The sequence below is a fragment of the Microcoleus sp. PH2017_24_DOB_U_A genome, assembly GCF_020738205.1.
Lineage (GTDB): Bacteria > Cyanobacteriota > Cyanobacteriia > Cyanobacteriales > Microcoleaceae > Microcoleus.
Genome location: NZ_JAEQCT010000054.1, coordinates 1 through 57,671 on the forward strand (window position 1 = coordinate 1; position 57,671 = coordinate 57,671).

The following is a 57,671-nucleotide window of genomic DNA, read 5'->3' on the forward strand; positions in this document are numbered from 1 at the left end:
AGATTTGTGAAATGGTTGAACCAAAATTGGGACGTATTCTCGGCTTATAAAGCCAGTTTAGGCCTTGTTTGGGCTTAAAATTTGTTTAAGTCCCGTTAAGGCGATCGTCTCCTGGTGTCCCTGTTAGTCCATCTGTCCCATTACTGCCGTCGAGGTCAACGCCGACTTCAACAAAAACTGAAGCCGTAGCTGTACCAGTTCCATCGCTAATCGTATAAGTGAAACTGTCACTACCGCTAAAGGTCGTTAAAGGAGTGTAAACTAATCGATCGTCAGTAAAGTTACCAGGCGTACCGCGATTATCAAGAGCAATGCTACCTCCTTTCGTAGAAACGCTGTCAAATGCCTTTATGGTTATGACATTTTTATTGGGGTCGCTGTCGTTAGCTAAAACATTTATGCTAACAGGGATGTTTTGGTTCGTTGTGACCTTATCATTTACCGCTGTGGGAGGAGTATTCACAGACCCAGGCGGTAAATTGATGATGTTGAGCAAGATGTTCACCAAGTCCTCATTTGTCGAGGCCTTAAGGAAGTCGCCTCCGGTGGTGTTTGCTATGCCCTCAAGGGCAGACGTATCAGCACCATTAGGGCCAGTAAATATTGTAAATATTTGAACTTGTGCAGTCGTCGGGTCAGGAGTGATGGGGTCGTTGGATGGCACAAATGGGAAATCGGGATTAGCGTCGGAGTCACTTGAATAACGTCGTTGTTGTGTACTGCTCGAACCGTTATCTCCCAACGCAAGGGTAAAGGTATCGACTGAGCCGCCCGATCCCGCCACAGAGGAACGCGCGGCGACCGTGGCTCCGATACTGCTAGCAAGGGCGTTCACTTGGCCAGCTAGGGCGCCGTCTTTCGCTGCTGCGTCTGTAAATAGAGCGATCCGAAGCACGCCTGCGCCAAACCTCCATTGCCCCATAGACCCGTCTAGCGCAACACGAAGCCCATCAAAGGCTGTCTCCGGCAGGTCGCCGCCACCGCTTACAGTGATGCTATTTATTGCTGCAATTGCGGCGGATTTTCTAGCTGCAAAGTCGTCTTGATCTGTAAACGGGAGAATAACCGATGACGGTTCCCCATTCGTAGTGTCCTTATACCCCACTATCCCAATACGACCATCGTTCTTGCCGCCAGCGAATACTGCATCAATAAGTGAGGATGCCTGCGCTTTCACTGTTCCTATCGACGAGCCCATGCTGCCTGTAGTGTCGATCGCAAGAGCGAAATCGGTTTGGAAGGTAAGACCACCCTTTGCAAGTTTGTATGTCTTGCCGCCGTCAAACTGTAGGAATTCGACGTTTCTCAGCGTATCTGAACCAGCGTCCTTTGCACCACGTGCATGGCTAACTGACCAAGAACCATCTGAATTTTTCTGGATGTCGTAGTCAGTTTCCTTCCCAAAATAAACTCCAGTGTCTGTACCAGCGCCTCCGCTCAACGTATCATTGCCGCCAGCGCCAAACAAAAAGTCATTGCCGTCACCAGACAGAAGAGTGTTAGGAGATGGCCCTCCGATTAGCAGGTCCCTCGACGTACCGAGTGAGATCGTACTTAGGAAGGGCTCATCCTCAGTTTTGGCGGCATCGATCGCTGCGCCATTCGTATACTCATAATTAAGTTTATGGAGTCCCTTATCGTCTAATGCACGGTAAGAAACCTGTTCGGGGAGACCAAGTTCCTTGTAAATCTGATTTGCAAACCTAACAGTATCTCCTTTGTAATCTAAAGATGTGAAATAATCTTCTTTTCCAGTCAGCGCATGAACAAGCTCATGTAATAAAGCCGTGGTTAACGTATCTGGTACGGCTTTGCCAGTCGTATTGATGTAAGTTGAATTGTTCAACCTTGCAAAATCAATTTCCACTTGGCCAGTACCAACATTACCACTAGGAGTAATTATAACAGTACCCTGAAGCTGTCCCGGCACGAATTTTATGTCTATTGTATTCCCCGGAGCAGCATTAATCCAGGTATCGAACATAGCCTTAGCTGTGGACGAATTGTTGTATGCTGTCTCCAAAACTGCGAGAATCTGTGCCTCTTGGGGGGCAGTAAAACCTGTGATCGTCGTCTTTTGAGAATAAAGCCAAGCCATTTTTTTTCTCCTTAGTAAAGGTTTTTAACCCGGTATTGATCGAGGGTGAATATGTCTTTGAGATCCAGAACGCTTTCGTAGCGGATCTCTGTTTGTGCTGATGTAAAAAATTGGTCAACCAGAGCCTTGGTAAGCTCGGTATATCCGCTTGCTCCCCGCTCAAGGACGGATACAAGAGCGGATTTCACCTGCCTAGAGAAAGGACCGCGCGTGCTTTGAAACGCATGGCGAAACAGCCAAAGGATTTCTGGTGGCAAGCGCTTTGAAATACTGGCTAGGGCGGCAGGCCGGGCTTGAGACGGTGCAAACAGCACAGAGTCCGTGTAATCTTTTACAAATTGCTCGAACATGGGCTCATCAATCGGAAGCAGAGAATTGGTGGGCGAGGCACGTATGCCCGACATCAGTGCTTGATCGAACATAAACTGTCGTTCGCTCCAGGGGAACACGGCACGCACAACGAGCCTGGGCGAACGGCTGAACGTGAGTTTTACCCAAGGACTATCCAAATACCTGGTACCATTAGATTGTGTACGCTCTAAGTTGAACGGCCCTTCGATTGGCGGACTCACGGATGTGACCAGCCGACGGTAAACGAAAAAAAGCTTGACTTCTGGAGAACTTTTCAAATCCCCGTGGCACTGAGCCATTCCGTCAACTGTCAACGGACGTGCCAGAAAACTGCCTCCCGCCCGTTTCGTCGATACTCTGAATTGAAGTTTGCACATTTTGGCAGTTCTGCTGAGAGTACGTGCTTTTGATAGCAAGTACGTTGATTAGTAAGGAGGCCATAAGTATTATGGCGATCTTGTGAGATCGAATTCTTAAATTGAGTGGCATCATGAAACTCTTCCCTCAACTTTCTTGTCCAAATCAACGTCTAACACGTCTTAACTTAGCTATTTGAGAAAAAGAAGTGTTGCAATGAACTAATTTAAGGATCGCTGCTTCTTCGGCAGGAATAAAACCAGTTAACGTCGTCTTTTGAGAAAAAGTCCAAACCATGATTTTTTTCCTTAGTGAAGTCGGTTAACCCGGTATCGATCGAGGGTGAATATGTCTTTGAGATCGAGAACGCTTTCGTAGCGGATCTCTGTTTGTGCTGATGTAAAAAATTGGTCAACGAGAGCCTTGGTAAGATCGGTATATCCGATCGCTGCCTGCGTAAGGATGGAGTTAAGAGCGGAGGTTACTTCCACCTGGAACGCAGACAAGCTGCTTTGCCGTGCATTACGAAACAGCCAAAATATTTCTGGTGGCAAGCGCTTTGAAATACTGGCTTGGCCGGCAGATTTGGCTTCTGGAGACCGTACAGCCAGCACAGAGTCCGTGTAATTTTCTACAAATTGCTCGAAGATCGCCTGATCGATCGGAACCAGAGGATTGGTGGGCGAGGCACGTATGCCCGACATCAGTGATTGGTCGAGCAGAAACTGTTGTTCGTTCCAGAGGAACACGGCACGCACAACGAGCCTGGGCGATCGGCTGAATGTGAGTTTTACCCAAGGACTATCCAAATACCTGGTATCGTTAGATTGTGTACGCTCTAAGTTGAACGGCCCTTCAATTGGCGGACTCACGGATGTGACCAGCCGACGGTAAACGAAAAAAAGCTTGACTTCTGGAGAACTTTTCAAATCCCCGTGGCACTGAGCCATTCCGTCACCGCCCGTTTCGTCGATAATCTGAATTGAAGTTTGCACATTTTGGCAGTTCTGCTGAGAGTACGTGCTTTTGATAGCAAGTACGTTGATTAGTAAGGAGGCCATAATTACTATGGCGATCTTGTGAGATCGAATTCTTAAATTGAGTGGCATAATGAAACTGCCTTTTCTGCGGTACTAAAACCCGTGAACGTCGTCTTTTGAGAAAAAGTCCAAGCCATAATTTTTTTCCTTAATCAAGAAGGTCGTTAATCCGGTATCGATCGGGGGTGAATATGTCTTTGAGATCGAGAAGGCTTTCGTAGCGGATCTCAGTCGCTTCTGACGCGAAAAATTGGTCAACCAGAGCCTTGGTAAGATCGGTATATCCGATCGCTGCCTTCCCAACAGCTAATTCAAAAGCACGGGCTACTGACATGTAAAACGGAATCAAGGTGGTTTGCCACGTATTGCGAAACAGCCAAAAGATTTCCGGGGGCAAGCGCTTTGAAATACTGGCTAGGGCGGCAGGCTGGGCTTCTGGAGACGGTGCAAGCAGCACAGAGTCCGTGTAATCTTGTGCAAATTGCTTGAAGATTGGCTCATCAATCGGAAGCAGAGGATTGGTGGGCGAGGCACGTATGCCCGACATCAGTGCTTGATCGAACAGAAACTGTCGTTCGCTCCATAGGAACACCGCACGCACAACGAGCCTGGGCGATCGGCTGAACGTGAGTTTTACCCAAGGACTATCCAAATACCTGGTACCATTAGATTCTGTACGCTCTAAATTGAACGGTGCTAAGGGCGCAGTCTTGACGAGCCGACGGTAAACGAAAAAAAGCTTGACTTCTGGAGAACTTTTCAAATCTCCGTGGCACTGCGATATTTCGTCAATCTTGGCAGAGATATGTTTGGAAATGGTCGTTACATAGTTCTTGAAATGTGACTCCTGCAAAGTGTCAACGGAGGAGGTGCCAGAAATCTGCCTGCCGCCCGTTTCGTCGATAATCTGAATTGAAGTTTGCACTTTTGGGCAGCTTTGCTGAGAGTACGTGCTTTCGATCGCGAACACGTTGATCAGTAAGGAGGCAATGAATATTAGGGCGATCGTCTTGTGCGATTGAATTCTTAAATTGAGTGGCATAATGAAACCCTTCCCTCAACTTTCTTGTCCAAATCAACGTCTGATACAAATTAACGTCGTCTTTTGAAGAAATGTCCAAGCCATAATTTTTTTCCTTAATGAAGAAGGTCGTTAATCCGGTATCGATCGAGGGTAAATAGGTCTTTCAGATCGAGAACGCTTTCGTAGCGGATCTCAGTCGTTTCTGACGCGAAAAATTGGTCGATGAGAGCCTTGGTAAGATCGGTATATCCGATCGCTGCCTTCCCAACGGCGGATCTAAGAGCACCGGCCACGATCGCGGAGAAAGGACCGCGCGTAGTTTGCCACGAATTGCGAAACAGCCAAAGGATTTCTGGTGGCAAGCGTTTTGAAATACTGGCTAAGCCAACAGACTCGGCTTCTGGAGACGGTACAAGCAGCACAGAGTCGATGTAATCTTGTACAAATTGCTCGAAGATGGGCTGATCAATCGGAAGCAGAGGATTGGTGGGTGGGGCGCGTATGCCCGACATCAGTGCCTGATCGAACAGAAACTGTCGTTCGTTCCACAGGAACACCGCACGCACAACGATCGTGGGCGAACGGCCCAACGTGAGTTTTACCCAAGGACTATCCAAATACCTGGTACCATTAGATTGCGTGCCCTCTAAGTTGAACGGTACTACGATTGGCACAGTCGTGGATTTGATCCGCCGAGGGTATTTGACCAGCGGACGGTTAACGAAAAAAAGCTCGACTTCTGGAGAACTTTTCAAATCCCCGTGGCACTGCGCCCAATCGTCAATCTTGGCAGAGATATGTTTGGAAAGGATAGTTACATAGTTCTTGAAATGTGACTCCTGCAAAGTGTCAAGGGACGTGCCAAAAATCTTCCTCCCCGTTTTGTTGATAATCTGAGTTTCGTCGATAATCTGAATTGAAGTTTGCACTTTTGGGCAGCTCTGCTGAGAGTACGTGCTTTCGATCGCGAGCACGTTGATTAGTAACGAGGCAATACATATTAGGGCGATCGTTTTGTACGATCGAATTCTTAAATTGAGTGGCATAATGAAACCCTTCCCTCAACTGTCTTGTCCAAATCAACGTCTGATACAAATTAATTTTGATGTTTGCCAAACCAACTCCTTTTAGCTCTTTGGAAAAAAAGTGTTGCAATGAAATGAATTGATTGATTTTTATTGCCTAATATTTAGCAGCTACTATTTATTGCCATCCTGAGCAACTCGATATAAAGAACAACATACCTCTTAATTAAACGATGTATGGCCGTTACAATAAAAGTTAACACACTGCCTTTTTGAGGACAGACTCTATTAACTCAGATCTCGCACCGCAGAGATTTGAAGGATTCTGGGAAAATTAATATCGTTTACGAATACAAGTTTCCGACACTCGTAGTGGAGAGATCAAAATTTTAGACTCTGGTTCAAGCTCCCAGATTCATCTGTGGAGTCAATCGAACATCGAAAATCGACTGACCGTATTTTACAGCGGTATACGCAAAGTGGGAGCGGTGCATAATTTTATACATTACAGTTAAGTAAATATAATTTGTGGTAATAGACCTGATATGCTAAATTTGTCTCAAAATAGCAGCGAGTTAAGAAAAGCATAAGTTAATATATAAGACCGCAATCTTGTCAACCCACTAAATTTTATATGTAAGGCGTATGCCAGATATCTCGACTTCTACCACAGAAAACTCCTCAAATCCCGAGTCCGGCCTCCTGCCCCCGATTTTAAGAATTTTTGCAGCATTTCCAGATTACGATCGGGGCAACAGACACTACGCATCGGGAAGGTACGAAGCGGCAATCATTTGCTACGGAAAAGCGGTGCAAATTAAGCCGGATTGGGCCCGCGCGTGGCTGAATCTGGGCAAAGCTTACAAGCAACTGCACTCCTGGGCTGAAACGGTGGCCTGTTGCGATCGAGCGATCGCCATTAATCCCGAAGAATATTGGGCCTGGATGCTGCGCGGGACAGCACTGTTAAGTTTGCAAAATCACCCCGAGGCGATCGCGACTTTTGACAAAGCAATTGAAATCAATCCCGAAAAGCACGAAGCTTGGTATCAGCAGGGCAGAGTTTTAGAAGAATTGCAGGAGTGGGACAAAGCAGCAACCTGTTACAAAAAAGCAACCCAACTTCATCCAAATTTGCCCGCGATGTGGTGCAGGCAAGGCAGCGTGTTGCTGCAAGCCTCGCGCTACGCTGAGGCTGTGGCGGCCTACGAGCGCGCTCTCAAACTCGTCCCGACTAATTGGGAAGCTTGGCTGAACCGAGGTTTGGCTCTGATGAAGGCGGAACGCTACGCTGAAGCTGTAACTTCTTACGATCGCGCCATTCAACTGCAACCACAAAACACTTTGGCTTGGTTCAATCGGGGCATTGCTTCGGCAAAATTGCACAAATACGGAGAAGCAGTCACAGCTTACGATCGCGTCTTGCTACTCCAACCCAATGACTCCGAAGCTTGGCTGTACAAAGGAATGGCCCTGAAACACCAGTGGCGCGATGGGGCAATAGCTTGTTTCGATCGGGCTATTCAAATGAATCCCGCTTATCCCGAAGCATGGATCGGGCGCGGTCAAACACTGTCAGAATCAAGAGATTATGAAGGTGCGATCGATGCTTTCGATCGAGCGATTCAAATTAATCCGAATTTCCCCGAAGCTTGGCTGGGCAGAGGTATGGCCCTAGCAGAATTGGAACGCTACAAAGATGCGATTATCGCTTACAGCAATGCCCTCCAAATTGAAGGAAATTTTCTAGAAGCTTGGAATTTGCGAGGCGAAGCCCTAGAAAAATTGGAGCAATACGAAGAAGCGATCGCCTGTTTTGACAAAGTAATCTCTCTGAGTTCAGAAACAGACATTACATCAAAAGTAGGATTGCAGCAAGGCGCAGCGCTAGAAAAATTGCAGCGTTACGAAGAAGCCGTCGCAGCTTACAACCGCGTTATTCAAAACGTGCCAGACAATTTTGAAGCTTGGTTGAAACGTGGCAACGCCCTGTCAAATTTGGAACAGTACGAACAAAGTCTAGCATCATACGATCGAGCAATTACTATCTGGCCCGACAGCTATCAAGGCTGGGTGCAGCGAGGCCTGGTGCTGGGGAAAATGCAGCGCTATTCCGAATCACTTGTCGCTTTCGATCGAGTGATTCAACTCAAGCCCCACAACTGGGAAGCTTGGGCGCAGCGCGGCGATGTTTTGCAAAAATTGCAGCGGACTCAAGATGCAATTAGTTCTTACGGAGTCGCCCTAGAAATCAAACCAGATTACTACGAAGCTCTAGTCAGCCGAGAAGAATTGAGACTCAAAGATGCAATGTCAGGAAAATGGTAAGACAGTTGACAGTTGACAGTTGACTGTTGACTGTTGACAGTTCACCGAAAGACGAGCGAGAAGCCCCTGGCTGTCTTACATGGTCCGGAACGCGACTGCGACTTTAGTCGCCTACATTTTCCTCTTTAATTAATATCCTTTGATAGCAGGTGAGAAGGTATAATATAAAAAGGAGGTAACAAAAATGTTTGGATGCCAACAAAATTTAATTAGCCCGGATAAAAACCTAAAAGCAATTCTCGAATTCCTGTGCAGTGAGTCATCAAAACTGACTAATTGCGGTATTTATTATGCTCGTCAAATGTATTTTAAAACAGGTAAAATACCGGGGAGAGCAGATTTGCATAAAGTGCTAGGTACGGAGAACCGAAATTTGCACTATAAAGCATTCTATTCGGATACCGCACAGCAGATTTTAACTACTGTTGCCGAATCTTTCAAATCCTATATTGGACTATTAAAAGGCATAAAAGAAGGGACAGTAACTCAAAGACCGAGACTACCTAATTACCGACAGGGTGGTCTAGCTTTAGTAACGTATACAGCTCGCTCTGTGAAGCTTAAAGACGGGTTATTAAGATTTCCACTCGGCACCAAAGTTAAAGCTTGGTTCGGACTGGATGCTTTCTATCTACCTAGGCCCACAAACTTAGACCACAAAGCAATCAGAGAATATCGAATCCTGCCTAGAAACGGCTGCTTTTACTTGGAATTAATCTACAAGACTGAGCAGGTTCAAGCAGATGTAGATCCATCTAAAGCTTTGATGATCGACCACGGAATGAACAATTGGCTAACCTGTGTAAGCAATACTGGGACTAGCTTTATCGTTGATGGGTTGCACCTAAAGTCGCTCAATCAAGGATATAATAAGCGCGTTGCGTTTTTGATGTCCGGGAAAGCGAATGGTTATTGGTCAAAACGACTGGAGAGATTGACAGAAAATCGCAATCGCACAATGCGAGATGCTGTTAACAAAGCTGCTCGGAAGGTGATTGCTCATTGTTTAGCTAACAATCTAGGTACTGTGATATTCGGTTGGAATGTGGGGATGAAAAATGGTCTCAATCTGGGTTCTCAAACTAACCAAAAGTTTGTTCAAATTCCAACTTGTAGACTCAAGGATAGAATCGCTCAATTGTGCGAAAAATACGGGATTCGGTTTGTCGTGACCGAAGAATCATATACTTCTAAAGCTTCATTTGTCGATCGGGACGTGCTACCTAAATTCTGCGAAAAACCAGAAGGGTGGCAGTCAAGCGGTAAACGAGTTAAGCGCGGATTGTATCGCACCCTTGAAGGTTTGTTAATCAATGCCGACTGCAACGGTGCAGCTAATATCGGTAGAAAAGTAGCGGCAACTTTGGGGCTTTGTCTCAAAGAAGTCAGTAGAGGTGCTTTGTTAACGCCTTTGAAAGTCCCTTTGTGGTCTTAATCAAGAATCCCCCCGATTCATCGGTGGGGAGTATCAATACGCTTATTTCAGTGGCGATATTCCAGCGCTGCGGGCCGCCGATGAGGCGCTCAAAGCTGGGGGATTTGCTTTTGCTTTGATTACCGCTGAGGGAATGCTGCAAAACAAACCGCCGCTGATCCCTTATCCGAGTCACTGGGTGGCGCTGTTGGGAAATGTCGCAATTGATGAGGGAAGCGATCGAAAGGGCGATCGATCTCGCGTTAGTTTTGATGTTTATACTTGGGGTAGAAAAATGCGTGTAGATATTCCTAAGAACTCTTTTGAGAATTATTTTTGGGTCGCCATTACAGGGCGCTAAATTTAATGCGATCGGAGACGGGATATCAGAGATTAGAAATTCAGTCAACACATGAATCCGAGGCTAAAAAGATTGATCTCTGGTGTTACAGGCAGGATATCTATGCAACCCGAAAAGTGCCCGATCTCAATATAACGATCGAGAGCAATATTTTCAATAAAACCCCATCCACCTGCTAACAGGAACGAAAAAAATTAGCCCTCAGCTCGATCGCACAGCAAAAAACCAAGGTGATGAGGCTAACAGTGCAATATGTCAGTTATCAAGAATACTTTCCGCGGGAGATTGCCCGACGGCACCCTAATTTGAAAATTAGGACAGGCAATTGCTGATTCTGCTGGCTTCATGTTATAGTAGTTTTTCAAGAATTAAATTCGGTTGCGTAGTTTGTTGGTGTTTATTTACAAGCCTCTCTCCGAATCTAAGTCTCTGCACCCTAATAGATTCTGGAGATTTTATGTCGATTTACGTGGGTAATCTTTCTTATGAGGTCACATCAGACGACCTCAACGAAGTATTTGCCGAGTACGGAACTGTAAGCCGCGTCCAAGTGCCAGTGGACCGGGAAACAGGCAGAATGCGGGGTTTTGCTTTTGTCGAAATGGCCAGCGAAGCAGAAGAAGCAGCAGCCATTGCAGCCCTCGACGGTGCTGAGTGGATGGGCCGTGACTTGAAAGTCAACAAAGCCAAACCTCGCGAAAACAACAACAAACGCTCCTCGGGTGGCGGTGGCTGGGGCGACAACAATCGCTCTTCACGACGATACTAAGCTTTGAGACTGAAAATTTGAATTTTGGTAGTTGACAGCAAGTGCGAATGCTGCTTTTTTTTCGGGCTGTTGGACTCGCTAAATACAACTGCCAAACCTTTAACTCAGTTTAGCCCCCTCCTTCGAGTGAGGGGGCTTTGTTGTTGGCGAAAAATTCCACGAGGTACGCCCGCCGCGCAGCGGACAGCCTAACTCGCAATTCTGTATCGCGATCAACTGCTTTTTTCAAGAAGCTTTCGGGATTTATGGGCGCAACTCCTGTAAACTATCAAAACTAGAATTAACTCCAAAGAAAAGTTACAATAACGCAAAAGTGATATTGCTCAAAAAAACAAATAATCTTTACTGAAAATTAGCAGATCAAACCAGCCAGACCCGCAAATCAATAGATTTTGCCTGAATAAAGATGCCCAAGATCTACAGCACGGCGGAACTCATTAACATCCTCGCAGAAGAGCGCCAAGCCTGCTTGCACGGGCGACGCCTCAATTTGACTGAAACTCCTGCTACAGGAAACCCCGTGATCGATCGCTTTCTCAAATCTGAGGGCGTTCAAAAGTTCACTGCTTATCAAAATTTTAAGGCAGCCGTGCATGAATACCAGCGGGAACATCAAGTTTCTGGGATTGTCTGGCGGGAAATGACGGTTAAAGGCAATAGTCTGCGCTACCCGGCAGTGGATGACGAATTAATCGCTCTACCGATCGATTTGATGACGCTGAAGGCTGCTAAGACTGCGATGTTGGAATTCTGGGAGCGGGTAACTGCGGGGATGGATTTGTATTTGAGTATTAATAGTGGGAAGGATTTTCGAGCGATCGAGCCGATCGACGTAGAAGCTCTAGCCCAGCGTACAGAATGGGCGAGTCTCTCGAAGTGGGAAAAGTTGGATTTTCTCGAAATTTTGTTGCAGTTGGGCTGGGGGAAGCCCGAGGAAGCCTATTACAAGCGGGGATGGCCGACATCCGGCAGCGAGTACATTCACGCCGTAAAACCCGGACAGCGGCCGATTTGTTAATTAGTCAGTAGTCATTAGTCAGTAGTCAGCAGTCAGTAGTCAGCAGTCATTATATCAAATCCGGCAGCATCGTAATTATAAGAGTGCGAGCGTCTCGCGAGCGATCTATGCCGCGAGCGAGACGCTCGCACTGATATCATCCAAATATATTATTCCGATGCAGCCGGAAATGATATTAGTCATTAGTCAGCAGTCATTAGTCATTATTAGTCAGTAGTCAGTAGTTACTGATTATTGGGAGATATTCAAAAATAACAAATAACAATTGCCAACTGCCAACTATCAACTGCCAACTGCCAACTGTCAACTGTCAACTGTCAACTGACAAAGCATCAAGCCAAACCACTGATTTGGGTCTGTCCAAACTTGCACCGGCTTTAAACCGCGCTGCGAAAGATCTGCCTTTACAGTATTGAGATTAAACTTGCGCGAAATTTCGCTGCGGATAGTTTCTCCGGCGGCAAATTCAACCGTTAAATCGAGCGCGCGCAAGTTGACTGTTTGCGCTTTCTTACTTTTCAAGTGCATTTCAATTTGACATTGTTCTTGATTGTAAAAAGCCCAATGCTCGAACTGCGCTAAATCAAAATTTCCCTGATACTTCCGATTTAAATGTCGCAGCATATTCAAGTTAAAGGCTGCGGTCACTCCTTGACTGTCATCGTAGGCCGGCTCTAAAATATCCTTAGATTTGTCTAAGTCAATTCCCAGCAAAAAATACTCTCCCGGCTGCAATGCACCGACAACTTGCGAGAAGAATACATCGCATTCTTGATGGTTGAGATTGCCGAGGGTGCTGCCTAGAAAGCAAATCATTCGGGTTGGCAATGGCGACGGGGCAATTTTAGCTAAGGCTAATTCGTAAGTGCTGACAAGTCCGTGAATTTGGAGCGATGGATAATCTGCTAACAGTTGACAAGCGCTGCTTTCTAGGATAGTGGGGCTGATGTCGATCGGCAAATAGTGCAGCGGATATTCCAATTTGCTGTAAGCATCGAGGAGAATCCGGGTTTTGGTGGAACTGCCGCTGCCAAGTTCGACGATTTCGCACGGGCCCGTCAAATGCGCGATCGCCCCTGCACACTCTTGCAAAATTGCCGTCTCAGTGCGCGTTAAGTAGTATTCCGGCAACTGACAAATCAACTCGAAGAGGTTCGAGCCGCGATCGTCGTAGAAATACTTGGGAGGCAGGGTTTTGGGGTTTTGAGTCAACCCGGTAATTGCATCGCTGCCAGCATTGATTTCTGCGGGTGTCGGTGCCACAGCGCTCACCAGCCGCTCTAAGTGCAGCCGGTTTTCTTTGGTTGACGCTGGGTTTGTCTTGTCGGAAAGTCTTGGAGATTTCATAGAGTAAAATTAAGATGCACAAATTGATATAGCACACAGTTGCGTTGCTGAAGATCGCACTCAAGCTAGATTTTTGAGGCCGCTCTCCGTTCTGTATGTTCTCACCCGATGGCGAGTCGCGTCCACAAATTAAAATTCAACAAATATCAACCTAAATTATTAAATCATTTACAAACCTTTTTTAACCTAGTATTTTTAAGTGGAAAAAAGTTTTGGTGTTTGACAAACAAATATTGTCTAAAATTAACTGGAAATAAATTTTATTTTTTAAATTTAAATCTTACAGGTTCGTAGTGAGGACTTTAGTCCGCATAAAATTAGAGGACTCGCATTCCTCACTACAAACCTATGTGATTGTAGTTGTGGCGCAGCGAAAACCCGCGATAATTTGCCGCACGCCCGGATAGTACCAATTCCGAAAAGTCGATCGCAGTGCCTGAGGAAAAGTTGCCCAACTCCCGCCTTTCAAAACCCGATGTTCTCCATCAAAATAGACTTCAGAGTATCCCCGATAAGGATAACTTTCAAATCCTGGATAGGCGTCAAAGGTTGAAGCTGTCCACTCCCAGACATTGCCCAACATATCACAACAGCCTGCTGGACTTGCTCCCGTTGGAAAAGCATCAACGGGGGAGGTATTGGCAAGATGATTGCCGTGATTGCACAGGCTGGCATTTGGCCGTGTTTCTCCCCAAGGATAGGTAAGTTTTGTCTGATTTGTGGGATCCCAACTTGCTGCTTTTTCCCATTCGGCTTCCGATGGTAAGCGCTTCCCGACGAAGTTGCAGTAAGCTTCGGCTTCGTACCAACTGACGCCGCAAACTGGATGGTTGTTGAAAGCAGGGTTTTCTGACCAGTAAAGCGGGCGATCGACTAAATGAACTTTTTGCCATTCCCAGCCCTCAGCAGACCACCAATCGCGGTTCTGATAGCCGCCGGATGTCATAAAATCTCGGTATTGACCGCAAGTGACCGGATAGCGATCGATCGCGTATGCTTCTAGATCGCACAGATGGCGCGATCGCTCGTTATCCAAAGTTTCAGCAGCATCGCTTCCCATATAAAATTCCCCGCCGGGAATCTCAATCTCTGGGGAATCGGTAATGGGTAATGGGTAATTGGTAATGGGTAATTGGGAATTGGTAATCGGGAATTGGGAATTGGGAATTAATCTTCCTTCTTCCTCCTTACTTCTATCCGTTAAATCCGTTACATCTTGTACACTGCTCGTTGCCGAACTTCCCTCTTCCTTCTTCCCTCTTCCTTCTTCCCTCTTCCTTCTTCCTTCTTCCTTCCTTAGCATTTGCAGCACGAAAGCAACTGTTTCGCAGTGCTGACTTTCGTGCTGAATAATAAACCGCCAGAGACGTTCCTGTTGTGCGATCGGCGCAACGTCCAAATAATCTAACACCTTTTTTCGCACCGCATCCAGATACAATTCAACTTCTGGTAGCGCAGGCAAAAAAACTCGTTGTTTTTTCGGCAAAATATCCGCAGCAAACAGTTGGTGATACTCAGGAAAAACTGGCTTGAACCCACCACATTTCTGCAACAGCCACAAATCCTCAGTATAAGCAATGTGACCTAAATGCCAACCAACCGGACTAAAATCTGGATGGGCTTGACGGCAGAAAGTATTGTAATCGATGTCTGCAAATAGTTGAAAAGTGCCGCGGCGACACTGCTGCAAATCCTGATAAATTGCCTCTTTACAAGATTGGATTGATTTCGATCTCACCGTCTACTCCCGTACTGATCGTGCTCTGGACTGGACACTCGTGCCAATTGCCACCAAATAAAGGCTCAGAAGCAATGATGACAGAATTGGGGAAATTTAAATCGTCCCGCAGCCAATACAGGGAAGGAGGGACTTTTGGGAAAGCAAAACGAGATGCAACGAGCTGCTGTCCGTCGCTGATAATAATATTTGCTGAAAATTCAACTTGGTGAGCGTTTGCTAGTTCAGCCAAAGTTTTCAGGCAGTTTTGCAAAGCAGCTTTTAGGCTCAGATTGCTGGCTGTTAATTCATTGACAAATAAGCCGAAGATGTGCTCTGAATCTGTAGTACCGTTAATTGATTGATAAAGGGTATCGTTGAGCCGATCGCGAATTGGTCTGTAAAGACTTTTGCGAAAATTCTGCACAAAGCCGTTGTGTACGAACAACAGGCGATCGTGTTGAAACGGCTGACAGTTGCTCAAATCTAGAGCTTGTCCTGAAGTTGCACTGCGAACATAGGCGATCGCACAGCCGGATTCAACATATCGGCTGATACTCGGCAGATTGATGTCGTTCCAAATTGGCTGTACATTTTTATAAGTAAACGGATCGGTATCGAGGTGCGGGTGATACCAACCGATACCAAAACCGTCAGCATTGAGCAAGCCCGAAGTCATTTCGCGGGGCTGGTAACTCTGCACAATTAGCGAATGTTCCGGCTTGTACAGAATAGAATCGAGTAAAATCGGCTCGCCGAGGTAGCCAAGCAAACGGCACATAAAATTTTGTAAACAAACAGATTAGCATTGTAAATCATTTGCCGACAATTTTCCGGCAAGCGTTTTTTGCAGCATGAGCTTGCCCATCTTTAACAGGCTCGATCGCCCTTTTTTTGCAGTCTGCTGCCAGCATCTCCGTACAAACGGTACAGTAAAGATAGAACCCCAGCAGCACAAGGAGACTCTTGAATGTTCCTCGACGAACTCATCCCAGTGGTCAAAGAATTGATCCAACAGCCGATCGCCTTTGCGGGCGGATTTTTTTCTGGCCTGCTTCGACTCAACCTTCACGAAGATCCCGTTAGAAGCTGGATCGATGAGCAAGCCGGTTCAACTTCCTACACTCCTCCCGCAGCCGAAGCCACCAACGCTAAAAGCACGGGGCCTCAGTCGATCTCGATCGACTAAGCAAAAGGACTAACTATTGCAGTCAGTAGAAAGGGTTTGTCGGTGCGGCAAACCCTTTTAGTTCAAAGGCGATCCTTCAACAGTTGACAGTTGACAGTTGACAGTTGACAGAAGGAGAGCGACCTCTACCCTTAAGTCCGAGTATTGGAGTAATGAATAGTCTGATTTTAATTTCTCCCGATCGGGCGGGCGGGCTTTCAACCAATTCTTTCTGGTCAGTTTTAAGCGAGATGGCACTTGAGAGTCAAATGAACCGGTTATTATGTATAGCACAACAAGTTTAGTTCGATCGACATGACTATCTATATTGGAAATTTGTCCTACCGCGCCACCGAAGAAGACCTGAAATCAGTATTTGCAGAGTACGGCACAGTCAAGCGAGTTGTCTTACCTACCGACAGGGAAACCGGTCGGATGCGCGGCTTTGCATTTGTCGAGATGATGGAAGATGCCCAAGAAGACGCTGCAATTACCGAATTAGACGGTGCAGAGTGGATGGGACGCCCCTTGCGAGTGAACAAAGCTAAACCGAAAGAAGAGGGAAATCGAGGCCCAGGCATGAATAGGAACAGCGGATATTAGGAATGAAAATTAAATAACTTCCACAAGTTTGTGGGATGGGCGTCCCGCCCGTCCAGAAAGAACGGGCTCTTCTGCCCCATCCCACTTTCAAGAGTGTAAGTTATTAAATTTTCGTTCTTTAAAAAGAGTAAATTCGCCCTTTTTCATCAATATAAACTGACCGATCTTGCCTAGTGCGGCCGTCTGATGTGGTGATGCGAACCGTCACAATGTTTTCCTTGGCATCAACGTTATAGTCGTATTTCAAAGTTGTGGTTCCTCCTTTGACATTAATCGGAATATTGGCAATGTCTCCGGTGCGGTTGCTGACGCGAACCATGATATTTTTGCTAGCTCCAACTGGCAAGGATGACAAGCCGACACCTGATTGACCGTATTCTAGGTTTAATCCGGTTTCATTTAACAGTCTCAGGGTAATGTTGCGAGTATAGTCAACCTGTGCTTGAGGTTGCCAAAATCCTGGTTTTGTACCGCCGTCAGTTGCAGGTTGAGATAATGCTGGATGGGGATGCAGACAGCCGAGGGCAGCAAGTATTGCTGCGGTTGCAATAATTTTTGATTTCACAAAAAAGCTCGGTAAGTGGGAAGCTCAGCGTATGAAAGACCTGAGAGGAAAACAACACGGGCGGTTTCAACCGCCTTGAATCTTTCTCTATCCATTTATGCATTACCGCCTTGGAGTTGCTTGATTTGGTGTACTTTTGTAATGTACTTAAGGGCAGGACAGTTACCGCCTCAAACCTTGCAACTCGCGATCGCATAATTTTTGCTCTTGTCGAGCCTCCCTTTCGGGGTAATGTTAGCTTGTCGGTCAATGTTATAAGAGCTTGTTAGGCTGAAAGCACTGCCTCAGTGACCCTAAGACTGTTTAACCTTCAGCGACAGAGCAGGGGACTAGCTTCGTATCCACAGGGTGTCGTGACTCAAATAACGTAGTCAGTTAAGACTTAGGCTGGTCAGCATAGCTTACTCGATCGCTCTTGCAAGCTCAGTCCCTTTAGGGCTGGGTTACTGACTGTTTCTACCTCCGGTTAAAGTGTCGGTGATATTTCTATGCTAGCTTGAAAATCTGATGTTTTTAATTGAGGATTTAGGTTTCCAAATGCGGTATCACTGAACCACTCAAGGATGGAAGGCAATATATCTATGCAGAAACCGGGTTTTTGTAATCATGGTTAAATATTGTTGCTGTTTGCATCGCAATAATAATTTTTGTGCTGGGCTGGCGGGATGCTGGTTAATTTTTAACGATCGCGCGCGCGGCATCTAGCAACAGGCGCTGTTCGGCGCGGGCGATCGCCCTGTAAGTCTGTTCTACAGTATCGACATTCACCGAAATAGACGAAATCCCCCACCGCACCAAGGATTCAACTATCTCGGGATACAAAGCTGGAGCATCGCCGCAGATAGAACAAGGAATCCCCGCAGCCCTGGCTTGTCGGATTAATTGCTCGATCGCCCTCATTACTGCTCGATCGCGTCCGTTGAAACCACCTGCTACCTGTTGGGAGTTGCGGTGAATGCCTAACAGAAACTGAGTTAAATCGTTGGTGCCGATGGAAATTCCTTGAACTCCTGCTTTTACGTAATCTGGCAATAAAAATAATACCGAAGGAACTTCCGCCATAATCCATATTTGAAACTGGTCGGGTCGATTTTTCCAAATAGTTTCTAAGCGCTGGCGGCAGTAGACAAATTCGTCTACGGAGCGCATGAAAGGCAAAATTAAATTGACATTTGTATGACCAGACTCGCAGACTTTTTGAAGTACGGACAACTCCCAATCAAATAACTCCGGTTCAAAGGTATCGCTGAAACTGCCATGAGATCCTGAGTCGCGCAAGTCGAGAGAGCGATAAAATATTGGTCGCGGTGCTACCGCTGCGGCAAATAAACTGAGACAATCTGCCATGCGATCGACAAATTCCGATTGGCGACCATCTTGCAGCCAAATTTTGGGGTTTTGACAGTCCAAAGCTTCCAATGCCATCAATTCCGATCGCAATAATCCGATGCCGTCGATGGGCAGATTTCTGAGGCGATCGATCGAACTTGTTTGGCTGACATTAACCAGCAGTTGAGTTGCCGTTGGCGCGCCCCAAACTGATTCGGGAGATTCTGCCCGTCGAGGTAAGGATGCGGGATTGGACGATCGCTCTGATATTGAAAATTGGTGGTTGGCTATTGACATTTTTGCTGCTGTACTGTATGTATCCGCATTGTTTGGCGTTTCCTGAAGCGGGTTGCTGTCTGCTGTGTCGATCGCCGGATGTGGAGCGAGGGCAAAAACTTCTCCGCTATCGCCATCTACCAATACCGAATCCCCCGAGGCGATCGCGCGAGTCGCCCCGACAACTCCCACAACCGCAGGAATTCCCAATTCTCTCGCTAAAATGGCGCCGTGGCCTGTCATCCCTCCTTGTTCGGCAACTATCCCAGCAGCAACTTTCAACCAAGGCAGCCAATTCGGATCGATTGTGCGGGCTACCAAAATGCCTCCGGCTAAGAAGTCCGCGTTTTCTGGGTGGGAATTAGTCATAACTTGGGCAATTGCTTCGGCTTTTCCTGAGGCGGCGCCCAAACCTTTGAGGATAGCAGGAGTTCGGGTTTTGGCGATCGCTTTTTCCCGGGAGGGCGCCACTTTTTCCCGTTTAAAAAGACGCATTTGAGTAAAATAAAACTGCGGATCGCTACTGTTTGTTGTCTGGTTTAGCGTCCACTCCAAGATTACATTACAGTCAAATTCGGCGATTACTTTTTTGCTCAATTCAATGAGTTTTTGCAATTGCGATTCCTCTAAAACGTATTCAGTTTGCGATTTCTCTCCCAGCGCCAAAAGTTCCACGCAACTGCCAGCAAAATCGGGAATTAACAATGCAGAATTGGTAATGTTTCGGCTTTCCCAATTTCCGCTCTGCGGTTTTTTTTTCGGCTTTCCCTCCCCGGTTTTGAGATTGTATGCTAATGTTTTGTAACCGAGCCGCTGGAAGTTAACCGTCCCTGTTTCGGGCTGGACTTGATAGTAATCGGGGATGGTTTCTCCCCGAGCGAGGGACAGTCCCAAACCGCTGGTGGCTTGAATTTCCCAGGCTGCACCCGCGTTAATTTTCACCTCGCCCGCAGCGATGGCTGGGGCGAGGGGCTGCACCAAAACTACGGGATTGATTTGCTGTATCTTCATGCCGCACCGCTGCCAGTAAAATAGACTTCTGGCTCTGAACAATTCTGCCCAAGCGCGTTTGAGTCCGGCTTCAATGGCTTCTGGTTCGGCACTTACTGCGTGAGATTCCAGGATTCCGGTTGTTTTCGGGTTCCAGGAAGTCAGGGAAGGGCGAAAAATTAAGGCTTGGGAGTTGAGCTGACAAACAGCAGACTCTAGGGTGGAGAGTAGTGCATCTGGCAGTTTGGCGGTGAGGATTTGGTGGCGGATGCTGCGAGCGATCGATTGCAGTTGTCTGGGTTCATCGACATTCAAGTGTAGCGAAGAGTGGGGCCAGTCAGCCAACAGCGGTTCTAGCCAGTCGATCGACTCTAAAAACTGCGAAAATGTTGTAGTCGGCACGACAAAACCCGGTACAGCGGGATGATTTTGGGCGAGTAAACAGCTTAAGTAAAATGCTTTTTCTCCCACTGCATCTCGGTCTGAAGGTTGAATTTTGTCTAGCCAGTAGAGATTTGTCACGCTGGGAGCCTGTCCTTGGAAACTGATTTAATTTTGATAGTTTTTCCCATTAATCACATACCACAATTTTACGATGAACGAGCGAAATTGGACGGGATTAGTCAAATCTTTTCTCAATCTATTTCTTAAGTCTAACTGTCCTCTTTGTCAGCGATCGGCTACCGAGGAGTTTTGTGGGTACTGCTACAAGCAACTTCAGCAATGTCAGCTACCCGATCCCGGTCGATTTTGGGCCTCCCAACAGCGTGTTTTTGTGTGGGGGGAGTACGGCGGGACTCTCAAACGGGCGATCGCAGCTTTAAAATATGAAGGAAATCCACAATTAGCAAAACCTCTCGGTGGCTGGCTGGCAGAATCTTGGCTGAGTTTTCCCGAATTAGCTATTGACAATTTAACAGTTGTACCGATTCCCATGCACAAATCAAAGGTCAAGGAACGGGGTTTCAATCAGGCGGAACTTTTGGCGGAAAGTTTTTGCGAGCTGACTGGTTTGCCTTTGCAGCGGCACGGTTTGGAGCGGGTGAAAAATACTCAGGCTTTATTCGCTCTGACAGCACAGCAGCGGCAAGCGGAAATGAAAGATGCTTTAATTTTGGGGAAAGATTTTCGGCGCCGTCTCCCGCGCAATCCAGTTTTGTTGGTTGATGATATTTACACTAGCGGTACTACTGTCAAGTCGGCAATTAAAACATTGAAAGAGTCGGGAATTGCGGTTTATGGAACTGTGGCACTTGCCAGTCCCCCTCGGCGCGATCGCTAAGCTGTTTTACTTTCAATTTTAAATATAGCCTTTCCAGCTTCCATAGGAGGTACTCATGGCCTCCGCGGTCTCTGCGGGCATACCTCACCACGCTTGAGAACCGCTATAATCTTATGCTGAAATGCTGTAGTGATTGACTGAGTTAACCTTTTATTATACCCTAATCAAGGGTAAAACAGCTTACTCCCTTCGGAAGAGCAAAGTTGCGCTGCTGCATTTCTTACCAGGTGAGGCACACTGAATCATTTGACTGTCAAGCTTTTTAGCTTTCACCACCTACCTTGCCAAACCGATAGCCACTGTATTTCCTTGTACCCAGATAACTAAACGTGAAAAAAAACAATGCTTAGTCCCGGATCTCAGCCCCCGAACCCACTCAATGATTGCCCTGAAAAAACTGTACTTTTCAAGGATAAAGTAATAGTAAAACTATTTAATTTGTTTTTTGAAATAGAGTTTTTCATCAAAGTTGCTATTGCTTGTACCCTGCTCCAGCAGTTAATTTATTGGCTCTCGAACAAAATCCATCTCGACTTTACCGCCGAGGTTTTACTGTACTGGTTGGTTGGGTCGGTTTCATTCTACAGCATCGGTATTGTTATTGAAAAAGTTCTTAAAACCAACGAGACTTGGTGGCAAAGATTCAATGTCAGAGTCAAGAAAGTGAAAGAACAACCGTTCCCTGCATTTACTGTTCGAGGAATCCTGGCCGGAGAAATTAAAAGTTTAGCAGCAGCAGCGATTATCCTGTACCTAGCTCCCGAAGTTCATCGAGGAAATAGCTGGCTCTTAAATCTTGAATGGTTCTTGATGAGAATAATTGCGGCGGATTTCTGCTTTTACGTTACCCATTGGCTCTTTCACAAAAAGTTCTTTCAGGAAATACATCTCAAACATCACGACTTCCTGGATTCATCGAGTTTTGTTGCCGGTCATAAAAGCCTGCTTGAATATGCTATCGTCACCGTTGCAGACGTTTTGCCTGTTTTTGTATTCGGATACGATATTGCTCAATTGTGCGCCTGGACTATTATCGGGAATGCTTACAACCTAGAAGGTCACAGTTCTCTGTCAATATTTTTCATTTCCTCGGATTTTCACGATCTCCACCACTCTCGGTTTAAGGGAAACTACGGCATTCAAGGATTTTGGGACAGGGTATTCAATACGCTAAACCATCCCACAAAAAAGCCCGGAATTATGTTCCCGGTGGCTTCTCTGGAAAAGAGCCTCCTCAAGCCGTCCTATAAGGGCATTGATGGTGGGAATTGAACCTCGACTCGTTCTGGTAGGGCGATCGCCGATCCAAAGCTTTCCTTAAGCTTTGATCGGTTCGGGATCTCGAAGACAAAGAGATGATTGCGCTAGCGATCGGGAAGTTTTTGAAGAATTCTGATACATCAACTACCTCATGATTGAGAACCCACACCTTCAAATATACTTCTAATACGTACTGCCGTTCGCAATTGATAGCGCGATTGAAACGGGATTGGCAGAATTTGATATAGCGGTTCTCAAGCATGGTGAGATATGCACTATGCCCACGGAGGCCACGCAGGCCACGCAGGCCATGAGTACCTCCTATGGGAACTCGAAATATAGGTCAATACCGTTTACTTAAGACCGCCCTGGGGGTAAATCGCTATGAAAAATATATACTGCGATTGCTTCGTTCCTCGCAATGACCATCTTAAGTCAACCGTATTGGGCTATAGGTTTGTAGTGGATGCACTTGCAACCTCAGAAACCGGGTTTCTATGAATATTTCTCGTCACTAAATCCAAAAACTCGTAGAAACCCGGTTTCTCGCCCCCCGCGAGTCGCCTCTGAAAGTGTCCGAAGTGTTGATTGATGATGATTTGCTAGCAAGATTTTTTTGGGGAAACGAACCGCGAAGACGCGAAGTCCGCGAAGGAAGAGAAAGAAGAGAGAGTTTAGGCGCCAAGCGGAAATTGCTGGCTGATGTTCCAGCGGCTGCCGTCGTGAAGCAGTAAGGTTAAGGCAGCGGCGGTAAACTGAAAGTGGAGTTCGCGCGCTGCGAATTCCAGCCAAGCCGTTTGAAAATTCTCCTCAGTTAAATCGCGAAACGCTACAGTCATGTGCGGTACGAATGAGCGAGTCTGAGAAATGCGATCGACAATTCCTAAATTTGCCGCGACATAACTCATCAAATCTGTTTGCATCTCCAGCAATTGGGGCGATTTGACAACATCCGCATAAATGACGCGGGGTGCGAAAGCGGCAAAACCGGATAGCGTAACGGGAATTGGGAGCCGATTTGCAGTAAAGGCCCTGAGACTTTCCTCTAATTGCGCCACATCCGCCGCAGGCCGTTCAAAGGGAGGTTGCAGTGTGATGTGGGGTGGCGAATTCAAAGCACCACGGCTGTTGTAGCGATCGGCAAAATACAGTTTAATCTCGGTAATCTGCTCTTGAATATCGTCTGGCGCCACTAAAGCTATAAAAAATCTTTGTTTTGACAGGTGCATGGGATAGCATCGAATTAAGGAAGGAATGGCCGAGTACGGGCGATCGAGTATTTCCTCAATGCCCCGCACCAAAACACCCATTCCCAATCTACAATCCAAAATCCCAAATCTAAAATCTAAAATTTAAAATGCCTTGGTTTGTCAAAATTGAGCAAGGAATTGTCGAAAAGCCTGTGTTTGACCAGCACGTGCCAGCTCACAGAGCTTATGTCCGAGATTTGATTTCTAAAGGACACCGAGCGAAAACTGGCTACTGGGCGAGGCGGGGCGGCGGTATGTTGATGTTTGAGGCGGCTTCGATGGATGAGGCAAAGGCGATCGTCGCTGAAGACCCGCTGGTGAAGAACGGTTGCGTTATTTATGAAATTTATCACTGGTGTGTGGTTGAAGAATAAATAACTGTGTTATACTCGTAAATGAACTGGATCCACGCGATTCCAACGCCCAAATCTTGTCAGGACCGGAAGGTAGCAGCAACACGGGATGCTTGTAATAGGCGTGGTCTCCGGTTCACCCAGTTTTATGAGGTGTAGTTCCTATGCCTGGTTTCGGAGATATTTTACAAAAAGCAGTTTACCTTGGTGTCGGGCTAGCTTCCTACGCTGGTGAAAAAGCTGGCAGCAAGTTAACTGAATTACGCACTGAAGCCCAAAAGCTGGCAGATGAATTGGTGAAGCGCGGTGAGATGTCAACAGAAGAAGCTCGTCGCTTTGTTGATGATATGGTGCAACAAGCTCAGCAGCAGCAACCACCTGTAGAAGCTGCTGGGGACAAAAAACCCGCTGAACCTCGGCGGATTGAAATTGTTTCTGAGGAAGAAGAAGTTTCTACAAAAGAAACTAAAGAAACCGGCGGCGTAGACAAGCTCCGCGAACAGGTACAGAATTTACAAGACGAATTGCGGCGGCTCAAGCGCGATTAAGCGAAAAAAGCTCGCGCAGCAAAGCATGAAGGGAACTCAGGATAATAATCTTGAGTTCCCTTTTTGAATATCTTCTCTGTCAGATGTGGGTGGATATACCGCAATAGGTAATAGAATTGAGAGTAGGTGCGATCGCTTCCCTGGAGGCAGGCTCCACTTATCTGTTAAAGATTTTGCCATAGTAAGCCGTCAAATTTATGGAAGATTGGTCTAAAGATTTTTTTGAAGTCATGGAAAATGCTGTTTCTGAAGTAGAGCATTTTTTCACCGACATCGGCGAAGAGTTTGTCGAAATGCTGGACGTTTTGGCAAAAATTTCGGAAGAGTTTACAGAACAAGTACAAAATAACCTGATTGTTGAAGTTGATGGTTATTTAAATGAATTTGATGGTTATTTAAATGAATTTCTCGAACCAATAATCGAAATTTGCCGGGACTTTGAGCCTGATTTTGATGAGATAGATTCATCGTTTGTGACTTATGTAGACCCTTCGCCAACGCAGCATCCGGTTTGTCGCGGTTGTATGAACTATCACGGTCAAGTTTACGGCGGAAATTTGTTGGTTTGTGCGATGCACCCTACTGGTGTGGAATCGGATAGTTGTCCTGATTGGGAAACTGACGGCGATGTTAATTTTTAAGAGTTTTTGAGGGTTTAATCGCTTATGCTAACGTCAATTCAGTCTCCGTCCAAGATTTCTCTGGAAGAGTTTTTGGTGCTTCCAGAAACGAAGCCGGCTAGCGAGTATGTTGACGGTCAAATTTATCAAAAAGCTATGCCGCAAGGAAAACACAGCACACTGCAAACCCGTTTTGGGAATAGAATTAATCAGGTGGGAGAACCGCAAAAGTTAGCTTTTGCTTTTCCTGAACTGCGCTGCACTTTTGATGGACGTTCTATTGTTCCAGATATAGCAGTATTCGAGTGGTCTCGGATTCCTCTGAATGCTAATGGAAAAATTGAAAATATCTTTCAAATTGCACCGGATTGGATAATTGAGATTTTATCGCCGGATCAAAGTTCCAGTCGCGTAATTAACAAAATTTTGTTTTGTCTCAAAAATCAGACTAAACTGGGGTGGCTGATTGACCCGGAAGAACAATTAGTAATTGTTTTTCAACCGCAGCAGGAACCTGAAATTAAAGAGAATGAAGATGTTTTACCTGTACTCCATGTGCTGTCGGATTTGCAACTGTCCGCGGCAAATTTGTTCGATCTGTTAAGTTTTAATTAGAAATGAGTTACAGTTGAATCAGGATAAAGTTGCATCTAACGGCATTTAAAGGTGAATCACTTAACAGCCAATAATTCGGAATTTGGGTTCCCGAGGATGCCGCCATCGCTGCAATTGCGACAGTATCAGCAACAGGCGGTGGATAATTGGTTTGCAAATCAGGGACGCGGTACGCTGAAGATGGCGACGGGTAGCGGCAAGACGATTACTGCGCTGGCGATCGCCACTGAATTATACAATAAAATTAACCTTCAAGTCCTGCTCGTAATTTGCCCGTACTGCCATCTGGTGAATCAGTGGGCGCGCGAATCGGAGAAATTTGGTTTAAAACCTATTTTAGCTTTTGATAGCGCCCGCAGTTGGCAAAAAAAGCTGGCTGCTGGTTTGTATGAAGTGCGATCCTCTTCGAGGGCTTCGCTAACGGGCGATCGCGCATTTCTCACAATTATCACAACTAACGCTACATTAATGTTGGATAGTTTGCGATCGCAAATCCAGTATTTCCCCGAAAAAGCCCTAATTATTGGAGACGAAGTACACAACCTAGGCGCGCCTCGTTTAGGAGAAAGTTTACCGCGCAACATTGGGCTCCGCCTCGCCCTTTCTGCCACCCCAGAAAGACACTTCGACGAACAGGGAACTGAAGCTATCTTAGATTATTTCGGCCCTGTTTTGCAGCCCGAACTCACCTTAGCCGACGCCATCCGCCAAAAAGCATTAGTACATTATTTATACTATCCGATTTTAGTCGAATTGACCGAATCCGAAACCCGCAAATATTCCTACTTAACTAAAAAAATTGGTTGGGCGCTGTCGGGCGAGGAAAAAATAGAACCAAATGATGCTTTAACAACCTTATTAATGCAGCGGGCTAGGTTGATTGGGGCGGCGGCTAATAAATTAACAGCGTTGCGAGAACTAATGATGCACCGTCTCGACACATCGCATACATTATTTTACTGCGGCGACGGTGCGATCGAAGCAGGTGCGCGCCGCAGCAATCACCGCCAACTCACAGAAACCACAAAATTATTGGGTTCAGAATTAGGCTATCGAGTTAACACTTATACCGCGGCGACTCCCTTAGCAGAAAGAGAAAGATTGCGCCAACAATTTGAGAGTGGAGAATTGCAAGGTTTAGTCGCGATTCGCTGTTTAGATGAAGGCGTTGATATTCCAGCAATTCGCCATGCTGTAATTTTAGCAAGTAGCAGCAATCCGCGCCAGTTTGTTCAGCGCCGAGGACGAATCTTGCGGCCGCATCCGGGGAAAGAAAGGGCAACTTTATTTGATATGATAGTTTTGCCTCCAGATTTGGGTCGAGAAAGTTTAGAAGTCGAGCGTAACTTGCTGCGAAAAGAGTTAAAGCGCTTCCTGGAATTTGCCGATTTAGCTGACAATGCTGGGGAAGCTAGGGTCAAATTGGTGCAAATTCAAAAACGTTATGGATTGTTGGATATTTGACATTTATTCAGGTTCGGTTTATCTTAAAAAGATATAATTATTCGATCGCGGTTTGAGTTGCTAATTTGATTCGCGGACGCACCCAGACTCCAGAGACCCGGTTTCTTCGTAGATTTTCCGTGAGGGGAGAGCAAAACTCGTAGAAACCGGGTTTCTCGCCATGCAGAACCCCTATATTTTTTAATATTTGCAATAAAATAAGTAAATCCACCTAATTCAACGTCAAATACAGATAACTCAAAAGCAAACTCTATAAGCATTCTTCCTTCTTCCTTCTTCCTTCTTCCTTCTTCCTTCTTCCTTCTTCCTTCTTCCTTCTTCCTTCTTCTTCCTTCTTCTTCCTTCTTCCTTCTTCTTCCTTCTTCCTTCTTCTTATGACTGAAAATATGAATGAAAATCTGGTTATGGCTTTTAGATATGGAGATAGTGCGATCGCACCCGTACCGATCGCCATTTTAGCAGAAAAGCGTTCCAGCTATCATACTGACAAAGACTTGAGCGACGTACAGCAACCAATTACCAGCGCACCGCCGGAAGTCAGACAAATTATCGAGCGCGTATTGGAACTGGAAAAAGATAAACTATATATGAGAGTTCCCCGCTATATTAGCGATGACATTTTGAAAATAATTAAGGAAGCGGTTCTATGAAATTAATGTCAATTGTTCTGTGCAATTTTCGGCAATTTTACGGCCAAACTCCCGAAATTAAGCTAGCTTGGGGCGAACAAAACATCACAGTAATTCATGGCAATAACGGCGCCGGAAAAACAGCTTTAATGAACGGCTTTACTTGGGTGCTGTATGAAAAATTCAGCGCAGCTTTTGCGGTGGGAGAACAATTACTCAATAAACGCGCCCTTGCGGAAGCCAAATCTGGCAAAAAAGTAGATTGTTGGGTAGAGATTATTTTTGAACATGACACAAGTCGCTATAAAGTAAGACGTGCTTGCCGCGTTTATAAAGGTGAAAATAATGTAGAACATGGCAAGAACGAATTATTCTTGCAAATATCAAAAGATGACGGGCGCTGGATGCCGTCGGCGCAGCATCCAGACGATATTATCGGGCGGATTTTGCCGGAAAGTCTGCATCAATATTTCTTTTTTGATGGAGAACGAATCGAGCAAATTGTCCGTCACGACAAGAAAGAAGAAATTGCTGAAGCTACAAAGGAATTGCTGGGAGTAGAGGTATTGAGTCGATCTATCCGACATTTGGGAGAAGCCAAAAAGTCTCTAGAAAATGATTTAAAAACGATTGGCGGTTCCGAAATCAAGAAACTTTTAAAAGAAAAGCAAAAGCTTCAAGAAGAAAAAGATAAACTTTTACAAAAGCAAGTAGAAGTTGAGAAAGAATTGACCAACCAAGGTGAATTAAAAAAAGTAGTAAATGCTAGTTTGCTGGAACTCAGTGGTTCTGCTGAGTTGCAAAAATTGCGGAATGAATTAGAAATGCAGCAAACTTTGCTTAAACAACAAAATGCTACCCATTTAGATGCTATAAAAAGAGAAATTTCTGTGCGCGGTTATACGATATTTATGTCGGATGTGGCGGCTGAATTTGAAACGCTCATCGCTGATTTGCGGGAAAAAGGCGAGTTGCTTTCGGGGATTCAACGGCCATTTTTGGAACAGTTATTAGTACAGCAGCGGTGTATCTGCGGTGCCCAATTGGTGGAGGGTTCAGAAGCTTGCAAAAATGTCACGGGTTGGATGAATAAAGCCGGTGCTGGGGATGTGGAAGAAACTACGATCCGAATTAGCGATCGCATAAATGAGATCGATCGCCAAATAGCTGATTTTTGGGACGAAATCGATCGCCAACAAAGCAATATCAGTCGCGGTAGATCCGAACTTTCTCGCGTGGAAAGCCAGTTAGACGACATTCACACCAAGCTAAAAAACTTCCCTAACGGCGATGTCAGTCGCTTGCAAAAGCGTTTGGATGAGATTGAGGCAAAAATTGGCGATTTGCACCGAGAAACAGGCTCTAACCAGCAGCAGATTGAGAGTTTGACTGCCCAGATAGTCGCTTTGGACAAGCAAATCGACAAGCAGCAACTGAATGAGGAAAAGCAAGTGTTGGCCCAGCGCCGGATTGCTGCGTCTCAGGATGCGATCGATCGCCTGACAGAAGTGCGATCGCGTTTAGAAAAACAGTTTTGTTCTCATTTAGAAAAGCGAGTGCAAGATATTTTTAGTCAAATTTCTTTTACTCCTTACATCCCCAAATTGAGCGATAAATACGAACTAACCCTAGTAGAAAATACCTCAGGCAAAGAATCTCTAGTCGCCGCTTCGACGGGAGAAAATCAAATCCTCAGTTTGTCATTTATCGGTGGGATTATTGAGGGCGTGCGCGAGTGGAGTCAAAAAAATACTTTGATGGGCCCGGATAGCAGTACCTTTCCCATTGTCATGGATTCTCCCTTTGGCAGTTTAGACGAGATTTATCGCAAACAAATTGCGAATAAACTGCCAAAGCTAGCGAATCAACTCATAGTTTTGGTAACGAAAACTCAGTGGCGCGGAGAAGTAGCCCAAGAGATGGAAAGTGCGATCGGTAAGGAATACGTACTGGAGTACAATTCTCCTAAAGCTGATTGCCAAGAAGATTCAATCTACCTAGGCGGGATGCGCTATGCTTTAGTTAAGCGCAGTCCCGATGAATTTGAATATACAAAAATTGTAGAGGTGGATTATGGCTTTTAGTTCGGCAATTACGCAGGTTTTGGAAACAGATATTTGGGTGAAAGCGACATGGGAAGAGTTTCTAGCCTTCACTGAGGATTCAGCTTGGGAAAAAGGCAAGTTTTATTACGATCGAGAACAAATGAGGGTAGAAATGTCACCAGTAGGGCCATTGCACGCGCGTCATAATTCAATTATCCCGTATGTAGTTATTCTGTTTGCTGCATTGAGAAATATCCGAGTAGTTCAATTTGCTAATGCCAGTTTCCGCAAAACAGGTATTCGTGAGTTTCAACCCGATCTAGCTTACTACATCGGTTCGGATTTGAGGGTTCCTCCTAATGACAGTAATTCACCTGTTAATTTGAATGAATACGATCCGCCTAATTTGGTAATAGAAATTGGCGCATCTTCTTTTAGTGATGATTTGGGTAACAAGCGGTTGCTTTATGAAGACGCAGGAATTAGCGAATATTGGGTTGAACGTGCAAACACGCGGGAGGTTTTTGCCTTTGCAATTAATGGCGGAGGTAGTGGCAGAATTCAACAGTCGCGGGTTTTACCTGGGCTAGAAATCGCGTTAGTTGAGGAAGCTTTGAATCAAAGTCAAACTCAAGATGATGGAGAAATTAATCGCTGGTTAATTCAAAATTTTAGTCAAGGTTGAAGGAAGTTTGATATGGAAAAAAAGTATTATAAGTTGGTGCGCGATCGCATTCCTGACATTATTCGCGAAAGCGGGAATGAATGCGAAACTGCTGTTTTGTCAGATGAAGAATATCGTCAAGCTTTGCGGCAGAAATTGATTGAGGAAGCTGCGGAAGTGGCTGAGGCTGACAAGGATAATTTGGTGGCAGAATTGGCTGATTTGTATGAGGTGATAGATGCACTGATGCTAAGTTATGGCATTTCGGGCGATCGCATTTTAAACGCACAAGCCAAGCGCCGGGAAAACAGGGGCGGTTTTGCACAAAAAATTATGCTGTTACGAACATTCTAAACAGTTGACAGTTGACAGTTGACAGTTGACAGTTGACAATTGATAGTTGACAGTTACCAATTCCAATTACCAAATGGCTGCTAACAGAATTAGAATTGCTAAAGACAAAGCCGAATTAGTTAAATCCTTAACTTTATCCGACAACAAAACCGGGCCTTTCCAGACTTACGCCGATGTCATCGCCTTCGCCGCCTCCTTGGGAAATAAGCGGAAAAAACGATCGCCCTTAGGGGAAATTTCCAAACGCGAACCCGGTTCAATCGATGTTGATATTTTTGTATCCAGGGGCTACGATATGGCAATCAAGCTAATTGCGATCGCCGAAACCAAAAATCCGCAAATTCTCTCCCATCTCGACGAAAAATCAGAGGCAGAACGCTTGCAAATTTTTGAAGAATATGCTAATGGCGGCCTGGAAATTTTGCGAGAAGAATTTCGTGGCGCGGCCGATTATACCGATCGCCTTTTATTGTTCTTAATTTCTGAAAGGGACAATAAACATCGGTCAAATGAAGAATTCGATTTAAGCAAATTTTTATTCTGAATTAACTGAATCATGATTCATAAATACTTAAAAAAAGCTGTAAATTTTTTCGCTTACAGCTACTCAGCATTCATTCTCTGCTATTTGATTCTACGACTGATATTTTGGGATCGGCTGTGGATTGTGGCTTTTATTGGCACTTTCACTCCCTTAATTTTATTGCCAATTTTATTTTTACCCGTACTAGCATTTTCAATTATCAAAAACCGCTGGTTCTCTATTATTTCATCAATTGCCTGCATTCTACTCCTAAGCTGGCTGCACCTCAAATACTTTTCCCCCGAATCAACAACAAGCATCGCCAATTCCCAGCCCAGCCTGAAAATATTATCGCATAACGTCGGTTGGCACGCAACTCAGCCACAAACTTTAGTTAAACTGATAAACCAACAACAACCGAACTTAATATTTTTACAAGAAACCGTTCGCAAACATAGCGCAGCTTTCACTTCGTTAAAAACAGAATATCCCTATCAAATAGACACTCCACCTGTAGCAATTCTCAGTAAATATCCAATTGTATCCAGCGAAATCTTGCACTTAGCCAACCATCCAGAAACGCAGCAGCGGGCAATAATTAAATTTGCAGGGGAAGAGATAGTCATTTACAATATGCAAGCAACCGGGCCGTGGGTTAAAATGTATCAAATATTGCCATCTATCAAAATCCCAGTTTACAAATACAAACAACGTTTTCCCGAAATTCAAGATTTAGTAGAGCGAATTGGGCAAGAAACTTTGCCAGTAATTGTCGCCGGCGATTTTAACATGACAGACGAATCTCAAGACTATGACAGCGTGCAGAAAGTTTTGCAAGATGCTTTCCTCAAATCAGGGTTTGGGTTTGGTTTTACCTGGCCTCACGGTTTCTTTGCGAAAAGAATTAACTTGAACTTAACTTATCCGGTTTGCCGCATTGATTATATTTGGCATTCAAAGCATTGGGGCGCTCAATCGAGTTCCGTTTTACCAGCAACGGAGTCCGATCATTTACCTGTAGCAGCAGAATTAATTTTGTTAAAGTAAGCAAGATTGTGACAAATGTTTTATACTATTAAAATCGAGAGGCACACCCAATGCAAATTACCCTCACCATCCCGATCGCCTAGAACAGCAGCTTCTTGAGAAAGCTAGCCAACTCAACTTACCGATCGAAACCCTGATTTTGCAATCCCTAGGTCAACTGTTTGAAGAAGATGAAGAGGATCTATCTAAAGAAGATATCCTCAACAGCCTCCTGATTGCGATCGCAGGAAGTAGAAGAGGGCAAAGTTCATCCGATCGCAGAACTTTAGGATGGTATTGATGTCTGAACTATCATTATTCAGGTTCTATTGTCAGATCAATTGAGCAACTAGCACATACTTTTAAAAGTATCAATTTAACAAGATTTTACTTTTGAAGCTAATCAATACCAGTCTGCAATCGCGAGTCCCGAAATTCTAGAAAATTCCTTGACATTGTGGGTAACGAGAGTCCCTTGAAGGGCTACGGCTGTCCCTGCAATCAAAACATCGATGGGGCCGATGGGAGTACCTTGTTGCTCCAACTGGGCGCGAATTATAGCAGCCGCAACAGCAGCATCGCGATCGAAAGCAATAACGCTAACTCGGCTCAAAAATTGCTGAAGTTGTTGAGTGCGTTTGGCTGGCGAATTGGATTTAGCAATGCCGACTTGCAACTCAAAAATAACGATCGCAGAAATGACTATTTCCTGAGGAGAAACATTAGCAATGTTTTGAGCAACTTGTCCCTGACCTTTGAAATAGTAGATCAAGGTGTTTGTATCCAAAACGTACATTTACAAACTCTCCCGCAAAATGTCTTGTCCAGATTCAGCACGAATATCCTCGATGGATGGAAAATCTTTTCCCCAAGTTCCAGCCAGGGAAAAAACAAATTCAGCCCAAGGAATCGGAGAGTCTACGGTGTCTGTTTGTTGATTCGCGCTCAAATGCTTAGCACAGACAAATTCAGCAAAAGTGAGGATTTCACTAGCTTGGTCTTTGGGAAGGATTTTGGCGATCGCATAAATCTGTTCAGCGATGGTCATAATCTGGTTCTAGGTAAGGTGCAGATTCAATTATACAAAATCTATTTGCTTCCTGCTTTATCAGTATTCCCTGCTGTGGACTTTTTGGCCAATAAAAATTAGGTAAGTACCTGCGGCAATCCCACCTCTTTTGGATGCACAAACCTGCTATTAAAACTAACAGCTTTATCCTCAAAAGTCCTCGCTTGGGCCACCGCTTGCCGCAAATGAGCCCGATCCATATCGTCCTCAATTCCCGCAACCAAATATACAATTAACTTCGTGGCTAAATCCCTTCCAGAAACTAGCATTCGCTTTTTATTCGGATCGTACAAAATCCCGTACCACGCAGACTCAGGATTCTCCATGTAGCTAAATCCTTCATCCACATCATACCTGCGGAGTTTGTCGAAAACAGATGTTAGCGACAATTTCTTTCTAAATACTAGAATTCCCAAAGCATTAGCTAAGGCAATTTGACCGACTGGACGAAACAAAATATTGCCCTCGCCACCAGGCTTCTCAAAACTAAATCGGCGCAATTCTGCTGTTTCTTCGCTGCTTTCAATTCTTTGATAGCTGGGCAAAGTTGCTAAATGATCGAACAATTTATGAAACTCTTCTATTCCCTCTTTCAGTTCCTCATCTTCCGGACGCATGGGAATTAAACCTTTTCTTTCCGGCTTCCAATGGGGGAATTTATGTTCTAAATACCGCCCGGCCATATCTTGCAGCGCTTGCAATGTTGTTAACACTGTTGATTTTGCTGCGACTGTGGCGCTGTCCCAATTAACGCGGGGATTTCTATCATCTTGCTCTTTTAATAAGGGATGGGTGACGGCAATTTTGCGGGCGCAGATGGCAAATCCATTATCTTCGTTCAATAATGCTAGCTGTCCCTGACTCAGAGTTACCGCCATCAGGTTAACGTGCACAAAGATCGATCGCACGCGCCGTTGTGCTTGTTGCCGCGTTTCCCCCGCCACAGCCGCCGGGATAAACTCAATCCCGATTTTTTCGTGCGCTAATTTATACACTGTTTCGGGGTCAATTTGATACTCTTGGGCTAAATCTTCGAGAGTAATTGCATCGCCCACAGGTTTTTTATTTTTGTTGTATCTTTGCAGAATTCCGGTTTTAATTAAACTCATTAAACCTTGAACTCCCATCAGCCGATGCTGTCCGTCTAAGGCAAAAATTGAGACTTTTGGAGATACATCCAACAGCCCTAAATTACCGTTTTTATCAAAGGATATGAATTCAGCGGCGGATTTAGTCGCGACGCCGTTTTCATCCCATTCTTGGGCGTGAGGATTGTCTACCCACGGGGGACAGACTACGACTAAAACTGCGGGGAATTTGTGGGATTTTCGGGCTGCTAAATATTGAGTGAGGGCTGCTTGGCGCGACCAATCTAAGGGGCGCTGAATAATTTCGTCAATGGTTTCGTCGTCGCGGACGATGTTGTTGGTTTGGAGGTCGAATTTTTGCCGGAAAAGCGGCATTTGCGAGGCGAAACGGACGCGGGAGTCTAACCATTCTAGGGTGACTGAACCGATGTAGGCTTCGCTGCTTCCCATCTGGGTTTTTTGTACGAAAATGCGATCGTCTTTTCCTAAATAATTGTCTAATAACAGTGCGATTTCCTGTCTTTCGCGATTTTCTTTTTCCAAAAATTGTTTAGCGAGGTCAGCCGCTGGATTGGTAGTCATAGGGAGTTTTTATATAATTTACGCTGTGTTTCCAAAAATATCATAGGTTAAAATTTATGTCAACTCTTGTTTTTTAAAAAGCATTGTGAAATACTGGAGTTGTTAAGTTATGAGATTCAAGCCGCATATCATAATTTGTGCAAAATGTCAAGACTTTATCTAAGTCGCAGATGAAGAATTGCGATCGCCCAGGGTTGAGATTTATCTCCGGCTTCACAAAAAAATATGTCTACTCCTTCCTTTGAATACATTTTGCCGGCGATCCGGGGAATTCAAGCGGGCCGCGAATATTACGTATCGATGTGTCCGGTGCGTTTTTTGCCGAAATTGTTCCCCTTTGAATCAGAAGATTTGCCACCGGAATTGCGGGCTATTCGCACTCTGAATAAAACTCGGATTCCTGAAATTGCTGACTATTTGGTCAAGAATTATACAAGTTATACTTGTGGGGCAATTGCCGCTTCTATTGATGCGGATATTACTTTTGAAGCTGTCGGAAATGAAGCGGAAGAACGCAAAATCGGTCGCTTGCGAGTGCCGATGGATGCTAAGTTTACTATTAATGACGGACAGCATCGGCGCGCCGCTTTTGAGATGGCTTTGAGGGAAAATCCGCAGTTGGGATATGAGACTGTGGCGCTGATTTTGTATCTTGATATTGGGTTGGAAAATTCGCAGCAAAAGTTTGCCGATTTGAACAATTTTCAAGTTCCTTTGGAGTCGTCGCTAAGTCTACTTTACAACCACCGGGGCGATTCGGCTGTGGTGCTGAAGGCGGTTGTTAAGCAGGTTGAGGTGTTCCGCTGTTTGACGGAGATGGAGAGGGGGAGTTTGAATGGGCGATCGCCCAAATTGTTTGCGCTAAGTGCGATCGATCGTGCTACGATAGCTTTGCTGTCCAACATCCATCGCAGCAAGCAGGCGAAACCCCCTCGTTACCGCGCCACAAAACAGGAAAAACAGGAAGAACTTACTCAGCAAATACAACAGGCGGTTAGTTACTGGAATGCAGTCAGCAGTTTTATTCCAGATTGGTAATTAGTGCTGCACAAGCAAGTTGCAGCCGGAGAAATTCGCCGGGATTCCGTACACTGTCACAGTGTTGTGCTAGAGAGTTTAGGGGAAGTTGGGGCTGTTTTGCGATCGGTTTTTCCCAATAATTGGGAGGAACATTTGAGCCTTTTGCAGCAGGTTGATTGGTCGATTTCTAATCCTGATTGGGAGGGAGGAATTTTGGTAAAAGGGGGGATTTCTAAGTCGAGGGCGAGTGTTAATTGGATGACTAATTATTTAAAGGTGAAGCTGGGCTTGTAAACCGCAGATTCAGGAAGATAATATTTGTTAAAGCCATCCTAGCTCGGCTTTTGCTGCCTCGACTGCCATTTTTACAGCACTAGCACTTGCTGTTATTTTATAGGATGCTCTTGGATTACTAGAGCTGGAGTTAGATAAAACAACATTTCCCTCCCAAATATGGCTTGGTCTAGACCAATCCAGTTGTGCCAATTCCGATACTTTTTCATGAGCAAAATCTTGGCTGCTATCTGTGTCATAGGTACAGTATAGCAACCTACCTAAAACTTCTAGCCCTACACTTCTACCTAAAATGCAATATTCCTTAAACTGATTAACATCTTCAACACTCAAATCTTCAACGCTGGTTTCAAAAATATGTTTAGTCTGACTACATTCTGAAAAAAAATTGTTAAGACATATAGCCAAAATATTTGATGATTCGGCAACGTCATAATCTTTGAGTTCATCAATTGGGCCGTCAGTAAACGCGCAACTCACCAATTTAGCTATAAAATTAGTTGTGTATATAAGTTTCCTTTTACTGTCGGGATTAGTTTTAATTTTATCGGCTTTTCCATGAAACATTGGCACTTTTTCAAGTAAGCTTTTGGTGATACCAACCCGACCTTCAAACTCACCGAATGACAAAAGCAATGATTTATCCAGTTGTTTGGTCTGCGCCATATCTCGGAAATCCGCCTGACACTGGTTAAAATCTTTTTCTAAAACCAGCGTAATAGGGAAATCATTATCACCTATTAACTCGCCGTCACCACTTTCAATTAACTCGTGAATAGCGCGCTTGCGATGCTGTCCATCAGTAATATCTAACTTAACACCACGATGAATAACTACTAGACAAATCCCTCGACCTAGTTCTATAATGTCAATCTTTTCAGGATCGATATTTGCTGTCAGTGTACCCAAAATCCAGGGTTGATCGTTTCTAGCGCGCTTAAGAATATATTGTTTTACTTCCTCAGCATGACCCTTTATCTCTGGGCGATTTTTGCCCGAATCAGGATCGTTGCCAGTTGATGGTCTTGCCTGGAGGAGAGTAGGCAAGTCATCAGCCGGGATATTGATTTGCACCATCTTCCGCTTCCCCTGCTGAAAAGTTAGCCCAGGATAGCACTTCTGACGGTGGTACTTGGCAAAGTAAGGCTCTAGAACTTCGTCAAGTTTCTGGATCGAATCTGTCTCTGGGTAGTTGTTTTCTGGCATAATGCGGGTAAAAAATTATTTAATTATTATAACTTTTTGACTGTACGTGAACCAGGGATGCTATTGTGCAAAAGGGCAAATAACAAGATACACATGGATCAGTATGCTAGCAAGCAGATTGTATCATAAAAATCCAAAATTAGCAAGATAGGAGTTTTATAACGTGATAGAAGTTCAACAGATGTTATTATTTGAACCGCGAACTGTTCCGGAGTTACTCGAAGAGATAAAAGAGCTAACTAAAGAAATTCAAGAATTATACTGCTTAGACGCTATACCTTGGTTAATCGGTTGGAGTGGCGGGAAAGATAGCACCGCAGTATTGCAGCTTATCTGGAACGCGATAGCAGCACTTCCGATCGAAAAACGCACAAAAAATATCCATGTAATCACAACTGATACTTTCGCTGAAAATCCGATTATTTCGGCTTGGGTACGTAAATCTTTAGCTAAACTCAAGATACTTGCTCAAGAGCAAAAAATGCCTGTTTCCCCGCATCTCCTTCATCCAGAGGTGAAAGAAACATTCTGGGTATGCTTAATTGGTAAAGGCTATCCAGCGCCTCGCAATGGATTTCGGTGGTGTACAGATAGGATGAAAATTCAGCCAGTAAATCAATTTATCCGAGACTTAGTTCGAGTACATGGTGAAACTATTGTTGTTTTGGGTACTCGCAAGGCTGAAAGCAGCAAACGTGCAGCAACAATGAAAAAGTATGAAGCTGGTAGATTGCGCGAGCGTCTCAGTCCTAATGCTCGCTTACCTAACTCTTTAATTTATACCCCTATTGAGGATTGGCGTGATGATGAAGTTTGGCTGTACCTAATGCAGTGGGACAATCCTTGGGGAAATAACAATAAAGATTTATTTGCCATGTATCGAGGTGCAACAGCAGACAATGAGTGTCCTTTAGTTGTTGATACTTCTACTCCTAGCTGTGGCGATTCTCGCTTTGGGTGCTGGGTGTGTACAATGGTTGACAAAGATAAATCTATGGAGGCAATGATTCAAAATGATGAGGAAAAAGAATGGATGCAGCCTCTCCTTGATATTCGCAACGAATTAGACATTAAAGACGATCGCCCAAAAAGAGACTTTCGCCGCATCTACGGTAGAGTAGAATTGTTTGAACGCAACATGGGCGACGACACAACCTCCGTCGAACCCATCCCAGGCCCATACACCAAATTCTGGCGAGAACACTGGCTGAGACGAGTCCTGGAAGCACAAACCCACATCCGCAAAACCGCACCCCTAGAAATGCGCGACATCACCTTAATTACCCCGGAAGAACTTAGCGAAATCCGCCGCATTTGGCTGGAACAAAAGCACGAATTTGACGACAGTTTACCCCGCATTTATCAAGAAGTCACCGGGGAAGCGTTTGCAGATTCCCGCCCAGCCGCCGAAAGGAAACTCCTAGGTAGCGACGAATGGACTGCGATCGCAGAAATTTGCAGCGAGGACGAAATGCACCTCGAATTGATGGCAAAACTCCTCGACACAGAACGCCAATACTACACAAAACCCCGCCGTACAGGCATTTACGCGGATTTGGACAAGTGTTTTGAAACCAGTTCGCGATCGAAGGAGGAAGCGATTGGTAACGCCCACTATCAACGCAACTTAAAAACTGCGGTGGAATCTGTTATAGCAAATCCGACTGAAAACATTCAGCAGGTCAAAAGTGCGATCGCCCAAACCAACATTTCTGCACAATCCGATACCGTCGATATTGCCAAACTCAAACAAGAACTTGAAAGCAGCAGCAATCAAGCGAAGCAGCTATCTTGGGCAGATATCAAATTTTCAACTCCCGATGTAGGAGATAAAAATAGCAAAGATTAAATCTGTCTAAGTAAGTCGGCGCTTTAAAACACAACTATGTAAACGATTGTAAAGTGTCCAAATGCTTTCTACTGGCTGACTTAAGCCTGTTTACATACTGTTACACTTCCTCTGCGTAGGATGCGTCAGCTAGCATTATTCTGTATCTAATTGATAGCCCAATGGCTGACGCACCTTCTAAACAAATCAGCAACCACCGACAACATCTACAATGCAATTCCTCGAACTCGTCCTCAAAAACTTCGGGCCCTATGCAGGCACCCAAACCATCAATCTCCGCCCCGAAAAAGACGGAAATCCCTGCCCGGTTATCCTATTTGGCGGCATGAACGGCGGCGGAAAAACCACCCTCATGGACGCCATTCGCCTCGCCCTCTACGGCGGTCGCGCCCAATGTTCCACCCGAGGCAATTTAAGCTACAGCGACTTTATTAATCAATGCGTCAACCGCCACACTCCCCCACTAGAAGAAACCCGCGTAGAACTAACATTTGAACAAGTCCAAGATGACCAATTAACTCAATTTAAAATTGTTAGATACTGGAAAAAACCAGATATCAAAGACACCTTAAGCATTCTCATATACAGCGAAATAGTCAAGGATTGGTGGTCGGACAAAGCCATTACCAACACTTGGGACGAATATATCGAAACCCTTTTACCAGTCGGCATATCCAACCTGTTTCTGTTTGACGGCGAACAAGTCAAAGAACTCGCCGAACTCGAAACTCCGCCCGAGTTTGTCGTCGGGGCGATTAAATCTTTGTTGGGTTTAGAATTAGCAGAACGCCTCGCTGTCGATTTAGAAATATTAGCAGGCCGCAAGCGCAAAGAAATTGCTGGCAAAAAAGACTTGGCAGCTTTAGAAAAAATTGAAGCAACTTTTCAGGAAATTAGTAACAAAAAACAATTTGCAACTGAAGAACAAGCCAGCCTGAAAAATAAATTAGAAAAAGCTCAAACAAATCAGCAAAAAGCATCAGACAAATTTATTTATCAAGGCGGAAAAATTGCGGGCGATCGCAGTCAACTAGACAGACAGCTAAACGACTACAGAAATCAAGCAGACAAAACCCGTCTAGCCATGATGGAATTGGCATCAAATATGCTACCGCTAGCGCTTATTTCACCCTTGCTAACCGCTGCAAAAACCCAAGCAGAAACCGAAGCCAGCCAGCAGCAAGCAAAGATTGCCCAAAATGTTATCAAACAAAGAAGCGATCGCCTCCTCAACTATATCGCCGAAATCTCCTTAAATCCCCAACAGCTAGATAAAATTCAAGACTTCATCCGCGAAGAAGATCGAGAACTCGAACAGCAAGCGGCAACCGACGCCCCGCCCTGGATGAACGCCGACAACAGCAATATCCAGCAATTAGAAAACCTCCTCGGCTACCAAATCAAAGCCGAAGAAACTCTCGTGGCCCAACAAATAGCAGAAATCACCCACATCGAAACAGAAATTGACTTCACCGACAGACAACTCGCCGCCGCAGCTTCCCCCGAAGCCTACGAGAAATTAGAAGAAGAAGTCAGGAATGCTCAAAAAGCAGTTGCAATCGCAGCCGCAGCCTTGGAATCCGCAAACAGTCGCATCGCAGAATTAGATAAAGAATTAGCCAAAACCCAGAAACAACTAGAAAGCTACAGTAGTGAATACATTACCATCAGAAACAGCCAACACGTCATCGCTTCGATCGCGAAAGCGCAAAATACCCTTAAACTCTTTAAAGAAAAACTCACCCTCAAAAAACTCAACAAACTCGAAATAGAGATTACCGACTGTTTTCGCTACCTGTTGCACAAAAGCGACCTGGTGCACAGAGTTGCGATCGACACTGACACATTTAGCCTGTCAATTTACGATCCAGAAGGCAAACCGGTACCCAAACACCGACTTTCGGCTGGTGAAAAACAACTGCTGGCGATCGCCTTTTTGTGGGGATTGGCCAGAGTATCCGGGAGACAGTTACCAGTTGCGATCGACACTCCCCTCGGCCGCCTCGACTCATCCCACAGAAACAACCTAGTCGAACGCTATTTTCCCTCAGCCAGCCACCAAGTCATCCTGCTTTCTACCGACACGGAGATTCGGCAAGCAGAATATGATAAGCTGCAAGAATTAGAGGCGATCGCCCACAGCTACCTCCTCAACTATGATTCGACCAAACGGCAAACTACCGTCGAAACTGGTTATTTCTGGGCATAAAAAACCGCGCCAAAATTTTTAGCAACCCCCTTGACTTTTCCGGGGAGTTGCGGTAGTATATATAGGATAATGGGATGGTTGCGAAAATTTTATTTTTGCAACCATCCCATTATGTTAGGATTCATCCTACTAAAAATATAATACCAAAAACCGCTGTATTTATCAAGCCCGCGCCCTGTAAAAATTTGTTAATTTTAGTTTTTTAACTCGGTCAAAAAACGTAAATTTAGAGGCTGAGCTTCCCAAATATTAACACTCTTTACCAGATATCAAACAATTCTCAACTCATGGAACCACCAGTCGATCGCATCTGCCTCTCTCAAACAGCCAAAGACCAACTATCTAAACTCAAACGATCGACTAAAATCGATCGGTGGAACGTCCTGTGCCGGTGGGGATTTTGCCGATCGCTCGCCGAACCCAGCATCCCATCCCCAGTACCTATTAAGAGCGACAGCAATGTGGAACTAAGCTGGGATGTTTTTGGCGGCGACATGGCTGATATTCTGATCGTTGCTCTCAAGCAGCGGTGTTATCAAGATAATTTGGGTACGTCCAAGGAAACTCTCGCCCAACAGTTTCGCCTGCACTTGCATCGAGGTATTGGCTATTTAGCTGGCGATCCGAATATTAAGAAGATTGAAGATTTGGTGGCGATCGCGCTTTCTCCTGAGAAATTGAGAAATTAAACGAACCGCGAAGGCGCAAAGAACGCGAAGGAAGAAAGAGAAGGGAAGAGTTTACAATTTATTTGGGAGTGCTATCAGTGCCAATGTTTGGCTGTCGCGGCGGAGGATTTTATGGCAAATTACAAATTTGACCTGATAGAATAAGGGTTGGAAGGAAGTAGATGTTTGAAAGTAGTAGTTGAGGAGTTCCATGGGGCTATTGTTAAATTCGATGATTTCACAATAGGGAATTCCGGGCGATCGCAGTTACAGCAAACTGTCACTTCCTGCGCTGACTCGCTTGCCCTCAACGCCCAAAACCCCCAAACCCTCACCAAATCAAACATTCTTGCGATCGCCCTCCCTGTATTCCCAAGCCTAAAAGTAGACAATTTAACAACTGTACCACTAATAAAAACGGTTCGTAGTGAGGACTTTAGTCCGCATAAAGAAGGACTAAAGTCCGAACGATCGAACCTATTTGATTGCGATCTTTCGGGAGCATCTCAGTTTTGCATTTATAGTGCGAGCACGCAAGAGCTCGCGTATGCTACAAATCGCGAGCGGGGACGCTCGCACTATAATAAAAAAAATGCTTTTTGCAAAATTGAGATGCTCCCGATCTTTCTTTTGGGCGATGAGATGACTAATGACTAAGGACTTTTGAGACCAAAAGCGGGAAAAAATGCCCTACTGGGCCTTGACCTTCCCCAATATCTAAAGCATATTTCAGAGCAGTAGTAACATAATTCTTAGCTAATGTCACCGCTGTAAACAAATCTTTACCTAATGCTAGATTAGCAGCGATCGCAGCACTCAACGTGCAACCAGTCCCGTGAGTATTCCCAGTATCAACCGTCTCAGTTTTCAACACATCCAGCCGCGTACCGTCAAACCAAACATCAATTCCCCGCAAATCTCCCGCCATCCCGCCACCTTTGACTAAAACAGCTTTCGCGCCCGATCGATAAATCTCCTGCGCTGCCGATCGCATATCATCTAAAGAAACAATCTCTCTTCCGCTCAAAATCTCAGCCTCAAAGCGATTAGGAGTTACAACAACCGCCAAAGGAATCAAATTATCGCGCAAAAATGCGATCGCCCCGTCGTCAATCAGTCGATCGCCCGATCGGGATACCATCACCGGATCGACAACCAAATTTCCTATATTCCAAGCTTCAACCTGGGAAGCAACTACCGCCATAATTTCCCGGTTTAGCAGCATCCCAGTCTTCGCAGCCTGCACCCCAATATCCCCAACCACCGCCTGGATTTGAGCGGCCACAGCCTCCGCAGACAAAGCATCCACCCGCGTCACACCCAAAGTATTTTGAGCTGTCACGCAAGTCAGAGCACTCGTACCATGCACGCAGTGAAAAGCAAAAGTCCGCAAATCAGCCTGAATCCCGGCCCCGCCGCCGCTATCAGATCCAGCCACAGTCAAAGCCACAGGAATCTTAGATTTAATCATCTTTTGTGCAACCGCAGATAAACGCAAACAAACGCAGATAAATTCCATATTATCCGCGTTCATCCGTGTTCATCTGCCATCATCTGCGGTTCAAAATCCCCAACCAAATTAGCTATGATTAAAATCAAGTAAAGAATTATTGCAAATAAATATGAAACTCACCCGCATCGACCTCAACTCCTGGATCTTCCACATCGCAGGCCAAACCATCTTAGTCGATCCCTGGCTAGTCGATCCCCTCGTATTTTACGGTCAACCTTGGCTGTTCACCGCCTACCACAACACGCCCGTCGCCTTTACTCCCAGTACCTTACCGCCGATCGATCTTATCCTAATTTCCCAAGGCTTAGACGACCACTGTCACAGACCAACACTCGAAAAGCTCGATCGCACAATTCCCGCGATCGCCTCACCCACCGCCGCCAAAGTCCTCAGCAGTTTAGGCTACACCAATATCACATCTTTAGCAAATTGGCAAGAGTCTACATTTAAAGAAATATTACAAATAACCGCCGTACCCGGAGCCGAAATCCAGCCCGGACAAGAAGAAAACGGCTATTTACTCAAAGATTTAAACAGCGGCGAAACTCTTTATTACGAACCACACCTGCCGCCCTTAGAAAAAGTCAAACAGAAAATAGACACCGTAGACGTAGCAATCGCCCCCGTCATCGGTCAAATCTTCCCCTTCCTCGGACAAATCATCATCGGCCCTGCTGAGGCCCTGAAACTTGCCCAAACCCTAAAACCTCGGTTTTTTGTACCTACAACCACAGGAGATATCCGAGCCACGGGTATTTTACCAATGTTAGTGAAGTCGATCGGCAGCATCCCCGAATTTCGCGATTTACTCGCCAATTCGGGACTATCCACCCAGCTACTCGAACCCGAACCCGGACAAACCCTAGAAATTTTAGATTTTAGATTTTAGATTTGGGATTTTTTAGATTTTAGATTGATCTAAAATGCCAAATCCCAAATCTCAATAGATTTTAGATTTTTCAGATTGGAGATTTATCCAAAATCCAAAATCTAAAATCCAAAATCCAAAATCTAAAATCATTTGGGTGGGCGACGGTTGCGCAAAAACTCAGGAATATCCAATCCGAAATCCTGCGGTTTCGCTTTCGCATCCTGCGGCTGTTGAGCCGGAGTCACCGGCACAGTTGCAGCCCGCCAAGGAGCATTAACATTTTGCGCGCGCGAAGCCTGAGACGATGAGATCATTTCCCCCGAAAAACCAGTAGCGATCACAGTAATCTTAATTTCGCCCTGAAGCCGCTCATCAATCACCGCTCCAAAAATAATATTGGCATTCGGATCGACAACTTCATAAATCGTCTCAGCCGCCGCATTAACTTCATGCAGCGTCATATCTGTACCGCCAGTGATGTTAAACACTACACCTCTAGCGCCCTCGATCGAGGAAGCTTCCAGCAAAGGCGAAGAAATCGCCTGCATTGCAGCTTCCCTAGCCCGCGACTTGCCAGATCCCACGCCGATACCCATCAAAGCCGAACCCGCATCCGCCATTACAGCGCGCACGTCAGCAAAGTCAACATTCACCAAACCGGGAATTGTAATGATGTCAGAAATACCCTGAACCCCTTGGCGCAGGATATCGTCAGCAACTCGGAAAGCCTCTTGTACGGGCATTTGTTCCGAAATCACAGACAGCAGCTTGTCGTTAGGAATCACGATCAGCGTATCCACCCGGCTTTGCAAAGCCGCAATTCCTTCCTCAGCTTGGCTGGTGCGCCGCCGTCCCTCAAACGTGAAAGGCCGGGTTACGATGCCCACAGTCAAAGCGCCCATTTCTTTAGCCACTTCCGCGACAATCGGAGCCGCGCCCGTGCCCGTACCGCCACCCATGCCGGCCGTGATAAACACCAAATCGGCGTGATTCAAAGCATTAGCAACTTCGTCGCGAGACTCTTCAGCAGCCTTTTGTCCGATCGCCGGATTGCCGCCCGCGCCCAAACCGCGCGTCAACTTTTGTCCGACTTGCAAGCGTTTCGGAGCATTAGAGAGCACCAGAGCTTGGGAATCCGTATTCACGCACCAAAACTCGACACCAGAAACCTCGCTAGCAATCATCCGGTTAACGGCATTGCCGCCACCACCGCCAACGCCAATTACTTTGATTTTGGCGGCACTGCTGGGCATTATGTCTTTGGGATTGACCATAGGATCGATATCAATACTATCTACATTTACATAACCAGACTTGCGTCTAAACGGATTGGCGGAATCTAAGGCCACCGGAAAATTTTTTACTTCTTCCGAAGGGGGACTGTCTTGGTCAGACCCCTGACTATTATTAAGGTTCATGAGAGTCTGGGATAGTAGATTACAGCTTTTTAACTAAACTAAACGCCAATTCACCATCAACTATATGCTAATGTTGCGCGAAAAACTAACACTGGTCGAGGCTCAATGTTAGCAATCTCGGATTTGGCCGCTGTTGCTCGCCCATAGCTTGCATACCCCATCTAGGTGCTTGTGCACAAGGCACTTCTGGGCAAGGCAAAATGAAAAAAATGGATACCAGCCCTTAACGCATCGGATCGAACCCAAAGTTATGAATTTTTTTTCTGATGCGGATCGGTATCAAAAAAGTGTCCTTATTTCCAGTCTTGCGTATTGATGCCCAGATGTAAAAATTCTGATTGTCGATCGACTATACCTTCTCCCGCCTTTCCAAGACACAGGCTCAATTCTGAGCCGGAGTTGGTGCGGGAGTTGAACTCTCCAAACTAGGAGGGGGTTCTGGCAAGTGGACGATCGGGGCAGCAGGATTTTTCAAGTCAATGTAGGCTATTTTGCTTGAATCTAGCTGTTTTGGCAATTGTCGCATTCGGTCTAAAACTTTAAGCTGCTCGATAGTCTTGGAACTGTACGGCCCTAAGTGTACCGTACCGATCTCTGTTTTCAAGATCAAGTTATTTGGGTTTTGCCAATCTATCTCAAACACTTTCACAGTCAAGCCGCTGAGTCCTTGGTAAAACTTCGGCCACGAGGCTCGATACTGTTCCAAAGGCCCGATGACTTTTAAAGTTGGCAAAGAATGCTGGGGCCCGGTTCCCTGAGGGCTGACCGGTGCGATCGAACTATTGTCCGATCGCACAGCAGTATAGCTCTCTGACGGCATCCAGCCTCCGCGAGCATCCAGCCACCCCACCTTGTCCTTGTCGCTAGATTTCAACACCGCAGTCGGCTGTGCCACCGCCACCGGCAGCCTTTCTGACACTTCTATCGTCAAAGAAGGCGGAAACAAGTTGCGAGTCACCTTCGCTTTGGCGATCGGCCCCGTTGACTCCAGCTTTTGGGCCAGGGCCTGCGGTTGAATTCCCCACAGCGACTGCGGGTAAGACAGCGGCACCAAAGAGCGCACCGCCTTGTCCGACAGCCACTGATTGCCCTCCACCTTCACTTGTTCCGATCGAGCAATCAACCAAGCCGGCTGTGCAATCCACCACAGCAAACCCCCGGCGATCGCGCTCGCTGCCAACATTTGCCACATCAGGGCTGCCGATCGAGCGCGACGCTGCCGCCGCAACTCTTCGCGCCTGCGCCCTAACTCTTTTTGAGAAACCACTCCAAAACTAGCCATCTACCTCTTGACAATTTAACTAGACAGACGGGAATTCCCCCACTATACCGTAGTCGGTTAATAGGGGTTGACACTCGAGCGGGCTAAAGCCACGCTCGATTCTGCGGACAAAGCAGGCTTGGGCAATGCCCAAACTCTAACTCTCGCTGGGAGTCGTCAAGCACCGTCTATTCAGTCGGTCAAGGTTTACACCTAACTTACTGACTACTTTGATAGAGTCGAGGGAATAATTACTCATTCCCCCTCTCCTTCAAAACCGTACTTGTGACTTTCACCACATACGGCTCCTCAATGACCTGGCTCTTGTTATGAGTACCTTTAACACTAGAACGGGTTGTCATCCCAGTTCTCCAAACGGACATCTCCGTCTGTTGCCGTTTTCAAGTCGTGGCAGTGGCGGTGAAGAAGCTGCCAATTACTATATTCATCCTTACCTCCTCTAGAAGTACGGATAACATGGTCAACTTCCCATAAATCGCCGTATTTGAAACTCAGCTCGCAGAGTACACATTTCCCAGCCTGCCTTTTCAAGAGAGTGGCTACTCTGGAAGACAGTTCCGGGTGGCTACTCATACGCTTACCCCAGTAGACTAAATCTCCATCAAACGGGCTTCTTGCACCCTGAACCTTGGTGTGGCGTACTATTGGAGTACTTGAATGTTTCACCAAGGCTGTTCCGCCTGACGTGGCAAATGTCCAGTTGTCTTTGCCTACGGTACGCCAGTAGTTACTAACAGTATCGTGGGCGTTAGTTTTGGTGCATCTGCTTTTTGCCCATGCGAGAAGCTTTTGATAGGTGAGGTGGTCACATTTGTTAAATGTTTCCTTACTCACAGATGACGCATAATAGTTACACCATCCTCTGATTATCGGATTGAGACGGCTTATCAATGCCTCTTGAGGGGCATTATGATGTTTATCTATTACTTGTCCTATCTTGTCAAGATGTCTCTTGACTGCTTCCTTTGTGGGTTTGATGATTGTTGTAAAGCCTAGATTTATTACTTCTTTACTAGGGGAATATTGATTACCCTTAGATAAAGTTGCCGCTCTGTATGCCCCTACTTTGTACTGGCGCACATTAAACCCTAAGAAGTTGAACCCCTCAGAGGTGTGGCATATTCGCGTTTTACTTGGCTTCAATTCTAGTCCCATGTTTTTTAGCCATTCGTCTGCTTTTTGTCTCAGGAGGGTTACAAACTCCTCAGACTCATGGAGTATCACAAAATCATCTGCATATCTTACTAGCGTAGGTTTAACCCTAGTAGTACTTTTCCTTCCGGTAGTCGTTACTATCCCTCTGGTGATTGTGTAGAAGCTTGTAATGAAATCCTCAAACCCGTGTAAGGCTATGTTTGCCAGAAGTGGAGAAATGACTCCACCCTGCGGTGTACCTTCCTTGGTGTTTGAGAATACTCCGCTATCCATCACTCCTGATTTCAACCAAGCTTTAATTTGCTTGCGTAATGTCGGGAATGTATTCAATTTTTGGAGCAGTGCTTTATGGTTTATGCAGTCGAAACATTGTGAGATATCAGCGTCAAGCACATACTTGGCTTTTAGGCTGACATTTTTGAAGATTGTCTCAATCGCATCATGGGCAGAACGTCCAGGTCGAAATCCGAAGGAATTTCCCTCGAATTTAGCTTCCCATTCTGGCTCAAGTGCCAGTTTTACTAGGGCTTGTAAGGCACGGTCAAACATCGTGGGTATACCAAGAGGTCGTTTCTCGACTTTTCCCGGCTTATCAATCCACACTCTGCGGGTAGGTTTGGACTTCCCAGTCACTTTGAGATGAGTTACCAAGACAAGACGGGCATGGGGGGTTAGGTTTTTAATTCCATCTACACCTGCCGTTTTCTTACCCTGGTTATCCTGCGAAACCTTCCTTACCGCGAGACACTTACCCGACCAAGACCTCATCAAAGTCTTCTGGAGTCTCCGAACTGCTTTAACGTCGCCACGACTAGAGGCTTTGAAGATTCTCTTTTGGAGCTTGAAGACTCGTACCTCTAACTTTCGCCAGGGTAAAGCCTTCCATTCCACCGTCTGATTGTTCAGCGTTTTAGACATTTAATCTCTCACTCAAGATTCTTCATTCCAAGACATCGTGAATCTGTCAGCATATCCTTACCATTACAGTGAGGCATTCGCTTCTGACTCAATCCCACCCTCTTTCTGCTTGTGGTTGGAACCTACTTAGGTATTCGACCTCCTAAGAGCGTGAGAGAGGGTTACTTCGTTCCGAGTGGTCATTTCAAGTCTTTTAGAGCGACACTATTCACCGGGTTTCTTTGGAGTGCTAGTTAGTCAACTAAGAATTTGCTAACTCCTTATCCTTGCCTTTTGGCTTGGGGTATCAGCCTTATTACCCCATTCAACATCACGATGATTCAGGCGTGCCTTCAAGCTTTCGCTTTACTCATGAGAACTTCTGCTTGGTAGTCACTGGCTTAGGCTGTCAGTGCTTTTACCTTCTATCCCTTGCAGTCGGTTCTGGGTTTTCCTGCCCATGTCCCTAGGGATATGCTTTCACCCCAGCACCAGGGGGGATGGACTTCGGTTTCTAGGGTACTTCCGTCACCATCATGTTCCACTCAGTTATCCAGGTCGTCCCTGGCTAGCCATCCTCCGCATTGCTTATATAGCAAGGGTTTCAGCTAAACGAATCGCACTCTGAGGATATTGGCAGAACCATTTAGGTCTGCATTCACCACGGTTCCATCGGCAGACTGATACAATCCACGCTTAATTCGTCTTCCCGACGCTTTCCACCCTTCTGGCTTTTCACCGTACTTGCGTAGGGAGTCTCCATCAAGAAAACTAGCTTTGGATGTATATGCTTCTTCGGTTTCAATAAACCTGATGCCGTGTAAGTCACACAGTTGATTTAATCGGTCTTTCAACTTTCCTAAAGGCATTTGAACAAACTTTTGATTGTTCTTTTTACCCATATTAGCATTAGACTTAAAGCCTTGATTCCAGCCACAAACAATGTTGCCAATGCTGTGTTCCAAGCAATGGCTAACAATCAACTTCGCGGTCTTGTTAATGCCATCGCGCATTTGGTGGTTGCGTTTTCGGGTTGCGCGGTCTAGCCAATTATCCCAATAACCTTCTGCCTTTCCTTCTTTTCTAGTTGCTACTTTTTTGTTCCATAGCTGATTCATTGCTTTCATAGCGCGAGCATCAATCAAGAAAGAATTTCCCAATGTATCAATGCAGGCTGCTAAATTGTCAGCAGTTCCCAAGTCAATTGATAACGCTTGATCGATGTCTAGGCTGTGTTGTTCTTTTTCAACCTCGTAAGATGTTTCAAGATAAAAAGCACCATTCTTAGGTAGAATCGTAAACTCTTTCACCTTGGAAAAGTCAAGATTTGACGGCATAGGCAGAAAGAATTCGGAAACTTCAAACCACCGCTTTACCGTCAATCCCAAGGAGAATCTTAGCTGATTACCAATAAGTTTAGGTCTTAAGCCCCCTGAGTTTGGATAAGCTACTTTGAACAACTTAGGCCCTTTCAGGTATCCCGGTGGCTTGGGCTTAAAATATAATTGACCTTTGATATACAAATCTCTTAATTCTTTAAAAGATTTAAAGGCTTCTGCGACCGACATCAATGTTTGCTGCATTGGCGTTGATGGCAACGACTTAGCAACCATTGATTTTGCCACTGACGGCTCAAAAGATAAGTCGAACTTTCCAGTCAACAGCTTTCCTGTTTTAAAAAAAAGTTTGGCGAGCCAAATATACACCACTGTTCTACAGTTTTTTGGATTGTCGGCACAGGTATTCTAGTAATGTTTGAAGTTCTTTGTCTGGTGACAGTAATACTTGCTGAACACCCATTGCTTTTCGTTTTTTTGGCACCTCTGTTTTCCTGAATATTGGTTGATTTGCTTATTCTAAACGAGTATAGTGGATACGTCAATTTGTATCAACAAACTATTTATGCTGCCACTTGCCGAATACAAAACGCACAACCACGTTAAGTTCTTACTAAACTACCACTTTGTCTTTATCCCCAAGCGCCACAAAAAAGTTTTATTGGGCGACGTGGCGACTAGAACTCGTCAGATTTTCCTAGAGTTGTCAATTGAGAAAGGTTGGGATATATTGGCGCTAGAAGTGGCCCCAGATCACGTACATTTGTTTGTAGCCGTCAAGCCAACGGACACCCCTGTCTTAGTAGTTAAGTTGTTCAAAGGTCGTTCTAGTCGTTTTTTGCGGGAGGAATTCCCGGAACTGAAAAAGCTGCCATCTTTGTGGACGAGCAGCTATTTTGTGAGTACAGCAGGTAATATCAGTAGTGAAGTGGTGAAGAAATACATAGAAGACCCGCATCATTCAGCTAATTAAGAAAGAACACTCTTGACTGAAGTAAAGAGCGTCGCTTCCCTCTCAGGTCTAAAGACTCGCTCGTTTCCCGCATCCCGTATTAGTTTTATGAAGCCTTGCGGATTTTGACATTGGGAACCAGTGCTACTGCCAATGGACGGAATGTAAGTCAACGGGAGTAAGATTTCGGTCTTGCTGGATGCTGTTCCGCTTGAAGTTGGAAGCTCCCGTCATAGCGGTATCCCGCTTGACGATGAGTAGTTCACCCAGATCCCCGCGAAATTACCCATAAGCAGGGCAAATATCCGTAAATTCACTGATTCAGTTAGGTAATTAAAATTTCTTAATTAAAAATTCCAAATTCCCGCGCCGTCCGGTTGATTAGCAGATAGAGGTTGTTTGGGTATTTAGGGCATTACCCCACACCGCAAAAGGTGACAAATCAAACTAAACTCAACGAAAGAAAGTTTAGACTTTCGATTAACTCTTTTAACTTTTAGCCGGCTTCAATTGTGATCGCACTCGAATTAGACAGATTTTATAAAGCCTGCAACCCGAGCAAGACCCTTGTCGCGGGAGACCCAGGAGATTATCAATACTACATTGATTTTGGTTCGGTGCGGGGTGGCAAAATCATTGAATCTTTACAGCGAACCATCACCCGGATATCCCCCGACGAGCCAACCTGTCAGCTATTTACAGGGCATATCGGCTGTGGCAAATCTACCGAATTGTTTCGACTCAAAGCTGAGCTAGAGCAAGATGGTTTTTGCGTCGTCTACTTCGAGTCTTCCCAAGACTTGGACATGGGCGATGTAGACATCAGTGATATTTTGCTGAGCATTGCCCGCCAAGTCAGCGAAACGATGGAATCCGCCAAAATTAAACTCAGACCGAGCTACTTTACCAATTTGTTTGCAGAAGTGGCAGAATTTTTGCAGACTCCCATAGATTTGTCAGCGGAAGCGGAGTTATCTATAGGAATTGCTCGAGTTACTGCTAAAACTAAAGATTCTCCCAAACTACGATCGCAACTCAGGCAATATCTCGAACCCCGCACCAACAGCATCTTGCAGTCGATCAACGAAGAACTCCTCGACAGAGCTAACGCCGAACTCAAGCAACAAGGCAAAAAAGGCCTCGCAGTCATTGTTGACAATCTCGATCGCCTCGACGCCTCACTCAAACCCAGCGGACGCACCCAGCCAGAATACCTGTTTTTAGACCGTGGCGAACAGTTGAAAAAACTCAATTGCCACGTCGTCTACACCATTCCCCTGACTTTGATTTTTTCTAACGACTTTGGCCGTCTCGCCAGTCGATTTGGAGTCAAACCCAAGGTGATGCCGATGGTACCCGTGCTGAGGCGATCGGGCGACGATCATATCGAAGGAATGGCACTGCTGCGGCAGCTCGTATTGGCTAGAGCTTTCCCCACAGTCGCTCCCGCCCAACGCATCGATTTGATTTCCAAAGTCTTTGACTCTCCCGAAACTTTAGACAGGCTTTGCCGGATTAGCGGTGGCCATGTTCGCAATCTACTGATGCTTTTGTATAGCTGTTTGCAACATGAAGATCCCCCCTTCTCTCGCGAATGCCTCGAAAGCGTCATTCAAGAATATCGCGATGACCTTTTGGGAGCCATCAATGACACGGAATGGGAATTGTTGTTTCAAGTCGTCAACCGACAAAGTGTAACCGGCGAAGAAGAATCTCAAATCTTGTTGCGAAGTATGTTTGTCTTTGAATACCGGGATCAAGAAGGTCGCTGGTTTGGCATCAATCCAGCCCTAGCAGAAACCAGAAAATATCAGGAGTGGCAGCAACGAAATCACCAAGAATAGTTGGGATTTTTGAGATCGCATTCTTCGACTCTAAGATCCGTTAGCGGCGAGTAAATTGGAAACTATTTAACTTAAAATTTACCGTTCAAAACTCCCAATTTCTACAATCCAATAAGCACGCAGTCAGCGGTTTTTCCCACTGGCTGATTTCTCTTAAATGCGGTCTTTACGCCGCGCATATAATTGCCCCATAAATATTTGTCACCACACAATAAATTTCCCCAACCTCAACTGTCATATCTCCCATGCCAGACCAGGTAGGTATGTATTGATCCGTTGCTCCTAGTCTGGAGCGAGCATCCATGACGAGTTTTTTTTCTTTTTTCCAAATATATGCTACAGATATACCTATTGTTTACTAATAGCTAGTCGCTGGTATTATCGATACATTTAGCTGTCTGATATTGATGAATGGAGGATTTTATCTGTAGCTGACTAAAAAATATTTGATCTAGGTTTAATTTTTATTGTCAAGTTTCCCATTCTCTGAGATTGGGAGCTATGATGTTTTTAGATTAAACCTGATGACTATGTAAGTATTCATAGGAGAAGTACGAAAAACTACGTATTCCTACAGATATAAAGCGCCAGACCGATACGGGCATCTCTAAGTAGATACTGTTTCCGTCACGATCGGCAATCGTTAGGTAATTGATTTCTGCAAAAGGGGTGCACGCATGACCGATCTACTTAAACAACAAGAAACTGCCAGCTACAACGAGCGATCGCTCAAAACTCTGGTAAGATCCATCGCCATGTCTCAGCAGCAATTTTCGCTAATTTTAGTGCGCTGCAACTACGAGCAGTTGCGGCAGCACATAGCGCAGCGGCTGCGAGAAATGTCCGCAGTTCCAATTCAAGATCTCGTCCTGCCAGCATCCGTCAAAACCCTTTACACTACCCTCCAGGCAAACACGCTTCAGAACGGGGCTTCGGCTGTAGGTTCTGCCTCAGCTTTGATGGTATTTGGTTTGGAAACAGTAGTAGCGATCGACGAATTGATGGCCTCTACCAATCAAGTGCGAGATGAATTTCGCAAAAATTTTTCCTGTCCGGTGATTTTGTGGGTAACAGATGACATTGTGACCAAAATGATTCGTCTGGCCCCGGACTTCAAAAGTTGGGCCGCCGCCACCATTAAATTTGAAATGGCTGTTGACGAATTAATTAATTTCCTGGCACAGCAAGCCGATACTATATTTAAAGTAGGCGAAATAAATCAAGAACTAGGCAGCAGTACAGCCGGCACCCGACCAGGTTTTTGCGCCTGCGAAACCGACTGGGAAAAACCAGCCCAGGAGCATCAAATTAGCTCCGGAGAACGCTTTCTCACCTTTAACTCTCAACTGCAAAACGGACGACAATTAGATGTCCACTCGTATTCGCCTTTGAGTCCGGGCAATACCCTCGATTTGGCGATCGGCTCTTTGTCGCGCCGAGAACTAGAATTAGCTTTAAGAGATTTACAAAATCGCGGTCAAGAATTAGAACCCGCCCTGAAAGCCAGCCTGCAATTCGTTCTGGGTCGAGATTACTATGTCAGCGACCAAACTGAAACAGCATTAATTCATTACCAAGAAAGCTTAATATTTTGGCAGCAGCAAACCGGCAACTGGGAACTGGCAAACTGGGAATATGCCGAAAATCGATCGACCCTCTGCTCCTCATTGTCGAATCCTGTCCCCAACATCCTATTTTTAGAGAGAGAAGGCATAGTGCTATTTCACATAGCCCTGTGTCACAGATTGCAAGCAGCCAGAAATCCGGTAGCCAACCGCCACCACTGGGAACAAGCTTGGATTAGCCTGGAACAATCTAGAAACGCTTTCTCCCTTGCCGATCGCCCAGAATTGGTAGCTGAGGTGACAGCACACCTCGGAGAGGTACTGCAACGCCTCAAAGCTTGGGGAGAGTTGCAAGCATTAGCTGAAAATTCTTTGCAGTTGCACTTCACCTACGGTACTCCCAGCCAATTAGCTCAAGATTACGGGTTTTTGGCTGAAGTTGCCCTGCAACAGTCCAGGTGGAGTCAAGCCCGCCAGCTAGCCGAGTTGGCTTTGGCGATTTTGGATCAAACACCTAATGATTTAAGATTGTTGATTGAAGATTTGAGATTGGGATTTGCGGGAAATTATCCAGAATTCGTGGGTACTAACGAGTTCAGTAACGATCCCAAATCTAAAATCCAACATCCCAAATCCGATCGCAGTTCGTATCTTTTACTGTTAGCCCGAAGTTTGCGGGAGCTAGGTCAGTGGGAAGCGGCGGTTCATTCTTTGGAGTTGGCTCAAAATCAAAGCGAGCCCAAGTACGACCCCCGACTTTACATCGATATTTTGACAGAACTCCAAGCGGTTTATTTCGAGCAGGGAGAGTATCTCAAAGCTTTCCGGATTAAAAAAACCCAGCGATCGATCGAGTATCAATACGGATTTAGAGCTTTTATCGGAGCCAGCCAATTGCAACAGCAGCGTCAAGCTGTCAATCCTTCGAGCCCCTCAGCTCAAAATCAAGCTGCGATCGCAGCGGAAATGACAGCTTATTCCCGCCAAAAAGATATCAATAGATTGCTCGAAAGAATTAGCAGGGACGATCATAAATTAACTATTATTCACGGGCCCAGCGGAGTTGGAAAAAGTTCTCTAGTCAATGCCGGCTTAGTACCTGCTTTGAAAAATATTACTCCGGGCGCGCGGGATGCCTTGCCAGTAGTTATCAAAGTTTACACCGACTGGCTGGTGGAATTAGAAAACGCTTTGAACGGAGCGCTGTACGACAAACAAGCCGAAGATGAAACGCAATTAATCGCTCAAGGACTAAAGGAAATCCACAAAAGCAGTTGCTCTATTTCTCCAGAACGCGGCTCGGAAACTTCTTCTTTTATTATAGAGCAGTTGCGCGAAAATGCCACAAATAATTTGTTAACTGTGCTAATTTTCGATCAATTTGAAGAATTTTTCTTTGTTTCGACTTCAGTGGCACAAAGACAACTTTTTTATAACTTTTTGCGCTTGTTTTTGAACCTGCCTTATGTCAAGATAATTCTGTGCTTGCGCGAAGATTACTTGCACTATTTGCTCGACTGCGATCGCTTCCCCGATCTCGACGCCATTAACAATAATATTCTCGACAAAAGCATCCGCTACCAACTACGCAGTTTTTCAATAAAAGACGCGCGGGCTGTGATCGGACACTTAACGAAACGGGCAGAATATTATTTAGAACCGGCACTGATCGATGCCTTCGTCGAAGATTTAGCAGACGAACTGCAAGAAGTGAGACCGATCGAATTGCAGGTAGTAGGAGCGCAACTGCAAGAAGAAGGTATTACGACTCTAGCACAATACCAGCAATTGGGCGCCAATCCCAAAGCAGAATTAGTGAAGCGATCGCTCGAAGGAGTGATCTCTGACTGCGGCCTGGTTAACGAAGACGCAGCTTGGAAAATATTGTTTTCCCTGACGGATGAAAGAGGCGTGAGGCTGATTAAAACCAAAAACGAATTGTCCTTAGTGACAGGCCAGCAGCCGGCAGATGGGGGCGAAAGTGAATTATTGGCGATCGGCAGCAGAGGCAGAATTTCCCTACAGCGACAGTTCGCAAAAGAACCAGAAAGCGGACAAAAGAAAACCGACAACCTCGACTTGATTTTAGACATTTTAGTCGGTCACGGTTTGCTATTTCTGCTGCGGGAATCGCCCGAAGACCGCTATCAATTGGTACACGACTATTTAGTGCGGCCGATCCGCCAAAGATTCGGCTTAGAAGCCAGACTCCACAAAGCAGAAGCCGACAAAAAGATGAGTCAAGCACAGCTCTACCGAGCCAATACTTTTCTCAAACAAATGCTAGGAGTAGCAGTGATCGGCGTCCTATTGCTAACGAGTTCCACGATCGCCGCCGTCAACTTTTGGTGGCGGGCAGTCGGTCAAAAACAGCTAGCTGTCGCTCAAACTCAGCGAGCCGAAATCAGTACCCTCACCGCAGCTTCTGAAGCTCTTTAT

Annotated in this window: 50 protein-coding genes, 1 other RNA gene and 1 pseudogene (1 of these 52 running past the window's edge); 30 read left to right on the forward strand and 22 right to left on the reverse strand. The window is 45.5% G+C overall.

Annotation, left to right across the window (positions count from 1 at the left end):
* Positions 1 to 85: 85 nt before the first annotated feature.
* The 5 genes from JGK07_RS15770 to JGK07_RS15790 form a co-directional block, all read right to left on the reverse strand.
* Entirely contained in the window at positions 86 to 2,098 is a 2,013-nt protein-coding gene (locus JGK07_RS15770; protein ID WP_293242484.1) for an Ig-like domain-containing protein, read from the reverse strand.
* Positions 2,099 to 2,109: 11 nt separating this feature from the next.
* Complete coding sequence (locus JGK07_RS15775; RefSeq protein WP_293209123.1) at positions 2,110 to 2,520, reverse strand: hypothetical protein; 411 nt, start codon at positions 2,518 to 2,520, stop codon at positions 2,110 to 2,112.
* A 594-nt stretch (positions 2,521 to 3,114) separates the two neighbouring features.
* The gene (locus tag JGK07_RS15780) at positions 3,115 to 3,915 is read right to left on the reverse strand and encodes a hypothetical protein (RefSeq protein ID WP_293290937.1); all 801 of its coding nucleotides are present in this window, start codon (positions 3,913 to 3,915) and stop codon (positions 3,115 to 3,117) included.
* 79 nt (positions 3,916 to 3,994) lie between these two features.
* A complete protein-coding gene (locus JGK07_RS15785) occupies positions 3,995 to 4,888 on the reverse strand; it encodes a hypothetical protein (RefSeq protein ID WP_293242493.1) in 894 nt (297 codons plus the stop codon).
* A gap of 95 nt (positions 4,889 to 4,983) precedes the next feature.
* The gene (locus JGK07_RS15790) at positions 4,984 to 5,799 is read right to left on the reverse strand and encodes a hypothetical protein (protein ID WP_293290939.1); all 816 of its coding nucleotides are present in this window, start codon (positions 5,797 to 5,799) and stop codon (positions 4,984 to 4,986) included.
* A gap of 741 nt (positions 5,800 to 6,540) precedes the next feature.
* Between JGK07_RS15790 and JGK07_RS15795 the strand changes: the two genes are divergently transcribed.
* The 5 genes from JGK07_RS15795 (at position 6,541) to JGK07_RS15815 (ending at position 11,785) form a co-directional block, all read left to right on the forward strand.
* On the forward strand, positions 6,541 to 8,223 hold the full coding sequence (locus JGK07_RS15795; RefSeq protein WP_293179222.1) for a tetratricopeptide repeat protein: 1,683 nt from the start codon (positions 6,541 to 6,543) through the stop codon (positions 8,221 to 8,223).
* Positions 8,224 to 8,407: 184 nt separating this feature from the next.
* Entirely contained in the window at positions 8,408 to 9,658 is a 1,251-nt protein-coding gene (locus tag JGK07_RS15800) for a transposase (RefSeq protein ID WP_293179225.1), read from the forward strand.
* Between the two features lie 115 nt (positions 9,659 to 9,773).
* The gene (locus JGK07_RS15805; RefSeq protein ID WP_293179228.1) at positions 9,774 to 9,998 is read left to right on the forward strand and encodes a hypothetical protein; all 225 of its coding nucleotides are present in this window, start codon (positions 9,774 to 9,776) and stop codon (positions 9,996 to 9,998) included.
* A 457-nt stretch (positions 9,999 to 10,455) separates the two neighbouring features.
* Entirely contained in the window at positions 10,456 to 10,767 is a 312-nt protein-coding gene (locus JGK07_RS15810) for an RNA-binding protein (protein ID WP_293179231.1), read from the forward strand.
* 406 nt (positions 10,768 to 11,173) lie between these two features.
* A complete protein-coding gene (locus tag JGK07_RS15815) occupies positions 11,174 to 11,785 on the forward strand; it encodes a hypothetical protein (RefSeq protein ID WP_293179234.1) in 612 nt (203 codons plus the stop codon).
* 303 nt (positions 11,786 to 12,088) lie between these two features.
* Here the strand turns inward: JGK07_RS15815 and egtD are convergent, their stop codons facing one another.
* The 4 genes from egtD to JGK07_RS15835 all read right to left on the reverse strand — a co-directional run bounded on the left by egtD (position 12,089) and on the right by JGK07_RS15835 (position 15,805).
* On the reverse strand, positions 12,089 to 13,132 hold the full coding sequence (gene egtD, locus JGK07_RS15820) for an L-histidine N(alpha)-methyltransferase (RefSeq protein ID WP_293179237.1): 1,044 nt from the start codon (positions 13,130 to 13,132) through the stop codon (positions 12,089 to 12,091).
* 346 nt (positions 13,133 to 13,478) lie between these two features.
* A complete protein-coding gene (locus tag JGK07_RS15825; protein ID WP_293210160.1) occupies positions 13,479 to 14,870 on the reverse strand; it encodes an SUMF1/EgtB/PvdO family nonheme iron enzyme in 1,392 nt (463 codons plus the stop codon).
* Complete coding sequence (egtC, locus tag JGK07_RS15830; RefSeq protein ID WP_293179243.1) at positions 14,842 to 15,630, reverse strand: ergothioneine biosynthesis protein EgtC; 789 nt, start codon at positions 15,628 to 15,630, stop codon at positions 14,842 to 14,844. The genes JGK07_RS15825 and egtC overlap by 29 nt, the downstream gene beginning before the upstream one ends.
* A 34-nt stretch (positions 15,631 to 15,664) precedes the next feature.
* Entirely contained in the window at positions 15,665 to 15,805 is a 141-nt protein-coding gene (locus JGK07_RS15835; protein ID WP_293150157.1) for a hypothetical protein, read from the reverse strand.
* Positions 15,806 to 15,819: 14 nt separating this feature from the next.
* Here JGK07_RS15835 and JGK07_RS15840 point away from each other — a divergent pair, with 14 nt between their 5' ends.
* Positions 15,820 to 16,038 (forward strand): hypothetical protein, encoded by a 219-nt coding sequence (locus JGK07_RS15840; protein WP_293150155.1) that lies wholly within the window; start codon positions 15,820 to 15,822, stop codon positions 16,036 to 16,038.
* Positions 16,039 to 16,332: 294 nt separating this feature from the next.
* Complete coding sequence (locus JGK07_RS15845) at positions 16,333 to 16,620, forward strand: RNA-binding protein (protein ID WP_293179249.1); 288 nt, start codon at positions 16,333 to 16,335, stop codon at positions 16,618 to 16,620.
* 118 nt (positions 16,621 to 16,738) lie between these two features.
* Here the strand turns inward: JGK07_RS15845 and JGK07_RS15850 are convergent, their stop codons facing one another.
* Together JGK07_RS15850 and JGK07_RS15855 are read right to left on the reverse strand one after the other, a co-directional pair.
* Positions 16,739 to 17,185 (reverse strand): hypothetical protein, encoded by a 447-nt coding sequence (locus JGK07_RS15850; protein ID WP_293190643.1) that lies wholly within the window; start codon positions 17,183 to 17,185, stop codon positions 16,739 to 16,741.
* A 672-nt stretch (positions 17,186 to 17,857) separates the two neighbouring features.
* Positions 17,858 to 20,302, reverse strand: a complete 2,445-nt coding sequence (locus tag JGK07_RS15855; RefSeq protein ID WP_293190645.1) for a putative PEP-binding protein — start codon at positions 20,300 to 20,302, stop codon at positions 17,858 to 17,860.
* 73 nt (positions 20,303 to 20,375) lie between these two features.
* Between JGK07_RS15855 and JGK07_RS15860 the strand changes: the two genes are divergently transcribed.
* Together JGK07_RS15860 and JGK07_RS15865 are read left to right on the forward strand one after the other, a co-directional pair.
* The gene (locus tag JGK07_RS15860) at positions 20,376 to 21,062 is read left to right on the forward strand and encodes a ComF family protein (protein WP_293179257.1); all 687 of its coding nucleotides are present in this window, start codon (positions 20,376 to 20,378) and stop codon (positions 21,060 to 21,062) included.
* 342 nt (positions 21,063 to 21,404) lie between these two features.
* Positions 21,405 to 22,334: a sterol desaturase family protein gene (locus JGK07_RS15865; protein ID WP_293179259.1), complete on the forward strand. Its 930-nt coding sequence runs from the start codon at positions 21,405 to 21,407 to the stop codon at positions 22,332 to 22,334.
* A gap of 662 nt (positions 22,335 to 22,996) precedes the next feature.
* Here JGK07_RS15865 and JGK07_RS15870 read toward each other — a convergent pair.
* Positions 22,997 to 23,632 carry a 2'-5' RNA ligase family protein gene (locus JGK07_RS15870; protein WP_366516598.1) on the reverse strand — a complete coding sequence of 212 codons (636 nt, stop codon included), beginning with the start codon at positions 23,630 to 23,632 and terminating at the stop codon, positions 22,997 to 22,999.
* Between the two features lie 47 nt (positions 23,633 to 23,679).
* Here JGK07_RS15870 and JGK07_RS15875 point away from each other — a divergent pair, with 47 nt between their 5' ends.
* The 6 genes from JGK07_RS15875 (at position 23,680) to JGK07_RS15900 (ending at position 27,172) form a co-directional block, all read left to right on the forward strand.
* Positions 23,680 to 23,946: a YciI family protein gene (locus JGK07_RS15875; RefSeq protein ID WP_293179261.1), complete on the forward strand. Its 267-nt coding sequence runs from the start codon at positions 23,680 to 23,682 to the stop codon at positions 23,944 to 23,946.
* A gap of 23 nt (positions 23,947 to 23,969) precedes the next feature.
* Positions 23,970 to 24,066, forward strand: an RNA gene (ffs, locus tag JGK07_RS15880) — signal recognition particle sRNA small type.
* A gap of 23 nt (positions 24,067 to 24,089) precedes the next feature.
* A complete protein-coding gene (locus JGK07_RS15885) occupies positions 24,090 to 24,473 on the forward strand; it encodes a hypothetical protein (RefSeq protein ID WP_293179263.1) in 384 nt (127 codons plus the stop codon).
* Between the two features lie 197 nt (positions 24,474 to 24,670).
* Complete coding sequence (locus tag JGK07_RS15890; RefSeq protein ID WP_293179265.1) at positions 24,671 to 25,114, forward strand: hypothetical protein; 444 nt, start codon at positions 24,671 to 24,673, stop codon at positions 25,112 to 25,114.
* Between the two features lie 24 nt (positions 25,115 to 25,138).
* Positions 25,139 to 25,708: a Uma2 family endonuclease gene (locus JGK07_RS15895; protein WP_293179267.1), complete on the forward strand. Its 570-nt coding sequence runs from the start codon at positions 25,139 to 25,141 to the stop codon at positions 25,706 to 25,708.
* Between the two features lie 96 nt (positions 25,709 to 25,804).
* Entirely contained in the window at positions 25,805 to 27,172 is a 1,368-nt protein-coding gene (locus JGK07_RS15900) for a DNA phosphorothioation system restriction enzyme (RefSeq protein ID WP_293179321.1), read from the forward strand.
* Positions 27,173 to 27,422: 250 nt separating this feature from the next.
* Here the strand turns inward: JGK07_RS15900 and JGK07_RS15905 are convergent, their stop codons facing one another.
* Positions 27,423 to 27,626, reverse strand: a complete 204-nt coding sequence (locus JGK07_RS15905; protein WP_293226024.1) for a hypothetical protein — start codon at positions 27,624 to 27,626, stop codon at positions 27,423 to 27,425.
* On the opposite strand from JGK07_RS15905, the gene JGK07_RS15910 reads away from it, so the two are divergent.
* The 7 genes from JGK07_RS15910 to JGK07_RS15940 all read left to right on the forward strand — a co-directional run bounded on the left by JGK07_RS15910 (position 27,577) and on the right by JGK07_RS15940 (position 32,714).
* Positions 27,577 to 27,822 carry a hypothetical protein gene (locus JGK07_RS15910; RefSeq protein WP_293179270.1) on the forward strand — a complete coding sequence of 82 codons (246 nt, stop codon included), beginning with the start codon at positions 27,577 to 27,579 and terminating at the stop codon, positions 27,820 to 27,822. The two genes, JGK07_RS15905 and JGK07_RS15910, sit on opposite strands and share 50 nt — an antisense overlap.
* Positions 27,819 to 29,885 (forward strand): AAA family ATPase, encoded by a 2,067-nt coding sequence (locus JGK07_RS15915; RefSeq protein WP_293226027.1) that lies wholly within the window; start codon positions 27,819 to 27,821, stop codon positions 29,883 to 29,885. The genes JGK07_RS15910 and JGK07_RS15915 overlap by 4 nt, the downstream gene beginning before the upstream one ends.
* Positions 29,875 to 30,531 carry a Uma2 family endonuclease gene (locus JGK07_RS15920; RefSeq protein WP_293210154.1) on the forward strand — a complete coding sequence of 219 codons (657 nt, stop codon included), beginning with the start codon at positions 29,875 to 29,877 and terminating at the stop codon, positions 30,529 to 30,531. Before JGK07_RS15915 ends, JGK07_RS15920 begins: the two co-directional genes overlap by 11 nt.
* Before the next feature lie 12 nt (positions 30,532 to 30,543).
* Positions 30,544 to 30,864: a nucleoside triphosphate pyrophosphohydrolase gene (locus JGK07_RS15925; protein WP_293179279.1), complete on the forward strand. Its 321-nt coding sequence runs from the start codon at positions 30,544 to 30,546 to the stop codon at positions 30,862 to 30,864.
* A 73-nt stretch (positions 30,865 to 30,937) separates the two neighbouring features.
* Positions 30,938 to 31,408 carry a DNA phosphorothioation-associated protein 4 gene (locus JGK07_RS15930; protein ID WP_293179324.1) on the forward strand — a complete coding sequence of 157 codons (471 nt, stop codon included), beginning with the start codon at positions 30,938 to 30,940 and terminating at the stop codon, positions 31,406 to 31,408.
* A gap of 12 nt (positions 31,409 to 31,420) precedes the next feature.
* Complete coding sequence (locus JGK07_RS15935; protein WP_293198217.1) at positions 31,421 to 32,434, forward strand: endonuclease/exonuclease/phosphatase family protein; 1,014 nt, start codon at positions 31,421 to 31,423, stop codon at positions 32,432 to 32,434.
* Between the two features lie 139 nt (positions 32,435 to 32,573).
* Positions 32,574 to 32,714 (forward strand): hypothetical protein, encoded by a 141-nt coding sequence (locus JGK07_RS15940; protein ID WP_293179285.1) that lies wholly within the window; start codon positions 32,574 to 32,576, stop codon positions 32,712 to 32,714.
* A gap of 102 nt (positions 32,715 to 32,816) precedes the next feature.
* Here the strand turns inward: JGK07_RS15940 and JGK07_RS15945 are convergent, their stop codons facing one another.
* The 3 genes from JGK07_RS15945 to JGK07_RS15955 form a co-directional block, all read right to left on the reverse strand.
* Positions 32,817 to 33,209 (reverse strand): type II toxin-antitoxin system VapC family toxin, encoded by a 393-nt coding sequence (locus tag JGK07_RS15945; protein ID WP_293198218.1) that lies wholly within the window; start codon positions 33,207 to 33,209, stop codon positions 32,817 to 32,819.
* Entirely contained in the window at positions 33,210 to 33,461 is a 252-nt protein-coding gene (locus tag JGK07_RS15950) for a DUF2281 domain-containing protein (protein ID WP_293190650.1), read from the reverse strand.
* Between the two features lie 98 nt (positions 33,462 to 33,559).
* Positions 33,560 to 35,152, reverse strand: a complete 1,593-nt coding sequence (locus JGK07_RS15955; protein WP_293190651.1) for a DGQHR domain-containing protein — start codon at positions 35,150 to 35,152, stop codon at positions 33,560 to 33,562.
* 225 nt (positions 35,153 to 35,377) lie between these two features.
* On the opposite strand from JGK07_RS15955, the pseudogene dndB reads away from it, so the two are divergent.
* Positions 35,378 to 36,466, forward strand: a pseudogene (dndB, locus tag JGK07_RS15960) (DNA sulfur modification protein DndB).
* A 27-nt stretch (positions 36,467 to 36,493) separates the two neighbouring features.
* On the opposite strand, the gene JGK07_RS15965 reads toward dndB, so the two are convergent.
* Positions 36,494 to 37,672 (reverse strand): DNA sulfur modification protein DndB, encoded by a 1,179-nt coding sequence (locus tag JGK07_RS15965; RefSeq protein WP_293179297.1) that lies wholly within the window; start codon positions 37,670 to 37,672, stop codon positions 36,494 to 36,496.
* Positions 37,673 to 37,853: 181 nt separating this feature from the next.
* On the opposite strand from JGK07_RS15965, the gene dndC reads away from it, so the two are divergent.
* The 3 genes from dndC to dndE all read left to right on the forward strand — a co-directional run bounded on the left by dndC (position 37,854) and on the right by dndE (position 42,419).
* Positions 37,854 to 39,521: a DNA phosphorothioation system sulfurtransferase DndC gene (gene dndC / locus JGK07_RS15970; RefSeq protein WP_293290942.1), complete on the forward strand. Its 1,668-nt coding sequence runs from the start codon at positions 37,854 to 37,856 to the stop codon at positions 39,519 to 39,521.
* A 211-nt stretch (positions 39,522 to 39,732) separates the two neighbouring features.
* Positions 39,733 to 41,730 (forward strand): DNA sulfur modification protein DndD, encoded by a 1,998-nt coding sequence (dndD, locus tag JGK07_RS15975; RefSeq protein ID WP_293179303.1) that lies wholly within the window; start codon positions 39,733 to 39,735, stop codon positions 41,728 to 41,730.
* A 287-nt stretch (positions 41,731 to 42,017) separates the two neighbouring features.
* The gene (gene dndE, locus JGK07_RS15980; RefSeq protein ID WP_293179306.1) at positions 42,018 to 42,419 is read left to right on the forward strand and encodes a DNA sulfur modification protein DndE; all 402 of its coding nucleotides are present in this window, start codon (positions 42,018 to 42,020) and stop codon (positions 42,417 to 42,419) included.
* A gap of 625 nt (positions 42,420 to 43,044) precedes the next feature.
* Here the strand turns inward: dndE and thiD are convergent.
* On the reverse strand, positions 43,045 to 43,869 hold the full coding sequence (gene thiD / locus JGK07_RS15985; protein WP_293179326.1) for a bifunctional hydroxymethylpyrimidine kinase/phosphomethylpyrimidine kinase: 825 nt from the start codon (positions 43,867 to 43,869) through the stop codon (positions 43,045 to 43,047).
* Between the two features lie 151 nt (positions 43,870 to 44,020).
* Here thiD and JGK07_RS15990 point away from each other — a divergent pair, with 151 nt between their 5' ends.
* Positions 44,021 to 44,800 carry an MBL fold metallo-hydrolase gene (locus JGK07_RS15990; protein WP_293179309.1) on the forward strand — a complete coding sequence of 260 codons (780 nt, stop codon included), beginning with the start codon at positions 44,021 to 44,023 and terminating at the stop codon, positions 44,798 to 44,800.
* A gap of 128 nt (positions 44,801 to 44,928) precedes the next feature.
* Here the strand turns inward: JGK07_RS15990 and ftsZ are convergent, their stop codons facing one another.
* From ftsZ to JGK07_RS16010, 4 genes are all read right to left on the reverse strand, one after another.
* Complete coding sequence (gene ftsZ / locus JGK07_RS15995) at positions 44,929 to 46,200, reverse strand: cell division protein FtsZ (protein WP_293179312.1); 1,272 nt, start codon at positions 46,198 to 46,200, stop codon at positions 44,929 to 44,931.
* A 382-nt stretch (positions 46,201 to 46,582) separates the two neighbouring features.
* On the reverse strand, positions 46,583 to 47,482 hold the full coding sequence (locus JGK07_RS16000; protein ID WP_293179315.1) for an FtsQ-type POTRA domain-containing protein: 900 nt from the start codon (positions 47,480 to 47,482) through the stop codon (positions 46,583 to 46,585).
* 324 nt (positions 47,483 to 47,806) lie between these two features.
* Positions 47,807 to 49,555 (reverse strand): group II intron reverse transcriptase/maturase, encoded by a 1,749-nt coding sequence (gene ltrA, locus JGK07_RS16005; protein ID WP_325315998.1) that lies wholly within the window; start codon positions 49,553 to 49,555, stop codon positions 47,807 to 47,809.
* 587 nt (positions 49,556 to 50,142) lie between these two features.
* Positions 50,143 to 51,240 carry a transposase gene (locus JGK07_RS16010; protein ID WP_293226033.1) on the reverse strand — a complete coding sequence of 366 codons (1,098 nt, stop codon included), beginning with the start codon at positions 51,238 to 51,240 and terminating at the stop codon, positions 50,143 to 50,145.
* 196 nt (positions 51,241 to 51,436) lie between these two features.
* Between JGK07_RS16010 and tnpA the strand changes: the two genes are divergently transcribed.
* The 3 genes from tnpA to JGK07_RS16025 all read left to right on the forward strand — a co-directional run.
* Positions 51,437 to 51,844: an IS200/IS605 family transposase gene (gene tnpA, locus JGK07_RS16015; RefSeq protein WP_293186113.1), complete on the forward strand. Its 408-nt coding sequence runs from the start codon at positions 51,437 to 51,439 to the stop codon at positions 51,842 to 51,844.
* Positions 51,845 to 52,335: 491 nt separating this feature from the next.
* Entirely contained in the window at positions 52,336 to 53,667 is a 1,332-nt protein-coding gene (locus JGK07_RS16020) for an ATP-binding protein (protein ID WP_293150090.1), read from the forward strand.
* 677 nt (positions 53,668 to 54,344) lie between these two features.
* Positions 54,345 to 57,671, forward strand: partial view of an AAA family ATPase gene (locus JGK07_RS16025; RefSeq protein ID WP_293186112.1) — the 5' portion only. Its footprint extends 2,151 nt past the window's final position; only the first 3,327 of its 5,478 coding nucleotides appear in the window; it begins with the start codon at positions 54,345 to 54,347; its stop codon lies beyond the right edge, outside the window.

Bases quoted from the DNA above. Each gene is read 5' to 3' on its own strand.
- JGK07_RS15780 (WP_293290937.1), bottom strand. From the start codon at position 3,915: ATGCCACTCAATTTAAGAATTCGATCTCACAAGATCGCCATAGTAATT.
- JGK07_RS15860 (WP_293179257.1), top strand. From the start codon at position 20,376: ATGAACGAGCGAAATTGGACGGGATTAGTCAAATCTTTTCTCAATCTA.
- JGK07_RS15885 (WP_293179263.1), top strand. From the start codon at position 24,090: ATGCCTGGTTTCGGAGATATTTTACAAAAAGCAGTTTACCTTGGTGTC.
- dndD (WP_293179303.1), top strand. From the start codon at position 39,733: ATGCAATTCCTCGAACTCGTCCTCAAAAACTTCGGGCCCTATGCAGGC.
- JGK07_RS15865 (WP_293179259.1), top strand. From the start codon at position 21,405: ATGCTTAGTCCCGGATCTCAGCCCCCGAACCCACTCAATGATTGCCCT.
- JGK07_RS15900 (WP_293179321.1), top strand. From the start codon at position 25,805: ATGCCGCCATCGCTGCAATTGCGACAGTATCAGCAACAGGCGGTGGAT.
- ftsZ (WP_293179312.1), bottom strand. From the start codon at position 46,200: ATGAACCTTAATAATAGTCAGGGGTCTGACCAAGACAGTCCCCCTTCG.
- JGK07_RS15890 (WP_293179265.1), top strand. From the start codon at position 24,671: ATGGAAGATTGGTCTAAAGATTTTTTTGAAGTCATGGAAAATGCTGTT.
- JGK07_RS15955 (WP_293190651.1), bottom strand. From the start codon at position 35,152: ATGACTACCAATCCAGCGGCTGACCTCGCTAAACAATTTTTGGAAAAA.
- JGK07_RS15910 (WP_293179270.1), top strand. From the start codon at position 27,577: ATGGCTTTTAGATATGGAGATAGTGCGATCGCACCCGTACCGATCGCC.
- egtC (WP_293179243.1), bottom strand. From the start codon at position 15,630: ATGTGCCGTTTGCTTGGCTACCTCGGCGAGCCGATTTTACTCGATTCT.
- JGK07_RS15945 (WP_293198218.1), bottom strand. From the start codon at position 33,209: ATGTACGTTTTGGATACAAACACCTTGATCTACTATTTCAAAGGTCAG.
- JGK07_RS16000 (WP_293179315.1), bottom strand. From the start codon at position 47,482: ATGGCTAGTTTTGGAGTGGTTTCTCAAAAAGAGTTAGGGCGCAGGCGC.
- JGK07_RS15965 (WP_293179297.1), bottom strand. From the start codon at position 37,672: ATGCCAGAAAACAACTACCCAGAGACAGATTCGATCCAGAAACTTGAC.
- JGK07_RS15795 (WP_293179222.1), top strand. From the start codon at position 6,541: ATGCCAGATATCTCGACTTCTACCACAGAAAACTCCTCAAATCCCGAG.
- dndC (WP_293290942.1), top strand. From the start codon at position 37,854: ATGTTATTATTTGAACCGCGAACTGTTCCGGAGTTACTCGAAGAGATA.
- JGK07_RS15800 (WP_293179225.1), top strand. From the start codon at position 8,408: ATGTTTGGATGCCAACAAAATTTAATTAGCCCGGATAAAAACCTAAAA.
- tnpA (WP_293186113.1), top strand. From the start codon at position 51,437: ATGCTGCCACTTGCCGAATACAAAACGCACAACCACGTTAAGTTCTTA.
- egtD (WP_293179237.1), bottom strand. From the start codon at position 13,132: ATGAAATCTCCAAGACTTTCCGACAAGACAAACCCAGCGTCAACCAAA.
- JGK07_RS15815 (WP_293179234.1), top strand. From the start codon at position 11,174: ATGCCCAAGATCTACAGCACGGCGGAACTCATTAACATCCTCGCAGAA.
- JGK07_RS15840 (WP_293150155.1), top strand. From the start codon at position 15,820: ATGTTCCTCGACGAACTCATCCCAGTGGTCAAAGAATTGATCCAACAG.
- JGK07_RS15870 (WP_366516598.1), bottom strand. From the start codon at position 23,632: ATGGGTGTTTTGGTGCGGGGCATTGAGGAAATACTCGATCGCCCGTAC.
- ltrA (WP_325315998.1), bottom strand. From the start codon at position 49,555: ATGTCTAAAACGCTGAACAATCAGACGGTGGAATGGAAGGCTTTACCC.
- JGK07_RS15770 (WP_293242484.1), bottom strand. From the start codon at position 2,098: ATGGCTTGGCTTTATTCTCAAAAGACGACGATCACAGGTTTTACTGCC.
- JGK07_RS15925 (WP_293179279.1), top strand. From the start codon at position 30,544: ATGGAAAAAAAGTATTATAAGTTGGTGCGCGATCGCATTCCTGACATT.
- JGK07_RS15810 (WP_293179231.1), top strand. From the start codon at position 10,456: ATGTCGATTTACGTGGGTAATCTTTCTTATGAGGTCACATCAGACGAC.
- JGK07_RS15930 (WP_293179324.1), top strand. From the start codon at position 30,938: ATGGCTGCTAACAGAATTAGAATTGCTAAAGACAAAGCCGAATTAGTT.
- JGK07_RS15875 (WP_293179261.1), top strand. From the start codon at position 23,680: ATGCCTTGGTTTGTCAAAATTGAGCAAGGAATTGTCGAAAAGCCTGTG.
- JGK07_RS15950 (WP_293190650.1), bottom strand. From the start codon at position 33,461: ATGACCATCGCTGAACAGATTTATGCGATCGCCAAAATCCTTCCCAAA.
- JGK07_RS15920 (WP_293210154.1), top strand. From the start codon at position 29,875: ATGGCTTTTAGTTCGGCAATTACGCAGGTTTTGGAAACAGATATTTGG.
- thiD (WP_293179326.1), bottom strand. From the start codon at position 43,869: ATGATTAAATCTAAGATTCCTGTGGCTTTGACTGTGGCTGGATCTGAT.
- dndE (WP_293179306.1), top strand. From the start codon at position 42,018: ATGGAACCACCAGTCGATCGCATCTGCCTCTCTCAAACAGCCAAAGAC.
- JGK07_RS15785 (WP_293242493.1), bottom strand. From the start codon at position 4,888: ATGCCACTCAATTTAAGAATTCAATCGCACAAGACGATCGCCCTAATA.
- JGK07_RS15905 (WP_293226024.1), bottom strand. From the start codon at position 27,626: ATGGCGATCGGTACGGGTGCGATCGCACTATCTCCATATCTAAAAGCC.
- JGK07_RS15845 (WP_293179249.1), top strand. From the start codon at position 16,333: ATGACTATCTATATTGGAAATTTGTCCTACCGCGCCACCGAAGAAGAC.
- JGK07_RS15990 (WP_293179309.1), top strand. From the start codon at position 44,021: ATGAAACTCACCCGCATCGACCTCAACTCCTGGATCTTCCACATCGCA.
- JGK07_RS15895 (WP_293179267.1), top strand. From the start codon at position 25,139: ATGCTAACGTCAATTCAGTCTCCGTCCAAGATTTCTCTGGAAGAGTTT.
- JGK07_RS15915 (WP_293226027.1), top strand. From the start codon at position 27,819: ATGAAATTAATGTCAATTGTTCTGTGCAATTTTCGGCAATTTTACGGC.
- JGK07_RS15775 (WP_293209123.1), bottom strand. From the start codon at position 2,520: ATGTTCGATCAAGCACTGATGTCGGGCATACGTGCCTCGCCCACCAAT.
- JGK07_RS15935 (WP_293198217.1), top strand. From the start codon at position 31,421: ATGATTCATAAATACTTAAAAAAAGCTGTAAATTTTTTCGCTTACAGC.